This is a genomic window from Massilia sp. MP_M2 (assembly GCF_039123635.1).
Lineage (GTDB): Bacteria > Pseudomonadota > Gammaproteobacteria > Burkholderiales > Burkholderiaceae_D > Telluria.
The window spans coordinates 167,760-224,906 of record NZ_JBCHJF010000005.1 but is presented as its reverse complement, the minus strand read 5'-3'; the positions used below and the strand labels follow the sequence as shown (position 1 = coordinate 224,906).

General features: G+C 64.9%; 46 protein-coding genes and 1 pseudogene (2 of these 47 running past the window's edge). 17 read left to right on the top strand and 30 right to left on the bottom strand.

Annotation, left to right across the window (positions count from 1 at the left end; translation table 11 throughout):
• Both RCH14_RS13515 and RCH14_RS13510 read left to right on the top strand, forming a co-directional pair.
• Nucleotides 1-1,474, top strand: the 3' portion of a protein-coding gene (locus RCH14_RS13515) for a PA domain-containing protein (RefSeq protein WP_343026614.1). Its footprint begins 14 nt before the window's first position; the window shows 1,474 of its 1,488 coding nt (coding positions 15-1,488); its start codon lies off the left edge, out of view; the stop codon is at nt 1,472-1,474.
• 525 nt (nt 1,475-1,999) lie between these two features.
• Nucleotides 2,000-2,503, top strand: coding sequence for a host attachment protein (locus RCH14_RS13510; RefSeq protein WP_343026613.1), 504 nt, complete (start codon nt 2,000-2,002; stop codon nt 2,501-2,503).
• Nucleotides 2,504-2,566: 63 nt separating this feature from the next.
• Here RCH14_RS13510 and RCH14_RS13505 read toward each other — a convergent pair whose 3' ends face one another.
• From RCH14_RS13505 to RCH14_RS13490, 4 genes are all read right to left on the bottom strand, one after another.
• Nucleotides 2,567-5,887 (bottom strand): DEAD/DEAH box helicase, encoded by a 3,321-nt coding sequence (locus RCH14_RS13505; RefSeq protein WP_343026612.1) that lies wholly within the window; start codon nt 5,885-5,887, stop codon nt 2,567-2,569.
• Nucleotides 5,888-5,945: 58 nt separating this feature from the next.
• Nucleotides 5,946-6,380: a NirD/YgiW/YdeI family stress tolerance protein gene (locus tag RCH14_RS13500; RefSeq protein ID WP_343026611.1), complete on the bottom strand. Its 435-nt coding sequence runs from the start codon at nt 6,378-6,380 to the stop codon at nt 5,946-5,948.
• A gap of 75 nt (nt 6,381-6,455) precedes the next feature.
• Nucleotides 6,456-7,838 carry an ATP-binding protein gene (locus tag RCH14_RS13495; protein WP_343026610.1) on the bottom strand — a complete coding sequence of 461 codons (1,383 nt, stop codon included), beginning with the start codon at nt 7,836-7,838 and terminating at the stop codon, nt 6,456-6,458.
• Nucleotides 7,828-8,493, bottom strand: a complete 666-nt coding sequence (locus tag RCH14_RS13490; RefSeq protein ID WP_343026609.1) for a response regulator transcription factor — start codon at nt 8,491-8,493, stop codon at nt 7,828-7,830. Before RCH14_RS13490 ends, RCH14_RS13495 begins: the two co-directional genes overlap by 11 nt.
• Nucleotides 8,494-8,647: 154 nt before the next feature.
• On the opposite strand from RCH14_RS13490, the gene RCH14_RS13485 reads away from it, so the two are divergent.
• Nucleotides 8,648-9,040 carry a hypothetical protein gene (locus RCH14_RS13485; RefSeq protein ID WP_343026608.1) on the top strand — a complete coding sequence of 131 codons (393 nt, stop codon included), beginning with the start codon at nt 8,648-8,650 and terminating at the stop codon, nt 9,038-9,040.
• Nucleotides 9,041-9,061: 21 nt separating this feature from the next.
• Here RCH14_RS13485 and RCH14_RS13480 read toward each other — a convergent pair whose 3' ends face one another.
• The 3 genes from RCH14_RS13480 to RCH14_RS13470 all read right to left on the bottom strand — a co-directional run bounded on the left by RCH14_RS13480 (nt 9,062) and on the right by RCH14_RS13470 (nt 12,233).
• On the bottom strand, nt 9,062-9,271 hold the full coding sequence (locus tag RCH14_RS13480) for a DUF2945 domain-containing protein (protein ID WP_343026607.1): 210 nt from the start codon (nt 9,269-9,271) through the stop codon (nt 9,062-9,064).
• Nucleotides 9,272-9,336: 65 nt separating this feature from the next.
• Nucleotides 9,337-10,476: a glutathione-independent formaldehyde dehydrogenase gene (locus tag RCH14_RS13475; protein ID WP_343026606.1), complete on the bottom strand. Its 1,140-nt coding sequence runs from the start codon at nt 10,474-10,476 to the stop codon at nt 9,337-9,339.
• Nucleotides 10,477-10,715: 239 nt separating this feature from the next.
• Nucleotides 10,716-12,233 carry a BCCT family transporter gene (locus RCH14_RS13470; RefSeq protein WP_343026605.1) on the bottom strand — a complete coding sequence of 506 codons (1,518 nt, stop codon included), beginning with the start codon at nt 12,231-12,233 and terminating at the stop codon, nt 10,716-10,718.
• A 209-nt stretch (nt 12,234-12,442) separates the two neighbouring features.
• Between RCH14_RS13470 and RCH14_RS13465 the strand changes: the two genes are divergently transcribed.
• On the top strand, nt 12,443-13,414 hold the full coding sequence (locus RCH14_RS13465; protein WP_343026604.1) for a helix-turn-helix domain-containing protein: 972 nt from the start codon (nt 12,443-12,445) through the stop codon (nt 13,412-13,414).
• Between the two features lie 6 nt (nt 13,415-13,420).
• Here RCH14_RS13465 and RCH14_RS13460 read toward each other — a convergent pair whose 3' ends face one another.
• From RCH14_RS13460 to RCH14_RS13440, 5 genes are all read right to left on the bottom strand, one after another.
• Complete coding sequence (locus RCH14_RS13460) at nt 13,421-14,725, bottom strand: MFS transporter (protein ID WP_343026603.1); 1,305 nt, start codon at nt 14,723-14,725, stop codon at nt 13,421-13,423.
• A complete protein-coding gene (locus RCH14_RS13455) occupies nt 14,722-17,034 on the bottom strand; it encodes a family 20 glycosylhydrolase (protein WP_343026602.1) in 2,313 nt (770 codons plus the stop codon). The genes RCH14_RS13460 and RCH14_RS13455 overlap by 4 nt, the downstream gene beginning before the upstream one ends.
• 46 nt (nt 17,035-17,080) lie before the next feature.
• Nucleotides 17,081-19,714, bottom strand: a complete 2,634-nt coding sequence (locus RCH14_RS13450) for a TonB-dependent receptor (protein WP_343026601.1) — start codon at nt 19,712-19,714, stop codon at nt 17,081-17,083.
• A gap of 174 nt (nt 19,715-19,888) precedes the next feature.
• Entirely contained in the window at nt 19,889-21,268 is a 1,380-nt protein-coding gene (locus RCH14_RS13445; protein ID WP_343026600.1) for an HD-GYP domain-containing protein, read from the bottom strand.
• Nucleotides 21,269-21,479: 211 nt separating this feature from the next.
• On the bottom strand, nt 21,480-22,115 hold the full coding sequence (locus RCH14_RS13440) for a hypothetical protein (RefSeq protein ID WP_343026599.1): 636 nt from the start codon (nt 22,113-22,115) through the stop codon (nt 21,480-21,482).
• A 253-nt stretch (nt 22,116-22,368) separates the two neighbouring features.
• On the opposite strand from RCH14_RS13440, the gene RCH14_RS13435 reads away from it, so the two are divergent.
• Nucleotides 22,369-23,355, top strand: a complete 987-nt coding sequence (locus RCH14_RS13435) for an LLM class flavin-dependent oxidoreductase (protein WP_343026598.1) — start codon at nt 22,369-22,371, stop codon at nt 23,353-23,355.
• Nucleotides 23,356-23,436: 81 nt separating this feature from the next.
• Here RCH14_RS13435 and RCH14_RS13430 read toward each other — a convergent pair whose 3' ends face one another.
• Nucleotides 23,437-26,196: a pitrilysin family protein gene (locus RCH14_RS13430; RefSeq protein ID WP_343026597.1), complete on the bottom strand. Its 2,760-nt coding sequence runs from the start codon at nt 26,194-26,196 to the stop codon at nt 23,437-23,439.
• A gap of 558 nt (nt 26,197-26,754) precedes the next feature.
• Between RCH14_RS13430 and RCH14_RS13425 the strand changes: the two genes are divergently transcribed.
• A complete protein-coding gene (locus tag RCH14_RS13425) occupies nt 26,755-27,363 on the top strand; it encodes a hypothetical protein (RefSeq protein WP_343026596.1) in 609 nt (202 codons plus the stop codon).
• A gap of 103 nt (nt 27,364-27,466) precedes the next feature.
• Here the strand turns inward: RCH14_RS13425 and RCH14_RS13420 are convergent.
• Nucleotides 27,467-28,228, bottom strand: a pseudogene (locus tag RCH14_RS13420) (PQQ-dependent sugar dehydrogenase).
• Between the two features lie 317 nt (nt 28,229-28,545).
• On the opposite strand from RCH14_RS13420, the gene RCH14_RS13415 reads away from it, so the two are divergent.
• The 4 genes from RCH14_RS13415 to RCH14_RS13400 all read left to right on the top strand — a co-directional run bounded on the left by RCH14_RS13415 (nt 28,546) and on the right by RCH14_RS13400 (nt 30,633).
• Nucleotides 28,546-28,980: a DUF882 domain-containing protein gene (locus RCH14_RS13415; protein ID WP_343026595.1), complete on the top strand. Its 435-nt coding sequence runs from the start codon at nt 28,546-28,548 to the stop codon at nt 28,978-28,980.
• Nucleotides 28,981-29,026: 46 nt separating this feature from the next.
• Nucleotides 29,027-29,809: a hypothetical protein gene (locus RCH14_RS13410; RefSeq protein WP_343026594.1), complete on the top strand. Its 783-nt coding sequence runs from the start codon at nt 29,027-29,029 to the stop codon at nt 29,807-29,809.
• On the top strand, nt 29,806-30,114 hold the full coding sequence (locus tag RCH14_RS13405; protein WP_343026593.1) for a hypothetical protein: 309 nt from the start codon (nt 29,806-29,808) through the stop codon (nt 30,112-30,114). The genes RCH14_RS13410 and RCH14_RS13405 overlap by 4 nt, the downstream gene beginning before the upstream one ends.
• 75 nt (nt 30,115-30,189) lie before the next feature.
• A complete protein-coding gene (locus RCH14_RS13400) occupies nt 30,190-30,633 on the top strand; it encodes a thioesterase family protein (RefSeq protein WP_343026592.1) in 444 nt (147 codons plus the stop codon).
• 56 nt (nt 30,634-30,689) lie between these two features.
• On the opposite strand, the gene RCH14_RS13395 is transcribed toward RCH14_RS13400, so the two are convergent.
• Nucleotides 30,690-31,184: a DUF3016 domain-containing protein gene (locus RCH14_RS13395; RefSeq protein WP_343026591.1), complete on the bottom strand. Its 495-nt coding sequence runs from the start codon at nt 31,182-31,184 to the stop codon at nt 30,690-30,692.
• A gap of 384 nt (nt 31,185-31,568) precedes the next feature.
• Between RCH14_RS13395 and RCH14_RS13390 the strand changes: the two genes are divergently transcribed.
• On the top strand, nt 31,569-33,074 hold the full coding sequence (locus RCH14_RS13390; RefSeq protein WP_343026590.1) for an HD domain-containing phosphohydrolase: 1,506 nt from the start codon (nt 31,569-31,571) through the stop codon (nt 33,072-33,074).
• A 51-nt stretch (nt 33,075-33,125) separates the two neighbouring features.
• Here RCH14_RS13390 and RCH14_RS13385 read toward each other — a convergent pair whose 3' ends face one another.
• The 4 genes from RCH14_RS13385 to RCH14_RS13370 form a co-directional block, all read right to left on the bottom strand.
• Nucleotides 33,126-34,070, bottom strand: a complete 945-nt coding sequence (locus tag RCH14_RS13385) for a cation diffusion facilitator family transporter (protein ID WP_343026589.1) — start codon at nt 34,068-34,070, stop codon at nt 33,126-33,128.
• An 84-nt stretch (nt 34,071-34,154) separates the two neighbouring features.
• On the bottom strand, nt 34,155-36,122 hold the full coding sequence (locus RCH14_RS13380) for a GAF domain-containing protein (RefSeq protein WP_343026588.1): 1,968 nt from the start codon (nt 36,120-36,122) through the stop codon (nt 34,155-34,157).
• 102 nt (nt 36,123-36,224) lie between these two features.
• Nucleotides 36,225-36,752 (bottom strand): hypothetical protein, encoded by a 528-nt coding sequence (locus tag RCH14_RS13375; protein WP_343026587.1) that lies wholly within the window; start codon nt 36,750-36,752, stop codon nt 36,225-36,227.
• A 112-nt stretch (nt 36,753-36,864) separates the two neighbouring features.
• Nucleotides 36,865-37,092, bottom strand: coding sequence for a hypothetical protein (locus tag RCH14_RS13370; RefSeq protein ID WP_343026586.1), 228 nt, complete (start codon nt 37,090-37,092; stop codon nt 36,865-36,867).
• 216 nt (nt 37,093-37,308) lie between these two features.
• Here RCH14_RS13370 and RCH14_RS13365 point away from each other — a divergent pair, with 216 nt between their 5' ends.
• Nucleotides 37,309-37,686, top strand: coding sequence for a hypothetical protein (locus RCH14_RS13365; protein WP_343026585.1), 378 nt, complete (start codon nt 37,309-37,311; stop codon nt 37,684-37,686).
• A 4-nt stretch (nt 37,687-37,690) separates the two neighbouring features.
• On the opposite strand, the gene queC is transcribed toward RCH14_RS13365, so the two are convergent.
• Nucleotides 37,691-38,398, bottom strand: a complete 708-nt coding sequence (gene queC, locus RCH14_RS13360) for a 7-cyano-7-deazaguanine synthase QueC (protein ID WP_343026584.1) — start codon at nt 38,396-38,398, stop codon at nt 37,691-37,693.
• Nucleotides 38,399-38,569: 171 nt separating this feature from the next.
• Between queC and RCH14_RS13355 the strand changes: the two genes are divergently transcribed.
• Together RCH14_RS13355 and RCH14_RS13350 are read left to right on the top strand one after the other, a co-directional pair.
• Nucleotides 38,570-40,447 (top strand): autotransporter assembly complex family protein, encoded by a 1,878-nt coding sequence (locus tag RCH14_RS13355; RefSeq protein WP_343026583.1) that lies wholly within the window; start codon nt 38,570-38,572, stop codon nt 40,445-40,447.
• Complete coding sequence (locus RCH14_RS13350) at nt 40,447-44,910, top strand: translocation/assembly module TamB domain-containing protein (RefSeq protein ID WP_343026582.1); 4,464 nt, start codon at nt 40,447-40,449, stop codon at nt 44,908-44,910. The genes RCH14_RS13355 and RCH14_RS13350 overlap by 1 nt, the downstream gene beginning before the upstream one ends.
• 6 nt (nt 44,911-44,916) lie before the next feature.
• Here the strand turns inward: RCH14_RS13350 and RCH14_RS13345 are convergent, their stop codons facing one another.
• Nucleotides 44,917-45,459, bottom strand: a complete 543-nt coding sequence (locus RCH14_RS13345) for a DUF6622 family protein (RefSeq protein ID WP_343026700.1) — start codon at nt 45,457-45,459, stop codon at nt 44,917-44,919.
• Between the two features lie 115 nt (nt 45,460-45,574).
• On the opposite strand from RCH14_RS13345, the gene RCH14_RS13340 reads away from it, so the two are divergent.
• Nucleotides 45,575-45,898 (top strand): hypothetical protein, encoded by a 324-nt coding sequence (locus RCH14_RS13340; RefSeq protein WP_343026581.1) that lies wholly within the window; start codon nt 45,575-45,577, stop codon nt 45,896-45,898.
• 6 nt (nt 45,899-45,904) lie between these two features.
• Nucleotides 45,905-46,798, top strand: a complete 894-nt coding sequence (locus tag RCH14_RS13335) for a LysR family transcriptional regulator (protein ID WP_343026580.1) — start codon at nt 45,905-45,907, stop codon at nt 46,796-46,798.
• Nucleotide 46,799: 1 nt separating this feature from the next.
• Here the strand turns inward: RCH14_RS13335 and RCH14_RS13330 are convergent, their stop codons facing one another.
• From RCH14_RS13330 to RCH14_RS13315, 4 genes are all read right to left on the bottom strand, one after another.
• A complete protein-coding gene (locus tag RCH14_RS13330) occupies nt 46,800-48,002 on the bottom strand; it encodes an MFS transporter (RefSeq protein WP_343026579.1) in 1,203 nt (400 codons plus the stop codon).
• Between the two features lie 220 nt (nt 48,003-48,222).
• Nucleotides 48,223-49,272 (bottom strand): NAD(P)-dependent alcohol dehydrogenase, encoded by a 1,050-nt coding sequence (locus RCH14_RS13325; RefSeq protein WP_343026578.1) that lies wholly within the window; start codon nt 49,270-49,272, stop codon nt 48,223-48,225.
• Nucleotides 49,273-49,471: 199 nt separating this feature from the next.
• Nucleotides 49,472-50,173 carry a YjjG family noncanonical pyrimidine nucleotidase gene (locus RCH14_RS13320; RefSeq protein WP_343026577.1) on the bottom strand — a complete coding sequence of 234 codons (702 nt, stop codon included), beginning with the start codon at nt 50,171-50,173 and terminating at the stop codon, nt 49,472-49,474.
• A 55-nt stretch (nt 50,174-50,228) separates the two neighbouring features.
• Nucleotides 50,229-50,423, bottom strand: coding sequence for a hypothetical protein (locus RCH14_RS13315; RefSeq protein WP_343026576.1), 195 nt, complete (start codon nt 50,421-50,423; stop codon nt 50,229-50,231).
• Between the two features lie 118 nt (nt 50,424-50,541).
• Between RCH14_RS13315 and RCH14_RS13310 the strand changes: the two genes are divergently transcribed.
• Complete coding sequence (locus RCH14_RS13310; RefSeq protein WP_343026575.1) at nt 50,542-51,054, top strand: hypothetical protein; 513 nt, start codon at nt 50,542-50,544, stop codon at nt 51,052-51,054.
• Between the two features lie 152 nt (nt 51,055-51,206).
• Here the strand turns inward: RCH14_RS13310 and RCH14_RS13305 are convergent, their stop codons facing one another.
• From RCH14_RS13305 to RCH14_RS13285, 5 genes are all read right to left on the bottom strand, one after another.
• Nucleotides 51,207-54,020: an ATP-binding protein gene (locus RCH14_RS13305; protein WP_343026574.1), complete on the bottom strand. Its 2,814-nt coding sequence runs from the start codon at nt 54,018-54,020 to the stop codon at nt 51,207-51,209.
• Nucleotides 54,021-54,028: 8 nt separating this feature from the next.
• A complete protein-coding gene (locus RCH14_RS13300; RefSeq protein ID WP_183553974.1) occupies nt 54,029-54,754 on the bottom strand; it encodes a hypothetical protein in 726 nt (241 codons plus the stop codon).
• Entirely contained in the window at nt 54,751-56,130 is a 1,380-nt protein-coding gene (locus RCH14_RS13295; protein ID WP_343026573.1) for a hypothetical protein, read from the bottom strand. The genes RCH14_RS13300 and RCH14_RS13295 overlap by 4 nt, the downstream gene beginning before the upstream one ends.
• 158 nt (nt 56,131-56,288) lie before the next feature.
• Nucleotides 56,289-57,035: a DUF3108 domain-containing protein gene (locus tag RCH14_RS13290; RefSeq protein ID WP_343026572.1), complete on the bottom strand. Its 747-nt coding sequence runs from the start codon at nt 57,033-57,035 to the stop codon at nt 56,289-56,291.
• 7 nt (nt 57,036-57,042) lie between these two features.
• On the bottom strand, nt 57,043-57,147 hold the end of the coding sequence (locus RCH14_RS13285; protein ID WP_343026571.1) for a DUF3108 domain-containing protein. The gene runs 1,035 nt beyond the window's last position; the window shows 105 of its 1,140 coding nt (coding positions 1,036-1,140); its start codon lies off the right edge, out of view; its stop codon occupies nt 57,043-57,045.

Sequence of the window (57,147 nt, the reverse complement as noted above, 5' to 3'; positions counted from 1 at the left end):
CTTCTCGCTTACCGCTGCTCGCACCGTACTGGCCGCCGCCAGCATCCTGACCTGCATCGCCGCGCAAGCTGCAACCATCACCATCCAGAGCCGCGATCCAGCCGGCTTCGGCTTTAACGATCCGACCCCGGCCACACCAGTTGGCGGCAATATGGGCACGACGGTCGGCGAGCAACGCTTCAACGTCTATCGCCACGTTGCCGATATCTGGGAACGCAATCTCCAGAGTAACGTGACGATCACCGTGTCGGCCGGTTGGGAAGCGCTGACCTGCACCGCCACCACGGCCGTGCTGGGCAGCGCCGGCGCCTGGAATATCTGGAACAACTTCGCAGGCGGCAAGCCAAACACCTGGTATCCAGCAGCACTGGCCAACAAGCTGGCCGGCGTCAACCTGACCAGCGGCATCCCTGACGACGGCACCGGCTACGGCAACGTCGACATCAAGACCCAGTTCAACGTCAACCTCGGCCAGCCGAACTGCCTCGCAGGCAGCAGCTTCTACTTGGGTCTGGACGGCAATGCCGGCAGCCAGGTGAACTTTGCAGCAACCCTGCTGCACGAACTGGGCCACGGCCTGGGCTTCTCGGTCGTCAGCGTGCAGACCTCGACTGGCTTCCGCATCAATGCAGCAGGCACGTCATATGTGTCCGAAGGCGGCCTGCCAAGCGTCTGGGAAGAGTTTATGTACGACAACACGGCCAAGAAGAGCTGGCTGAACATGTCGTCGGCCGAGCGCCGCGTTTCGGCGATCAACCCGCTGGGCCTGGCCTGGACCGGTGCCAATTCGGTCGCCGGCGCGAGCATCCTGCGCTCGCAGCCGATCCTGAAAGCGGCGACGCCAACTGGCGTGCTGCCGGGCATCAACTATTCGGCGTCGGCCTTTGGCCCGACTCTGCCAGCCGTCGCCTCGCTCGGCGCACTGGCCACGATCACGCCCCAGACCGGCGAAGCCGGTCCCGGCTGCGATCCATTCAATGCCGCCAATGCGGCAGCAGTGCGCGGCAAGGTGCCGATCATCAGCCGCGGCGCATGCGGTTTCGCCGTCAAGGTGAAGAACGCGCAAAATGCTGGCGCAGTCGGCGTTCTGCTGGCCAATAACGTTGCCGGCGACATCGCACCGGGTGGTGCCGATCCAACCGTCACCATCCCGTCGGCCGGCATCACGCAAGCCGCTGGCGATGCACTGAAAGCCGCTGTCGCCGCTGCCAAGCCATACGGTACGCGTTCGCAGCCTGGCGTGGTGATCGCATCGCTGGCCACCGACCCGACCCGCAAGGCCGGCGCCGATTCCCTGGGCCGTCCGCTGCTGTACACCCCATCGGTGCTGGCGGCAGGATCGTCGGTATCGCACTGGGACGTGACGGCATCGCCAAACCTGCTGATGGAGCCAAGCATCAATTCGGACCTGACCCTGTTCCTGTCGCCACCGTACGATCTGACGCTGCCACTGATGAAGGATATCGGTTGGTAATCACATGGTAAGTCGCATCACGGCGCCCGTGCGCCGTGATGCGTGAATACAAAAACGCCACCTTGCAAGGTGGCGTTTTTATTTGCTGCTGATCAAATCGTCAGTCAGAAGAACAATTAGAAGACCAGGTACAGGATCACCAGTACAACGACCGGGATGCCCAGGAGCCAGCCAATGAAGAATTTACCCATGATGTTGTTCCTTTTGTATTTGCAGTGTCGATGGGTCTATCTTGCGCGCCGCAGCGTCCTCGTTCAGTACGCTACTGCACGTCCACCAAGAAATTGATCCATTCGGTTATCCGGCAACTGCCCAGGCGCGCACGGCAGGAACGCGGTGCGACGTGGATTTTTTGACAGGGCTATACTTAAATCATCACTTGTCGCCAGGCAGGGAACGCGGCCGGATGCTGTGCGTCGATCGTGTCCGCCACTGCCGGCGATGGCCTCCATGCGCATCGCGCCAGCCGGAGCCCAGGCTCCGCAGCGCCAGATGCGCCCACCCACCATTCAATCAGGGGACTCTATGCCTACAACCTGGATCATCGCGGCCAATGCCGGTCGTGCACGTATTTTCGCCGATACCAAATCTGCCAAGTCGCTGCAAGAAGTGGAAGACATGGTCAATCCTGCCGCGCAGGGGCGCGTGAGCGACATCGTGACGGACAGACTGAGCCCGCGGGCGGCCGGCAATAGCGGCCACAGTATCGGCGGCGGCCAGGGCGGCGGCTTCGAGCACGCCACACAGGCCGGCGCACCGGGCAGCGACTACCAGCCAGCCGTCACGCCTGCCGAGCACGAAGCGCAAAAGTTTGCCAGGGACGTTGCATCGTACCTGTTGCAAGCGCATCAGAAAAGCCAGTACCAGCATCTGATCGTGTCCGCATCGCCCGAATTCCTGGGCCTCTTGCGCACGGCGATCGATCCGCAGGTCAAGGCGCTGATCACGCATGAGCTCAACAAGGATTACACGCACTCGAGCGGTCATGAACTGCGCGGCCAGCTCGCGGCGCATCTCGAAAAAGCATAAGCTCGAACGACCGCCAGGTCGCGCCAACCCTGACAGGCCCGCCACTTAGGCGGGCCTTTTTCGTTATGGTCGTGCGTGCTCGACCGGTGAGAAGATCTCGCGCAGGTCGTCGGCGCCGATGGCCGGCGCCAGCTCGGTGTCGCCGGCCAGCAGGGCATTGGCCAAATCACCTTTGCGGCGCTGCATTTCCTGGATTTTTTCTTCCAGCGTGCCGCGTGCGATGAGCTTGTAGACGAATACCGGCTGGGTCTGGCCAATCCGCCAGGCGCGGTCAGTAGCCTGGTTTTCGCTGGCCGGGTTCCACCACGGATCGTAGTGGATGACCGTGTCGGCCGCCGTGAGATTCAGGCCCACGCCGCCCGCCTTCAGACTGATCAGGAACACGCCCACCTGCCCCGCCTGGAACGCAGCGACCGGCGCGGCGCGGTCGACCGTGCTGCCGGTGAGTTCGACGTAGGCGATGTTGCGCGCGTTCAGTTCATCGGCAATCAGCGCCAGCATGCTCGTGAACTGCGAAAACACCAGCACCTTGCGCCCTTCGCTGATCAGGGTGTCGAGCAATTCCATCAGTGCTTCGAGCTTGGCCGAGCCGCCGGCCGCGCCCGTCTTGAGCAGGCGCGGATCGCAGCATACCTGACGCAGCTTGAGCAGCGCTTCGAGAATCACGATGTGGCTGCGCGCCAGGCCTTTGCGGTCGATCTCGTCACGCACCTTGCGGTCCATCGCCACGCGCACCGTTTCGTACAGGTCGCGCTGGACACCGCCAAGCTCGACCGGCAGGATGATCTCGGTCTTGGGCGGCAGTTCGGTCGCCACCTTGTCCTTGGTCCGGCGCAGCATGAACGGTTTCAGGCGCCGCACCAGCAAATCCTTGCGGTTCGTGTCGCCGCCCTGCTCGATCGGTTTGCGAAACACGGTGTTGAAGCCGCGCTCGTCGCCCAGCAGGCCAGGCATCAGGAAGTGGAACTGCGACCACAATTCGCCCAGGTGGTTCTGCACCGGCGTGCCGGTCAGGCACAGGCGATGGCGCGCGTCGAGCAGGCGCGCCGTCTGCGCCGCCTTGCTGCGGCTGTTCTTGATGTACTGCGCTTCATCGAGGATCAACAGGTGATAGCGATGGGCGCGCAGCGCCACTTCGTCGCGCCCGAGCAGCGCGTAGGTCGTCAGAACGACGTCGACAGCGCCGATCCCGTCGAACAGCGCCGTGCGCTCCTTGCCATGCAAGAGCAGCACGCGCAGGCCGGGCGTGAAGCGGGCCGCCTCGGCCTGCCAGTTGGGCATCAGGCTCGTGGGCGCCACGACCAGCGCCGGGCGATCGAGCCGCCCCGCTTCTTTCTCGACCAGGATGTGGGCCAGCGCCTGGATCGTCTTGCCCAGCCCCATGTCGTCGGCCAGGATGCCGCCGAATTCGTATTCGCGCAGGAACTGCAGCCAGGCCAGGCCGCTGCGCTGATAGGGCCGCAGGTCGGCCTGCAGGCCAACGGGGAGTTCGACCGGCCGGATGCCGTCGAAATCGTTGAGCTTGCGGCCCAGTGCACGCAGGCGCTCGCCGCCCATCCAGCGCAGGTGCGAGGCGCGCTCGAGTTCGGCCAGGCGCGCCGCATCCATCACCGGCAGGCGCACCCGGCTGCCCATGCGCTCGCTGAAATACAGTTCGCCCAGCGTGACCAGGATCGGCTTGATGCGGCCCCAGGTCACGGCCACGCGTGTTTCGTCGTCGAGCTCGATCACCAGGTCGCCCTCGTCGGCGCGCGTGGCCAGGGCCACCGGGTCGAACTCCTGCGGCGCGGCGCGGATCATCTTGAGCAGCAAGGGCAGCAGCGCGTGCCGCTGACCGTTCACGACAATACCCAGCTCGAGCGCGAACCAGGCTTGCCCGCCCTCGCCTTCTTCATCGAGTTCGGCGTACCAGTCATCGACCTCGGCCAGGTCGTAGCGATAATCTTCATCGATCGCGACCTGCCAGCCGGCCGCCTCCAGGCGCGGCAGCGCATCGCGCACGAAGCCGACCCAGGCCGCTTCGTCGGCTAGCTGCAAGGCGCCGGGGAGTTCAAGCAGTGGCGAGTCGGGTGGCGGTTCGGCGAACCCGAGCCCGGTCAGCAGCGCCCGCGCCGCCGCTTCGAGCGGCGCATTGCGCACGATGAGTTGAACCTTGGTGTTCTCGATGCGGCGCAGCACCGGCCCGTCGTCGGGCTCCGCGATCCAGCCGTCGTAGTCGAACATCAGCGTGGCATGGTCGTACCAGAGGTAGTCGCCGCGCTGCCTGGCCAGCATGCTGTCGAGCACCAGCAGGGGCACCGGCGCCACGTCGCTGCGCTCACGCGTTTCCAGCACCTGCGGTAGTGGGAACACGCCCTCCAGGCCAAGCTCGGCCATGCGCGTCGCCACGCTGGCGCGGTGCTCCGGCCACAGCAGCGGCGCCTGCTCCACCGCGCCGAGCAGCATCTCCAGCGGCAAGGGCGCCAGCAAGGCTGGCAGCGTCAGCTCCCCGATCAGGTCACCATCGATATAGCAGGCCGGTTCGGTCGGCAGCACTTCATCGGGAATCTGCCGCTCGCGCGCGCCGCCGCCGGAAAATTGCCAGCTCAGCTGAAGCGCATCGGGGTCGCCGTCCAATGGATGCCAGTCGATCACGGCCGCGCGCTTCGGGCCGGCGAGCAGCGGCGCAACCCGGCCGCGCGCCAGATCCTCTGGCGTGTGGGCGCGCAGCAGCCGGCCTTGTGCGACGAGTTGGGCCAGCAGGCGTGCGCCCAGTGCGCCTTGCGGCCGCGCGACGCCCAGGCCGCCCGAAGCAGCGGCCAGGCCGGCAAACTGCCGCAGCAGCTCAACGTCGCCGGTCGCGATCCAGGCCGGTGGATCGCGCAGCAGGCCGTGATGGTTGACGTCGCCCGAACTGGCGCCGATGCCGGCGCGCTTGCCCTGGCGGCCCTTGCGCAGGTGCAACTGGGAGTGACCGTGCAAATCGGGCACCAGGACCCAGGCCAGTATGGTCACGGCGCCTGTGGCCGAGAGCGCCGGCTGCGTGACCTGGCGCAGCTGCGAGAGCTGCATGAGCCAGTGCTGCGCCACGGCGTTGGCCGCAGCAGGGGCCTGCCGGGCTTCGCGTTCGCGGCACTCGATGTCCTTGATCAGGACCGACACGACGTGCTTGCAGTTGTAGCCCACCGGGCAGGTGCAGTGACCGTCGAAGTTGACCTGCTCGCGGCGCGTGAACACGCGGATGGTCTGATGGTAGATCGCCCCGCCGCTGCCGGCGACTTCGCCAATCAGCCGCTCGGCCTGCCACTGCGCGACCAGGACATGGCCGTCATCGGCGTAATCGTGGCCACGCTTCAGGGCGCCGGGGTCGAAGTTGTGCGTCAGGTCGGCGTAATCGTAATGCATGGGCGAATCGGGCAATCATGGCGGCGAAGCCGCTATTATCGCCCGAACGCGCCAATTATTACTGCGCGACGACCTTGATCTGCTCGACGTCCACGGTGGACTCGCCGAACATCTCCTTGTCGAACTCGCCCGTGAGTTCCACCAGCGTGTTGTGATCGACCGTCACGCCGGCCGGGAAACGGTCTGCGTCGATCTCGACCGTGATCTTGCCACTGGCGTCGGTGAACTCGTAGTTCTCGTCGCCCTTGTGGCTGGTGAGCTTGCCCTTGAGGCGCACGTACTGGTCATCTTTGCCCTTGGCCAGCAAGTCCCTGGCCGTCATCAACGGCGCGCCCGATGGGCCGGCATAGCCCGCTGGCGCGGCCTTGGTGGCCGGCATTGCAGTCGGCGTTGCGGTCGGGGTTGCAGTGGCGGTTGCGGCGGTCTGGGCGACAGCGACGGCCGAACCGGTGATCAACAGGGCGATGCAGGCAAGTTGCGAAATACGTTTCATGGTCAGTCCTCGGTAGTTGGTGGGTCGTTGCCTGCACAGCGTTGGCAGGCACGGACGCATTACACCGGCGGGACATTAAACCGATCTTAAGGGCGCTTCAACATCGAGCGTGACACCAAGGCCACGCCCATCCAGGCCTGCGCCGAAGGCCAGCGCGATGCCATGCAGATCGGCGATGCGCCTGACGATCGACAGCCCGAGTCCGCTGCCCGGCTGGCCCTGCCCCAGCACGCGGAAGAATCGCTCGCTCAGGCGTGCGCGGCTCGCTGCATCCACACCCGGACCATTGTCGCGCACGGCGATGCGGTCGAACCCGGCGTGCCGGTGCGCGTCGATGGCAATCCGGCTGCCGTCCGGGCAATAGCGCAGCGCATTGTCGAGCAGGTTGCGCAGCACGATGTCGAGCATCTGCGGGTCGGCCTCGACGTGTTCAAGCTCACAGTGCACGGCAATGCTGATGCCGCGCGCCGCTGCTTCTTGCGCATGCGCGCCTACCAGGCGTTCGAGCAGCGCCGGCAAGGCCACCGGCTCGCGCGCCAGTTGTTCGCGCGCCAGCGGATCGAGACGTGCCAGCATCAGGAGGCTGTCCACCAGCCCGGTCGTGCGCGCGATATCGTGGCGTAGTTTCTGGAACGGCGCGGCCAGATCGGGATGCTGGCGCTGCAGCAGCTGCACGTGCATGTGCAGGCCCGCCAGCGGTGTGCGCAGCTCGTGCGCGGCGTCGGCAGTAAAGCGCCGCTCGGCCTGCAGCGCCGCTTCCAGGCGCCCCAGCACGCCATTGAGCGCCTGCACGATCGGCAGTACTTCGCGCGCCTGGCCGGCGGTGGCGACCTGGGTCAGATCCTGCGGCGTCTTGGCCGCGATGCTTGCCGCCGTCTGGCGCAGGGGTTTGAGCACGCGCCCGGTCAGCACCCAGCACACGAGCGCCAGCAGCAGCAGAAAGCCCAGCACTGGCAGCCACAGCGATTCGGCCAGCTCTTCCAGAATGTCCAAGCGCTTGCTCTGCTGCTGGCCGACCTGGACCTCGACGCTGCGCGCCGCGTCGCGCACGACGAACACGCGCCACGGATCGCCGTTGTTGCGCACGTCGGCAAAGCCGTCCTGCTCATCAAAATCCGTCACGAACGGCTGCCCGGGCGCGCCGCCGGTACGCTGGATGACGCGCCCGTCCGCCACGATCTGGTACTGCATATCGACCTTGCGGCCAGGACGGCTCTCGAGCCCGGAGCGCAACAACAGGCCGCGCTCGTTCCAGTCGGTGGTGGCGGCCATGATCATGTAGCCCGATTCTTCGAGCGCATCGTCGAACACATCGTTGGTTTCCCGCCAGGCGATCACGGTGACGATGCCCAGGCTGGCCAGCCACAGCACGGTGCTGGCGGCAACGATGGCCGTCAGCAGGCGCCGGCGCAGCGACCACGGCTGCGCTTGTGTCTGCACCTGCGACTTATTCACCATCGGTCTTCATCCGGTAGCCCAGCCCGCGCACGGTGACGATGCTGTCGCTGCCGAACTTCTTGCGCAGATTGTGCACGTAGACCTCGATGGCATTGCTCTCGACTTCGTCGCCCCAGCCGTACAGTGTTTCCTCGATCTGGGCCCGGGTAACGATGCTGTTCTTGCGCAGCAGCAGCGCATACAGCACGTTGTACTCGCGCGCCGTCAGCGCGATGGGGGCACCGCGCAGGCTGGCCGCCTTGGTGTCCAGGTTCAGGGCGATCTCGCCGTGCACGAGGTCATTGCTCACCTGGTTCGCGCCGCGGCGCACGGCCGCGCGGATGCGGGCCGACATTTCCTCGAGCTCGAACGGCTTGACGAGGTAATCGTCGGCGCCCAGGTCCAGGCCCTCGACGCGATCGGCCAGCGCATTGAAGGCCGTGATCAGGATGACCGCCACGCCATTGCCGGCGGCGCGCAGCTGGCCCAGCAAGGCGTCGCCGGACAAGCCCGGCAAGCCGCGGTCGAGCAGCACGCAGTCGTAGCGATGGGTCATCAGGGCCGTCTGCGCCGAGTCGCCGCGCTGGACCCAGTCGACGGCGTGGCCGTCAAGGCGCAACCAGGCCTGGATGGTGTCGCCAAGGGAAATGTCGTCTTCGACGAGCAGGATGCGCATAGTGTGGGATGAGTAGATGGAATACCTTGTCTTGCCATGCTTGCGCGGCGAGATGAACCGAATCTTAAGGCATTGGCGACGCGGATGGGAATGCGTGAGTTTTCAGCGATATTGATGCCGTAGACTAGTAATTTTCCACGTTCGACTTCACGCCATGACATTCCGACTTGTATTGACGCGCCTTGCCGTGCCGGCAGCATCGCTGATGGCATGCCTGGGCATGGTGGCAGCGGGCTCGGTGCTGGCTGCCGACGCGAATTTCTGCACATCGATGTGCGAATCGACGCAGCGCGAATGCCGCGCCCAAGCCAGCTCGGGTGGCAAGGAGCGCTTCGCGGCACCGCCGGAGACCTCAGCCCGCAATTCGCTGGCGCGCACGGCCGAGGGCGAAGTGCCCGGGCAAGGTGCGCGCGCCCTGCAGGCTGCGGGCGACACGCAGCGCCGGCTGGACCGGACTGGCGCCTGTGACAAGGCGTATCAGCAGTGCACACGCAGTTGCGTCGTCCAGCCCGATACCAAACAGCAGGCAGCGCCGGCGCAGCGCTGATCCTCAGACCAGTACGGGCAACTACGCTTTCTTCAGCGCCGACGCCTTGTGCGCCGCCTCTGCCCCGGTTTTGTCGCTGACCACCAGGTATTCAGGATGTTCTTTGGACGCCGCGACATGGTGACGCTTGATGTCGGTCGGCGCCGTCAACTTCTTCTTGATCTTGCCGGTGACCGTGCCCTGGGACGACGCCCACTCCACCTTGTCGCCGGCCTTGAACGTTGTCGTCATGGCGTACTCCTTTCAGCGCTGCGATGGACCGGGTGCCATACAATGCCCCCGGTCCACATTGCAATTTACAGGCCCGGCTTGAGGATCACCTTGGTCCAGCCGTCAGCACGCTCGTCGAACTTCTTGTACGCGTGCGGCGCTTCGTCCAGCGACAGCTCGTGCGAGATGATCTGCGACGGCTTGGCACGGCCAGTGTGGATCAGCTTGGCGAGGCTGCGGTTGTAGGCCTTGACGTTGGCCTGGCCGTTGCCGATACGCTGGCCCTTGAACCACAATTTGCCGTAGTCGAACGCCAGCTTGCCTTCCTTGGCCAGCGCGTCTTTCGCACCCGGATCTTCCGGCAGGAACACGCCCACCACACCGATGCCGCCGGTTGGCTTGACCGCTTCGACCAGATTGTTCATCGTCAGGTTCGGCACTTCCTTGCCGTGCTTGTCGCAGCACTGGTAGCCCACGCACTCGCAACCGCAGTCGGCGCCCTGGCCGTCTGTCAGTTCCTTGATCTGCGCGGCGCTGTCGCCTTCGATGTCATTGATGCCGATCGCGCCCATCTTCTCGGCCAGTGCCAGGCGGTCCTTGTTCGGGTCAACGACGAACACACGGCTCGCGCCCTTGAGGAAGGCCGACATCGCCGCCATCAGGCCCACCGGACCGGCGCCGTAAATGGCCACCGAGTCGCCCGGCTTCATCTGCGCCAGTTCGGTCGCGTGATAGCCGGTCGGGAAAATATCCGACAGCATCACGTAATCGTTTTCCTTTTCTTGCGCATCTTTTGGCAGCACCAGGCAATTGAAATCGCCATATGGCACGCGCAGCAGTTCAGCCTGGCCACCGCTGTATGGCCCCATGCCGGCAAAGCCGTAGGCCGCGCCCGCGTTGCCCGGATTGCAGGTCAGGCAAAAACCGGTCAGGCCGCGCTCGCAACTTTCGCAAAAGCCGCAACCAATATTGAACGGCAGGCAGACCATGTCGCCGACCTTGACGCGGTCGACGCCTTTGCCGACAGCGATGACTTCACCCATGTTCTCGTGACCGAGGATGCGGCCCGTTTCCATGCTCGTGCGACCTTCGTACATGTGCAGGTCGGACCCGCAGATGTTGGTGGTGGTGATGCGTACCAGCACATCGGTCGGCTTCTCGATCGTGGCATCCGGCACGTTCTTGATCTGGACGTCACATGGTCCGTTGTAGACAAGTGCTTTCATTGGGTTCCCTTCGTGAGGCGTTCGGTGAATAAAACACCTACTTTGGGAGTCGCACGATTGATGCTCTGTTCGCCAGGCCACACACTGCAGGCCAGCGGCGCGTGCGCCTACGTGGCATTGCCTGTCAGCGCGCCAAGTCGATAACGAGAGGAAATTTCACAGCGCGTTAGAAGATCAGCGCATGAAAAAACGGCCAGCCCTGACTGCGGCTGGCCGTTCGGGACGTACGAGATGGATGCTTACTTCTCGACAAACTGGCGCACGCGGCGGCGCAGTTCGCGTTCCTGCTTCTCGTGTGCCGCCCAGTCTTCACGCACCCCGCGCCAGAGCGAGATCAGCATCAGGATGATGACCAGCGAAAACGGCACGGCAAACACGATGGTCGCTGTCTGCAGCGCCTTCAGCCCCCCTGCCAGCAACAGGCTGATCGCAATACCGGCAATCAGGCCGCCCCACAGCAGCTTGGTGCGGGTGGATGGATTCGGATTGCCGCCGCTACTCATCATGCCCAGCACCAGCACGGCCGAATCACCCGACGTCACGAAGAACACCACCACCAGGATCGTGGCGACACCCGACATCAGCGTGCCGTACGGCAGCGCCTCGAACATGGCAAACAGCGCGGTGGCCGTGTCGGCGCGCACGGCATCGGCAATCGGGATCTGCTCCCAGATCTGCATGTGCAGCGCGGTGCCGCCAAAGATCGAGAACCAGATGAACGCGGCCAGTGTTGGCGCCAGCATCGTGCCCAGGATGAATTCACGGATCGTGCGGCCACGCGAGACGCGCGCAATGAACAGACCCACGAATGGCGACCACGAAATCCACCAGGCCCAGTAGAAGATGGTCCAGCTGCCAACCCAGGTGCTGTCGCGGAACGGCGTCGCGCGCAGGCTCATGCGGACGAATTCGGTGACGTAGTTGCCCAGCGTGCTAGTGAGCGTGTCGATGATCGCCACGGTCGGGCCGAGGATGAATACCGCCAGCGCCAGCAGCGCGGCCACGGTCATGTTGGCGTTCGAGAGAATCTTGACACCGCGCGTGACACCGCTGACGGCCGAACCCAGGAACATGACGGTGGCCAGCACGATGATGCCGACCTGCGAAGCCTGGCTCACTTCCAGGCCGAACACGGTGTTGAGGCCGTTATTGATCTGCAGCGCGCCCACACCCAGCGACGCTGCCACGCCGAAGGCAGTCGCCACCACGGCCAGTCCATTGAAGAACCCGCCCATATGCTTGACGATCGGCCACGGCAGCGCGTCCGTCACGGTGCTGACCAGGGCAACACCGCCGCGTCGGTACTGGAAGAAGGCAATCGCCAGCGCCACGGCGCTGTACACGGCCCACGGGTGAATGCCCCAATGGAAGAAGGTATAGCGCATGGCCGCGCCCGCTGCTTCCGGCGTGTTCGACACGGTGCCGGGCGGCGCTTCAATGTAATGCGAGATCGGCTCGGCGACGCCAAAGAACACGAGGCCAATGCCCATGCCGGCAGCAAACAGCATCGAGAACCAGCTGCCGAGCGCGAATTCAGGCTCGTCGTCCTCGTCGCCGAGCTTGAGGTTGCCGTAACGGCTAAAGGCCAGGAAGACGACGAACACGACCATGCCGAGGACAACCCAGAGGTAGAACCAGCCGAAATTGCGCGTAACGGTAGCAAGCGCGGTCTCGAAGATCGGACCCATGGTGTCGGGAGAGATGACACCCCATAGAACGATGGCGAGGATGAAGCCCGCCGATAATGCTGTCTGCATAATTTCTCCAGAGACAGGAACGCGCGGGGCGTTGTGATGGTCAAATGACCACGTAATTGTAAATGAATTGCTAACTTGCTGCGTCGCAACAATTCTCCCGTGCTACCTGTCCATACGTGCCATTTCTGTATTTTCCAGGCTACACATAGTTCGCCACGGCAGCGGGTTTGGTCGCATAATTCATCAACGCTGTCATGACGAGCCGCGATATGCCCCCGACCCACGCCGCCCACGCCGCCCTTACGCACCGCATGCCACCTGCCGCACCCTGCGTGGCGCCGCGGGTGCAGGTGTCACGTCTGTCGCGCCTGTACGAAGTCATGGACCTGATGCTCGACTCGGTCGGCGATCCGCTGGCCCTGGGCAGCCTGGCCGCATCGGCCAGTTATTCGAGCTACCACTTCGACCGCATCTTTCGTGAGCTGACCGGCTTTTCGGCGGTGGAATACCAGCGCAAGCGGCGCCTGCGCCGCGCCGCACACCTGCTGCGCCACGAACCGGACGTGCCGGTCGGGCGCATCGCGCAGGATTGCGGCTTTCCGTCCAATGCGGCGTTTGCCAAGGCCTTTCGTCAGCAGTTCGGCATGCCGGCCAAATCCTGGCGCGATGGCGGCTGGCGCGTCTACATGGATGCCCAGGTCGGGCGCGAAAGCGATGTCAGCTTCTTTGTCGCCGAGCCGGGCGAAATTACTGCATTGAACGCCCCTTACTGCGCGCCCGTGCCCGGCAGCGTCGCCGCGCGCGTCACGCTGCGCCAGTTACCGGCCTTGCAACTGCGCTACCAGCGCTTCTTCGGGCAATCCGGCGCGGCGCTGTCGCTGGCCTGCAATGCCTTTATTTGTGCACAAGAAAGCGCCGGCATCGCGCGCGGCGCGCCGTGGTACGGCGTGTTCGATGAAGATCCGGGTTTTACGGGCGAGCGCGAATACTGCTACGACTTCGGCTTCGACGCCAGCCTGCTGGCCGACCCGGGCCTGGGCCTGCGCGTGCTGCCGGCCGGGATGGTCGCGCTCCTCGAGTTTCACGGCGAGTGGCCACGCTTTCGCGCGATGTACGAAGACTGGCTCGAGCACCAAAGCGTATGGCGGCTCGATGCGACGCGGCCCCATGTCCAGAAGGTCGCGCGCACCGAAGATGGCGGCTGGCAGGGCTGGCTGGCCCTGCCGGTCAAGCGCCGCTGACCTTATCTACCTTATTTCTACCTTGTTATCAGGCGCCTCGATGCGCATGAAGCGGCTCAGCACCAGCACCGGCAGCGCGGCCACCAGCACCCACAAAAAGAAGTCGCGATAACCCAGCGCCTGCTGGATGTCGCCGCTGATCGTGCGAAACAACACAAACCCCAGCTGCATGAAGCCGGTGCCCAGCGCGTAGTGCGCCGCCTGGTAGGGGCCACTGGCCACGACCTGCATGATGAACAGGATCACGCCGACGAAGCCAAAGCCGTAGCCGAACATCTCGAGCCCCAGCGCGCCCACGATCAGCGGCATCGAGACGGGCTGCGCGTCGCTCAGGTACCAGAACACGGCATTAGGCAGGTTCATCGCCAGGATCAAGAGTGGCAATGCGCGCTTGAGGCCCAGCCAGGCCGTGAAATAGCCTCCCGCAATGCTGCCGACCAAAAAGGCCCCGGTGCCGACCGTGCCGTACACCCAGCCCACCTGGGCGGTGCTCAAACCCAGGCCGCCGGCCTCGCGCGCGTCGCGCAGGAACAGCGGCCCGATCGACTGGATCTGCCCTTCCCCGGCCCGAAACAGGATGATGAACAGGATCGCCATCCAGATGCCGCGCTTGGCAAAGAACGTCTTGAACACGTCGACCAGCGTGGTCTTGACGTCGCGCGCATGGCGGATCCGTCCCGCGAGCTTGGGCGTGGCTGGTAGCGCGTGCCAGTGGTACAGGCCCAGCGTCACCATCAGGCCACCGAGCAGCAGGAACACGACGGTCCAGGCAGAGGCGATGCCGAAGCGTTCTTCGAGTTCGCCGGCCAGGATCAAGAGGCCGCCGAGCGAAAGGAACTTGGCGGCGTTAAAAAAAGCGCCCTGCCAGCCGGCATACGCCGCCTGCTCGCGCGATGTCAGGCTGCTGATATAGATGCCGTCAGCGACGATGTCGTGGGTGCTCGAGGCCAGCGACACGATCGCCAGCAGCGCCAGGCACAAGGCAAACCACATCGGCAGTTGCAGGGCCAGCGCGACCAGGCCCAGGCAGGCGCCGCCGAAGACCTGGCAGGTGACGACCGCCATGCGCCGGCTCGGGGCCAGTTCCAGGAACGGACTCCACAGCGCCTTGAAGGCCCAGGCCAGACCGAGCAGGCCGGTCCAGCGCGCGATCTGGTCATTCGGCACGCCCATGCTCTTGAGCATCTGGCCGGCAACCAGCGCCACCGCATAGAACGGCAAGCCCTGCGCCAGGTACAGCGTGGGCACCCACGACAGCGGGTGGCGCCGTGGCGCATGGTTGACCGGGGCAACGACCAGCGTCTCGTTCATGGCGATTCCAGATTCAGGGTGACGATGCGGCTCACGCGACCGCGCGTGTCGATGCTGGCCAGTTTCACGACGCGCACTCCATGCAGCGGCACCGGGTGGACGTAACGGGGACTGCCCGCATCAGGGTCGCGGCCATCGACAGTGTAATGCAGGCCCAGGCCGGGAAAGGCGGTAGTCGCCTGCAGCACGCCGTCTTCCACCAGTGCGCCGGGCGGGGGCAGGCGGTAGTGCCAGCCGTGGCGATCGAGCCGCGGCAACTCGCGTCGGCCGAGGCGGTTGGCGAATTCATTCCAGTCCGGATCAGTAGCCTGGGGCGACCATGCGCGTTCGGCCAGACCCAGCAGGCGCGGCATGGCGAGATACTCGAGCCGCGCGCGCGAGCACACGTTCTCGCCCCAGAGCTGGCCCTGCAGACCGGTAACGCCAACGCTCGGTGCCAGAGCGAACGCATCGCGCGTGCCGACGAAACCGGCCCAGTAGTAGCCCGGTTCCAGCGGATGCTTGGCGTGCGCGAAATCGAAATACAAACTGGTGGCATTGGCCAGCACGACGTCGAAACCGGCCGCAGCCAGCTCGGTCGCGCAATCGCGCGTCGGCCCCAGACCGCCGTTGTTCCAGACATAGACATGCACGTCGCGCCCGGCCTGGCGCCGGTCGGGCGCCAGCACGCCATCGGCGCGGGGTGCCAGCGCCGTTTCTTCCCAGCCTGCAAAAGCAATCCCGTGACGCGCCAGGATCGCGCGGCAGCGCGCCTGGAAGTCGTCGCGCAACTCGCGCACATCAGTCCAGCCATGCGCGCGCATGCTGGCCTGGCAGACGGACGAACCGACCCAGGCACCGCCAGGCACTTCGTCGCCGCCCGTGTGCAGTACCTGCAGCGGCACTTCTGCTGCGCGGTACAGCGCAGCCACCTCAGTGACGACGGTATCGATGAAGCGCTCGACCGACGGCAACGCGATGCACATCACGTTGTCATGCCACAGCTGCACCGATTCATAGATCGATGCGTCGGCCGGATCGCTGAGCAGGTATTCTTCGGCGCCGGCGAAGTCGCCAGCCGCCGCCAGGCGCGCATGGCGCACGCGCATCGCCTCGACGGCCGCGCGCGCGTGGCCCGGCAGATTGAATTCGGGGATAACGTCGATGTGGCGGGCTTTTGCGTAGCGCAGGATCGTCACGAACTCCTCTGCCGTATAAAAACCGCTGCCGCTCGACGCGCCGGGCGCTGCGCCGGAGCCGAACGACGGCGGCAAGCACGGTCTGCCCGGATGCGCAACGCCGCGCTGCGCGCCGATGTCGGTCAGTTCGGGCAAGGCGGCAATCGCCAGACGCCAGCCTTCGTCGTCGGTCAGGTGAAAATGGAAGCGGTTGAGTTTATAGGCGGCCATGCAGTCGAGCAGGCGCAGCACGGTGTCGACGCTGGAGAAATGGCGGGCAACGTCGAGCATCATGCCGCGATACGCGTAGCGCGGCGCATCCTGCACCGATCCCAGCGGCAGCGCGCCATCGGGCGAGACCAGCTGCGCCAGACTTTGCAGACCGTTGAAGACCCCGTGCGCGCTGGCGCCCTTGAGCACCACGCGCTGCGCATCGATGTCGAGCGAGTACGCCTCGTGCCCTGGTTCAGTCACCGGCCCGATGGCGAGCGTCACCGCGCCCTCGCCCGGCGGCAGGTCGGCCAGCAGCGCGCGCAGGAACCGTACTTCGTTGTCCAGGCCTGGCCCATGCACGATCGACGCATCCCGCCCCAGCCGATATTGGCCGCCGGTGAAGCGTGCCGAGCGTGGACGCGGCGTGATGCGCCCGACCTCGGCCTCGTCCAGATACGACAGCGCCGCGTTCTGCGCAAAGCGCCAGGCCGCATCGGCGGTGGGCACCGCGTCGCTCCGGTGGCGCTGGCGCTGCTCGGGGCGCACGAACGGCGCAATCGCCGGGTCGCCCAGATCGACAGCCGCGCCACCCTGCGCCGGCAGCAGATAAAAGCCCAGCGGCGCATCGGTGATGCTGATCGCCCAGTGCAGCGCTTCGTAGTCGAGCGTGTGCGTCTGCCCCGGCTGCCAGGTGCCGCCGCCCGGCATCGACAGCGCGAACAGGTCGCCATTGACGTGCGCGATGGCGTAGCCGGCGCTGACGGTCTCGGCCAGGATCTTGCGGCAGGTATTGAAGCACAGCGTCCAGCCGGGCGCGATGGGCATGGCGCCATCGTTGCGCAGCACGAGGCGCGCGGCGAACGCGTCGTCGCGTATGAAGTTGCTCAGGCATTCCCAGGCGATGTGGATCGCCGGGCCGCCATCGGATCGGTCCGTCATGGGTGTCCAGGTGAAGGCGGAGCGGCCAAAGCCGCCCCTGGGCTGATTACAGCTTGCCGCGCAGGCCGAGGTAGAAGGTACGGCCGTTCGAATAGAAGGCGCGTGGCCGGTCCTCGTTTTCGGCGTACATCTTGATGGTCTCGTTGGTGAGATTAAGCGCATCGAACGTGAGCGTGAAGCGCTCGCTGAGCTTGACGTTGATGGAGCCGGCGAGTGACGGCATGTCGTCCACGTGCTGGCTCGCGCCACGGTCCACGCCTGCCTTGTACTTCGAGCGCCAGTTGTAGGCCAGGCGCGCCGAGAAGCGTTCGTTCTCGAAGTAGCCGGTCACGTTGTAGGTGTTGCGCGACGAGTTGATGAGTTCCCCGCCATCGTCGAGTTCACCGTCGGCGAACGTGTAGTTGACCAGGAAGCCGAAGTCGCGCGCCACCGGCTGCTGCCAGCTCAGCTCCACCCCGCGGTTGCGACCGCCCGTGTTGTAGGGCGACGTGATCTGGTACTCGGTCAGTGTGCTGCGCTTGTTGTTGTAATAGGTGCCGGTCGACGTGCCCTGCGCCACGATCGAGCGCAGGTCCATGTAGAACAGGCCCGCCGACAGCAATGCCTTGGGTGCGTAATACCACTCGGCGCCGATGTCGAAGTTGGTCGAGCGCACCGGCTCTAAATTGACGTTGCCACCGTTGCCGCTCAGCGCGTCGTCGTTCAGCGAGACCGAGCCACCCAGCGCGCTGTAGTCGGGGCGCGCGATGGTCTTGGCCAGCGCCGTGCGCAGCACCAGGTCGGGCGTCACGTTGTACTTCAGGTTGGCACTTGGCAGGTAGTCGCGGTAGGTACGCTTGAAGGTCGTCGGCGTGTAGGCGCCGAAGGCCGAACCGGTAATCGGCGCCGGGCCGCCCGGCAGGTTGACGATCGTGTTCTGGCGCGTCTCGACGGCGCGCAGGCCGAGATTGCCGCTCCAGCCGTCGCCGCCGAAGTCGACCATGCCGTACAGCGCCGCCGTCTTCTCGCCCACTTCGAATTCGTTCATCCAGTTATGGCGCAGCACGTAGTCGAGCAGGCGGTTGCCGGGGATCGCGCCCCAGGCGCCCAGCGCCGCGCCGTCGTACTTGAAGTAGTTCGATGCGAGATTGCCGCCCAGGTCATTGGCGAAGTCGCTCGGGTACAGCTGGCCATTCCAGGCCGGCCCAGGATTGGTAAAGCCCAGCGGGCCGGGGCGGGTTTCGAGCGGATGCTCGGCATTGCGCTGGTGGTCGGTCCAGCGCGCGCCAAAGCGCACGGCCTGGAAGGTCGGATGGTCCAGGCGCAGTTCGCCGTCGAGCTGCGCGTACTGTTCCTTGTCGACGGACTGCGATTCGCCGCCGCCGGCCCAGCCGGTCGAGCCGGGCGAGACCGTGTTGCCGCCGGGGTAGCTGACCGACGCCGGCGACAGGCCGTTCAAGCCATACACCATACCGCCGTCGACATTGTTCTGGTAGTACACGTCGTCGCGGTCCCAGCCCACGCCGCGGGTCTTGCCAAGCTTTCCAGAGAGCGTAAACCGCTCGTTGACGCGCCACTTGCCGTTGAGGTCGAGATACCACGATTCGCCGCCCGCATCCGGGCGGTAGATATTGTCGACCTCGCCAGCATTGCGCGTGAATCCGGCCGCCACCAGCGTGTTGTTGCGCACGACCGGATTGAGAGGAATCAGGTTCAGGCTATTGATCGAATTGGCCGGCGCGGCCAGCCAGTTGGTGTTCTGGTGCGGCGCTTCGAGCTTCGAATAAAAGCCGTTGACGTCCAGCGTCAGGTTGCGGTTCGGGCGCACCTCGATGTCGAAGGCGCCGCCTTCGCGCTTCTTTTCCTGCTCGAACAGCGCGGCGCCGATGAAGGTTGGCACGACCACGCCGGCCAGCGCCGGATTGGCGATCGCCGCCGCGCTGGTCGCGCTGATCGGGGTGTAGCCGAGGATTTCCTGGCCATCGCGTCGCACGGATGATTTTTCGGAGAACCCCTGGATCAGGATGCCGGCGGTGTTGGCGGCGTTCTTCCAGTTCATGAGACCCGACAGATGCGGCTTGGTCTCGCCCGACAAATCATTGTAGTTGGCCTGGACCGAGCCTTCGACGGTCAGTGGCTGGCGGAAGTCGAGCGGGCGGCGCGTGATGACGTTGATGGCGCCGGAGACGCCCCCTTCGACCAGGTCGGCGGTCGGGCTTTTCTGGACCACGATCGAGCCGACCAGCTCGGACGGCAGCAGCGAAAAGCTGCTCGAGCGGCCGACATTGCCGCCGATCTGGTTCAGCACGAACCAGTCGCCGGTGCTGATCGCGTGACCGTTGAACAGCGTCTGCTGCAGGCTCGGGCTGGTGCCGCGCAGGCTGACGCGGTCGTTTTCGCCGAAGCCGCCTTCGCCACCGGCGGACGATTGCGTGTTCACGCCGGGCAGGCGCTGTATGGCATCGGCCACGTTTTTATCGGGCATCTTGCCGATGTCTTCGGCAGTCACCACCTCGACGACGGCGTCGCTGTCGCGCTTCTGGCGCAGCGACTGTTCGAGCGCAGCACGCACGCCCGTCACCACCACGGTTTGCGGCGCCAGCACCGGCGCTTCCTGCGCGCTCGCCCCGCTCACCGCCAGGATTGCCACCGCCGCTGCGATCGCGGTCCGCTGATACTGCCGTGCCTTCAACTCATTCATGTGCGCTCCAAAACCAGGTTGGCTATCGGGTGTTGGAGCCTGTCCCAACCGATCGGGACAGGCTCTCAGTGAGCGCATTGTGGTGGCATCCGGGATGCCATGTTTGTCAAATCTTGCTATCCGGAAGAGGAATTCATCACACTGACATGTGACTGTGGCAGGAAAAGCGTTGCCTCAGTGCGCCGGAAACGGCACCAGCGCCAACCCGCGTTTGAGCGCATCGAAGCACGCCGGATCGAGCGCGGTGCCGACCGTTTTTTCCATCATCTCGAGCGCCTGCGGGATCGGAATCGCGCCGCGATACGGGCGCTCGGCGGTGATGGCGTCGAAAATGTCGGCGGTGGTGATGATGCGCGTCTCGAGCCGGATGTCCTCGGCGTGCAGGCCCCGCGGGTAGCCATTGCCGTCGAGGCGCTCGTGGTGGGCACCGGCAATCGATGCCAGTTCGGCAAACGCCGCGATGCGGCCCAGGATCGTTTCGGTGTATTCGGCGTGCTGGCGCACGGCGGCCCATTCATCGCGATCGAGCGAGCCGGCTTTGTCGAGCACGCTGTTGCTCACGCCCAGCTTGCCGACATCGTGCAGCAGCGCGCCGCGCTTGAGCCAGCGGCGACGCTGCGCCGACAGCCCGAGCGCCTCGCCGATCATGTCGGTGTACAGCGCCACGCGGGCACTGTGGCCGCTCGTGTACGGGCTCTTGGCGTCGACCACCTGACCGAAGGCGGTGGCGATGTCGTCGAGGTAGTCTTCGTCGAGCGCGACTTCGTGGCCGGCCGGCTCAAGAGCGAACACGGCGCGGTCCAGGTCCGGCGCGGCCAGCTTGCGCCAGAACGCATCGTCCAGCGCGACCTGTTCGAACGCTGCGACCAGTTTCGGATCGAACCAGCTGCCGGCGCGCGCGGTGGCTTCGCGCAGCGCGGCCTCGCGCCCGCCATCGGTGTGGAACACGTCGATCACTTGCGCCAGCAGCGCGATGCGCGCATACACGGGGATCGCATCGCCCACGAGCTGGGCCGGTTTGCCCTTGCCGTTGACGTGTTCGTCGAGCGAATAGATGCCCTCGGCCACGCCTTCCGGGAAGCGCAGCAGGCGCGCGATGTCGGCGCCGCGCTGGCAGCGGGTGGCAATCAGGCCCTGCGCGATCTCGGGGCCGTCGCGCAGGATGGTCATCACGCTGCGGAACCGTTCGGCCAGGCCGGCTTTGAGGCCAGTGTGCTTGAGCACGAAACCGAGCACCTGCGGCAGGCTGTCGCCCACCGTCTTGAAGCTGCGTTTGAAGTCGAGATCGTCTGTGAGGTACAGCTCGCAGATACGGGCCGCGTTGCTGCTGCAGCCAAGGTCTTTCAGCAGCAGCGTGTAATACAGTTCCCACAACTGGTCGTCATTCAGGCCAGCCACGCGGCCGATATGCATCCCGATCCAGCAGCAGCGCACGCAGTGGCCAGCCGGCTGGCCTTCGGTGATGTCGAGCGCATAGCTCAGCGCGCCGATCAGCTCGGAGAGCTTCATGGCGCTGGGAGCCAGCATCTCGTGCGGCGCGTCGGGGTGCATCATAATTAGTTCCGTATGGCAATAATTATGAATGTTACGCCACAACCTTCGTGGAAAATCACCGGTCCCGTAATATTGACAATTGATGCGGCGCGGATACCACAGATAACCGACCAACAACTCTGAGATGCTAGACGCGACAACACCGGCGCGAGGCCGGTGTTGTGCTGGTGGCGGCTAAGCCACCCTTACTGCTGACGCATTGCTGGTGCGATCAATAACCGCGGCCGGTGGTGCCGGTGGTGCCGGTACCAGTGGTACCCGTCGCCGTGCCAGTGCCGGTGGCGCCCGTGCCTGCTGCGCCGCTGGTGCTGCCGGTCACGCCGGTTGTACCGCTGCCCATCGTACCGGTCATGCCAGTGGTACCGGTGGCACCACTGGTGCTGCCCGTCACGCCGGTGGTACCGGTGGTGCCAGTAGCGCTGCCGGTCACGCCGGTCATGCCGCTGTTACCCATCGCGCCGCTGGTGCTGCCAGTCACGCCCGTGGTACCGCTGGTGCCGGTGCGACCCGTGGCGCCGACCGTACCTGCACGGCTGTCGACTACGCCCGCCGAGCCGGTGGTGCCGGTCGTCGGGTTGGTGCTGCTGCGGCGATCGGTTTGCGGGCTCATGGTGCTGGTGCCGGTGGCGCTCATCGACGAGCGGCCGGTGGCATCCTGCATGCCGCTACCGGTCTGGCTACCAACCTGACCGGTGCTGCCTGCCATACCAGTGCCGGTGCCGGTGCGGCCCGCCATGCCGGTACCGGTAGCGCCGGCGGTCGTGCTCGTTTGTGCATGGACTGCTGTAGCGCCCAGCATGGCAACCGTCAGCGATGCGCCGATCATTCCTTTGAGTAGCTTATTCATGGTGTTCTCCTCAATATATTTTGTAGTGCGTACTCGACACGGCAGTGCGTCGAGAGAGAAGTCCAGTGTAGAGGCCGAGCCAATATGGGCGCGCACGGTACCGCTTGGCAATAATTAATCGTCGCCCAATTGCATGCAATCTGCCTGTAATTGCACGCATTTTTCTATTAATTTTTGAGCTGACAAGAGTGTCTCTACGGAAAGTTTCGAGGAGCCGTGCACGTGTTTTTTTGCATCGGCGTATCATTGCTGGATGATTCCTTTATCGATACTCGACCTCTCGCCGATCGTTCAAGGCAGCGATGCGGCAACTTCCTTCCAAAGCTCCCTCGACCTCGCCCAGCATGGCGAACGCTGGGGCTACAACCGTTACTGGCTCGCCGAACACCACGGCATGCCAGGCATTGCCAGCGCCGCCACTGCGGTGCTGATGGCCCATGTGGCGGCCGGCACGTCCACGATTCGCGTGGGCGCCGGCGGCATCATGCTGCCAAACCATTCACCGCTCGTGATTGCCGAACAATTCGGCACGCTCGCGTCGCTTCATCCGGGCAGGATCGACCTGGGCCTGGGCCGCGCGCCTGGCTCCGACCACGCCACGGCGCGCGCGCTGCGCCGCAACCTGGCGTCGGATGCCGACGAGTTCCCGCAAGACGTCGTCGAACTGATGGATTACTTCGCCGGCGCAAGCCGCCGCCAGGTGCTGGCCGTGCCGGGTGCTGGCCTGGAGGTGCCGCTGTGGATTCTCGGTTCGAGCCTGTTCGGCGCGCAACTGGCGGCGCACCTCGGCCTGCCGTATGCGTTCGCGTCGCACTTCGCGCCGCAGATGATGATGCAGGCGATCGACATGTACCGCAGCAACTTCCGTCCTTCGGCGCAGCTGGCCGAGCCGTACGTCATGCTCGGTTTCAATGTGTTCGCGGCCGACACCGACGAAGAAGCGCATCTGCTGGCCACGTCGATGCAGCAGGCGTTCGTCGCGCTGCGCACCGGCAATCCGGGCAAGCTCAAGCCGCCAGTCAGTGGCTACCTCGAAGCACTGGATACGCCCGAGCGCATGATGCTCGACAGCGTCCTGGCCTGCTCGGCGATCGGCTCGCGCGATACCGTCGCTGCCCAGCTGCACGCGTTCATCGACAAGGCCAAGCCGGATGAAATGATGATCACGTCGCAGATCTACGACCACGCCGCCCGCCTGCACGCGTACGAAATCACGGCCGACATCCGTCGCAACAGCTAACGCTGGCGCTGATTATCTGGCGCTAAAAAAAAGCCCACCCGGCGCGTGCCGGGTGGGCTTTTTTACGTTCGTACCACCTGACTACAGCGCCTTGCCATCCGCATCGATCCGGCGTACCTCGCCCAGGTTCAGCCCGCGCACGTCCTGCTCGACCTTGCTCATGTCCCCCACCACGACCCACACCAGGCGATCGGTCAGGAAGCTGCGCGCGGCCAGCGCATTGGCCTGCTCGGGCGTGAGCGCCAGCGCCTTCTCGGTGTAGGTGTTGTAGTAGTCGTCCGGCAGGCCGTATTGCACGATCGTCGTGTAGGCGCCGCCCAGCTGGCCGGCCGTCTCGAAGCTGCCCGGCAGGCGCAGCGTGCGGTTGTCCTGCGCGAATTTCAGCTCGGCGCCGGTGATCTGGCGCTCACCCGCCACGCCCCGGTATTCGCGCACCAGTTCCTTGAGCGCGTCGCCGGTCTTGTCGGTTTGTACCGGCGAAATGCTCATGAACGTGCGCTGGCCGACGGCCGGCTGCAACAGGCTGCGCACGCCATACGACCAGTGCTTGTCTTCGCGCAGGTTCATGTTGATGCGCGAGCTGAAGGTGCCGCCGAACACGTCGTTGACGATTTCCAGCGGCAGCGACTCGGGGCTGTTGCGCGGCGGCGCCAGTTGCGCGCCGACGATCACGCTTTGCAGCGCGCCCGGCCGGTCGATCAGGTACACGAGCGGCTTGCTTGGGGCGGACACGGTGGCGATCACTTTCTTCGGCACCTCGCCGCCCTTCCAGCCGCCGAACGCTTTCTCGAGCAGCGGCGTGATCTGGGCCAGCGTCGTGTCGCCCACGACCAGCAGCGTCGCGTTGTTCGGCTTGAACCAGGTCGCGTGGTAATTGGCCAGGTCGGTGCGGGTCATGCGGCCCACGGCATCCTCGGTGCCGTTCGCCGTGCGCGCGTAGACATGGCCGGCGCCGTACATCAGTGCCGGCACGACGCGCAGCGCGATGCCCTGCGGATCGACTTTCTCACGGGCGATCGCGGCCAGGCGGTCTTTCTGCAGGCGCGCGAATTCGTTCTGCGGGAACGCCGGATTGCGCACCAGGTCCGCGTACAGGCCGAGCGCCTGCGGCAGCGTCGCCTTGAGCGCATTCATGCCGGCAAAGGCGCCATCGAGATTGATGCTGGCACCAAACGTCGCACCCAGCCGTTCGAGTTCTTCGCCGATCTCGAGCGACTTGCGCGTGGCCGTGCCTTCTTCGAGCATGCGCAGCGTGAGGCTGGCCACGCCCGGCAAGGCGGCGCTGTCGGCCGCGTAGCCGCTGTCGACCATCATCTGCAGGTTCACGACCGGCGCTTCATGGCGCTCGGCCAGCACCACCTTCAGGCCGTTGGTCAACGTAATGCGCTGCATCGGCGGCAGCTTGAGGGACATCGCCTTACCGGTGACCGGTTCCTTGCTGCGATCAAGCTTGGTGTCCGTCGCCGCCAGGCCGCTCGGGAACGGATCGATCTGCAGCACGTAGTCGCCATCGGCCAGCCAGTCGTTCATCGCCTTTTTCACCGTGGCCGGCGTGGCGTCCTTGATGCGCTGCAGGTAGACCTTGTAGCAGTCCGGATTCCCGGTGAAGGTCTGGCACGAGGCCAGCAAATCACTCTTGCCGCCGAAGCCGCCGACGCGCTCGATCATGCGCGTGTACTGCGCCAGGATCGTGGTCTTGGCCAGGCGCAGTTCGGCGTCCGTCGGGCCGTTCTTCATCAACGCGCGCAATTCGTCGTCGGCGGCCTGTTCCATCTTCTTGACGTCGGCGCCGGGGCGGGCCGTCAGCGTCATGTCGAACTGGCCGCCGATCTCGGACGCATCGTCGCTCGCGGTCGCGCTGGTGGCCAGTTGATCCTTGTAGACCAGGCGCTTGTACAGGCGCGAGGTCTTGCCGCCGCCCAGCACGCGCGCGCCAAGGTCGAGCAGCGCTTCTTCCGGCGTGTGCGCGCCCGGTACGTTCCAGGTGCGGTAGATGCGCGTTTGCGGCACGCGGTCCTGCGCCAGCGTGCGGTGGGTGCCGGTGCGTTTGGCGATCCACGCATCGTGCTTGGCCAGCGGCGGACCCGGCGGAATCGCGCCGTAGTATTGCTCGACCTTCTTGCGCGCTTCTTCCGGCGAGATGTCGCCCGATAGCACCAGCACCGTGTTGTTCGGGCCATAGTTCTGCTTGAACCAGTCCTGCACATCGGTCATCGAGGCCGCATCGAGGTCGGCCATCTTGCCGATCACGGTCCAGGAATACGGGTGGCCGACCGGGTAGGTATTTTCGACCAGCAGCTCGTAGGCGATCCCGTAGGGCTGGTTCTCACCCTGGCGCTTTTCGTTCTGCACAACGCCGCGCTGGATGTCGAGTTTCGTCTTGTCGACCGTGCCCAGCAGGTAACCCATGCGGTCGCTCTCAGCGAACAGCGCGTAGTCGAGCATCGAGGTCGGCACGTTCTGGAAGTAGTTCGTGCGGTCCTGGCTGGTGGTGCCGTTCAGGTCGGTGGCGCCGACCTGCTCCATCGCATTCAGATAGGTCTTCTTGAAGTTGTCGCTGCCGCTGAACATCAGGTGTTCGAACAGGTGGGCAAAGCCGGTCTTGCCCGGTTTCTCGTTCTTCGAGCCCACGTGGTACCAGGTATTCACGGCCACCACCGGCGTCTTGCGGTCTTCGTGCACCAGCACGGTCAAGCCGTTCTTGAGCGTGAATTTGGTGTACTTGATGTCCGGGATCGGGATATCGGGCGTGCTGGCGGGCGCAGCCTGCACGGAAGGTAAGCCCAGCGTCAGCGCAAGCGCTGCTGCAAGACCAATGGTACGACGGACTGAAACTGCCATGCAGTTGTCTCCTGGAGGGTCAGTGGTTAGACGCGCGAATCAGTACCAGCATGAACTACCATGCGGACCAACCATTCTAGGCAGGTTTCAGTTTGACAACAAACAAAATAGCGTATGCATGTCTATGCTGCCAAAGCAAGCTTGAGAGTCGTGCGGCAGAGCCGATATATGGTGGGGTATCGGCGAGCCAGAAGGCGTATAGTAAGGACGAAAATGTATAATCTTCTGTTACATACTGAAGTTCAGTTGCCGTGAATTTAACGATCAGGAGGACACCATGGCGAAAATAGCGTTCTCTCGTAGTGATGTGGCGGCTATAACCGGTCGAATGTCCACTCGATCTTCAGACGCAGCGTTAAATGCCCCTGACGCCGCCTCGTCTCACAGGAACGGAAACCACCCTTCCGCGTCCTCTGCCTTGGCACGTTTCCCGTCGTCGCCTGTGGCGGCGAAAGTCATGCGGGAAATTGGCGTCTCCAACACGAAAATAACCGAAGCCTACAGCGTGGCTCTTTCACGGACAACGGTCTCGAAAAAGCCACGCTAGGGCTGACGACTGTGGCGTACAACACCATTTATGAGAAGTTGACCGCTGATCCAAATGATATGGTCGGTGCTCTGGCTTACATCATCTACAAAAAGCAGAAGGTCGAATTTTACAAAGGGCATGCCGGTGGTGTTCCAAACCAGTCAGAACTGGATGCCTTCCACGCCATTGCGCTACTTCCTACGTCGATCGATAGCTATCGTTCACAAGCAGAGGCGCTGACGCAGGCATTTCTCGCTGTTGCTCTGGATGATTTAGTTGATCGTACCGAAAATGAGACACGTCAATCAGTCTTGTTCAAAGAATTGGGAAACGTGAGCACGGCCTTGCAAGGACAGCTCGGCAATATCATCGGGAACCTCGATGCCAAGCGTACCTGGGTAGGGTGGGCGCGTGACATCAGCGGAAACATTGTCGTCAATCTGCTCACAATCGTGATCATTGGCGCTATCGTGATTGGCAGTAATGTCATGAACGAGCTTCAACAACTGGCAGAAGCAAAGGTCGGCGCAAGCAAGCCAATGAATTCTTCCACAACACCGGCTGCGCCAGCCATCCAGGCAAAGCCAGCCCCCCAATCTCCTGGCGCAGCCCAGCAGCCGGACAAGGATGCCGGCTGACCGGCATCGCGTCATTTCGTTTTCCGTCCTTGATAAGGTTTTAGTCCGGTCTGCTGCATCAAGCGATGGCAATCATCGCTCGGGCCGCAAGCGGACCAGAGGCTTACCTCGGCACGATGCGCAGCAATGTGCCCTTGGCTTCATCGATCAGCACGTGCATCTGGCTATCGGGCCCCTGGCGCACGCCGCGCACGCGCTGGCCAAGCGGAATCAGCTCTTGCGCCGTGACCTTGCCGGCGGCGTCGAGCCCCACGCGGCGCACGTCCTTGCCGGCCAGGCTGCCGCTGAACAGGCTGCCCTGCCACTGCAGGAACGCCTTGCCGGTGTAGAAGGCCAGGCCCGATGGCGCTGGCGACGGGGTCCAGACGACGGTCGGCTGCACCGTGCCCGGCACGACCTTCTTGCCGATCGGCTCTTTAGTAGATTAATCCAGCGTGTAACTTTGCAGCGGCCAGCCGTAGTTGTTGCCGGCTTCGATCAGGTTGATCTCGCCGCCGCCGCGCGAGCCGTGTTCGTTGGCCCAGACGCGGCCGGTTTTCGGATCGAGCGCCAGTCCCTGCACGTTGCGGTGGCCGTGGCTGTGGATTTCGGCCAGGCGGTTCGGCTGCGCTTGGGCCGCACCGGTGCCGACCGGCTTGCCCGCGTCGGTCAGGTGCAGGATCTTGAACTGGTGCGTGGCCAGGTTCTGCGCCTGGTCGCGCGCGAGCATATTTCCCACGCGCTGCGGCGTGTTGCCGCCGTCGCCAATGCTCATCAACAGCGTGGTATCGGGCAGGAACAGAATGCGCGAGCCGAAGTGCTGGCCGCCGTTCTTGCCTTGCGTGACCGAGAACAGCGTTTTGATGCCGGTGACGCGCTTGCCAATTGGGCCAGTGCGACGGCCAGCGCTGCGTCCAACACCCGTTTTTTGATCATGAACTTTGCGTCAATACTCAGCATACAAAAGTCTCGCAAAAACAGTTAAATACTTGACATCGTGGCTAAAATATCGCGATTTTCTGCACATTGTCAGCAGGATCGCGGCAATTGGCGTATCATCGATTGCTCACTGAACCAGCGCAAGGACTCCCTTCAATGATTCAACGACGTATCATCCTCAAAAGCGGTCTCCTCCTCGCAGCATCCTCCCTCAGCCTTCCCACTCTTGCCAAAAATTCATCGATTGCCACCGGCGATTGCTGTTTGCGTTTCTATAACACGCACACGGGTGAAAAGCTGACGAGCACGTTCTGGGCGCAGGGTGAATTCATCCCCGATGCGCTGGGCGACATCAACAAGGTGCTGCGCGACCACCGCACCAACAAGATTGCAGACATCGATCCCGAACTGCTGCTGCTGCTTGGCCAGCTCAATGGCAAGCTTGGCAACAGCAAGGAATTGCACATCATTTCGGGCTACCGCGCGCCGGAATCGAATGCGTTCCTGCGCGGCCATGGCAGCGGCGGCGTTGCCAAGCGCAGCCTGCACATGGACGGCAAGGCCATCGACATCCGCCTGCCGGGCACCGATCTGCGCAATCTGCAAAAAGCGGCCATGTCGCTCCAGGGCGGCGGAGTGGGCTATTACGCCAGCTCGCAGTTCGTCCACATGGATACCGGCCGCGTGCGGTATTGGTAAGCCGTTGATGCGGCCGTCCATCGTCCGTGGCGTTGCCGGACTGGCCATGAGCGGCCTGCTCATGGCTGCGGCCGCAAGCCTGCCGGCGCAGGCCGCCGGCCAGAGCACCGTCACCGTGAAGTCCACCCGCGACCCGGTCGACAAGTCGTATCGCAAAATGATCCGCGGCATGGAACGCTTCGAGCGCGAACGCGCCTTCGCGCCAAGTGCGACCCTGCGCTTCCAGTTGCTGCCGCGCCTGCCGAACGTCGACATGCGCGGCATCACGCTGCGTGTGGCAGGCGATACCGTATCGGTCCCGGTTCCGGTCGATGACAATCATTTCTTTGTCCTGCCACGCAACGGGCAAGCCTTGCAGGAAGACGCAGCCGTGCTCGCCAATCGCAAGACGGCCAGCATGACCTGGCGCGCGCGCATCGAAACGCCGGGCGTCCCGGCCGGCATGCGCCGCCTGGGCGACCTGCGTCTGGAATGCCGCGTCGGCAAGGAAGCCGGGCTGGTCTCGAACAGTTCGCCCCTGTTCGGCTGGATCTCGGATGCGCTCGATTCGCCCGAAGGTGTCTGCACGAGCCCGGATGGCAATTACCTGTTCTTTGCCGAGCGCCCGATCTTCGCTGTGACGCTGCGCGCCGGTGAGCGCGTGGAAACGCTGCCGTTTTCGATGCTGTATGCGGGCGGCGAGCAAACGCCTGACATGCTGCCGTTCTGCGATTGCCAGGTGCTGCTCGACCGCACCTATTACGTGCCGTTGTGGGATGCCAGCTGGCCGGACGACACGCTCGTCGAATTCACGTATATGATCGATGCGCCAGCCGGGGGGATGCCATGAGCGCGGCACGCCTGCTCCTGTGCGCCGCGCTGCTGACCGGCTGCGCCACGCAGAATGCCGCGCCGCCCGGCGCGCAAGTCGCGGCCGAGCGGCTGCAACAGACCGTGGTGCCCGGCCAGACCAGCAAGGCGCAATTGCTGGCCGCATTCGGGCCGACGAAAAACGTGCGCTTTGACAGCGGCTTCGAGGCCTGGGTCTACCAGTCACCGACGGGCGACGGCGGGTTTGCCGAGTTCGTCGTGCTGATCGATCCGTCCGGCATCGTCGCAAAAACACGCACACGCGCGCCTGCCCCGGCACGCTGAGCGATCGCCGGCCTGCATGAGCGGGCCATTTCCGATACCGGCCGGGTCGTCCCGTTCGGCCAACCAGGATCACACATGCCCCGCGTACAACTCGACTTTCCCGACGACCAGTTCTACTTTTCGACGCTGCTCACAGTGCGGGCCACCGACATCAATGCGGCGAACCACGTCGGCAATGAATCGATGATCGCGATGGTGTCCGAGGCCAGGTCGCGCTTCCTGTTCGCGTTCGGCGTGCCTGAAACAGGACTCGATGGCAACGGCATCATCGTCACCGACCTGGCCACCATCTACCGCGCCGAAGCATATCGCCGCGACGAACTGCTGTTCGATGTCGGCGTCATGGACTTCAACAAATATGGCGGCGACCTGATCTACCGGATCACGCGCCCGCGCGATGAAAAACTGATTGCGATGGCCAAGACCGGCTTTGTGTTCTACGACTACAAGGCAGGCCGGGTTTGCCCGATGCCTGACGACTTTCGCGCCAGGTTCGACCGTGTCAACCGGATCGATTAGCCGGAAACAAAACGGCGCCCTGAGGGGCGCCGTTTTGTTTCACGCGTGGGAACAGCTCAGCCGCCGCGCTTCTTGCCGATGATCGTCTCATCGAACCACTCATCGATCATGCGCTTTTCGGCGCGCAGGCTGTCGCTGTCGCTGAAGCGACCGATGCGCTGCATGTAGTTCATGTCCGCCAGGCGTGCATCGCCGCCCTTGAGCACCTGCCCGTTTTGCGTCAGCGAATAGCGCAGGTTGATGATCGGCCAGTCGGCCGTGCCTTTCAGGATGCGCAGGTCGCGTCCGCTGTTGAAATTCGGGTATTCGCGGCCGGCCAGGTCGATGTCGGTGACCTCGATTGCCAAGTCCTGCCCTGCAGGCAGCTTCTCGCCCAGCTTGGTGAAATAGGTGCTCAGTTCTTCCAGCACCTGCTTGCGCTCCCATGGCGCAAATGGCAGGTCGGCGAATTTGTCGGACTCGATATAGGTGACGGTCACGCCGGCCGAAGCGGCGCCAGCGGCCAGTGCGAACAGGCCAGCCAGGGCGGTTTTTATCAGGGTCGATGTCATTGCTGGAGCTCCTTCTCGATGCATGGTGTACCCGGTGTTCACCCGCCAATATACGCCGCTTCGCACTCTCCTGCTCGTCTCGAAACGTTGGAACTTGTATCCAAATGTTAGGCCCTGAGAAGGCCAGGCCCGCCACCTTGGACCGGCGCAGCTTCTACTGCGAACATTGTCAGAAACGCTCTACCTGACTGTAATTGTTACGCCGCAGCAACATGGTGACCGACGCATCGGACGGATGTGACACCCGCCGTCACAATTTTAATATTGCTTATTGTTAAGGGTCATGGGTCGTACTACAATTGGCTTGACTCTGGGCTATTTTTGCTGTGAAAAAATAGTCTGCTCGCATAACCCTGGCCTACCCCCCACGAATCGGAATCGTCCATGTCCTTCTTGTCGTCCGCTGCGCCCAAGCTCGCACCCTGGAAAGTATTGCTCGTGGACGACGAACCCGACATCCACGACATCACCAAGCTGACACTGACGCGCTTTCGCCTCGACGGGCGCGCTCTTGCGTTCGTGCATGCGTACAGTGGCGCCGAGGCCAAGGAAGTGCTGGCGCGCGAGAAGGACATCGCGCTCGTGTTCCTGGACGTGGTGATGGAGCGGGAAGACAGCGGCCTCGAGGTGGCGCGCTGGATGCGCCAGGACCTGGACAACCAGTTCACCCGCATCGTGCTGCGCACCGGCCAGCCGGGCCAGGCGCCGGAAGAACGCGTGATTGTCGATTACGACATCAACGATTACAAAGAGAAAACCGAGCTCGATCGCACCAAGCTGTTTACGACCACGTTTGCCGCGCTGCGCGCCTACCGCGACATCATGAAGGTCGAGGAATCGCGCCGCGTCCAGCAAACCTACCGCGAAGGCCTGGAACGCGTGATCGCGGCATCGGCCCATATCTTCCAGCAACGCAACCTGAAGGACTTCGCCAACGGCCTCTTGCTGCAGGTCGTGGCCCTGCTGCGCCTGGAACAGAGCATGCTGCTGCGCCTGAAGGCAGCCAGCGTGATCACCGGCCAGAGCCAGTACGAGGTGCTGGCCCAGATCGGCGACATGGAGGGCGACGAGATCGGCCCGGAACTGGTGGCGCAGCTGGACGACGCGCGCCATAACCGCATCTCGCGCCTGCACGGTGACACCTATGTCGGCTACTTCCCGAACAACAGCGGCAAGGCGTCGCTCCTGGTGCTCAAGGGCGTGGACGAGATTTCGGACATCGACGCGCAAATGCTCGAAGTGTTCTGCTCGGGCGTGGCCATCGCATTCGACAACATCCTGCTGAACCAGGAAATCACCGATACCCAGGCCGAACTGATCCTGCGCCTGGGCGACGTCGTCGAATCGCGCTCGCACGAAGCGGGCAACCACGTGCGCCGCATGTCCCAGGTCTGCCACATGCTGGCCGAGGCCTCAGGCATGCCAGCCGATGAGACGGCGGTGCTGATGCACGCCGCGCCAATGCACGACATTGGCAAGATCGCCACGCCCGATGCGGTGCTGCTCAAGCCGGGCAAGCTGACCGATGCCGAGTGGGCCATCATGAAGCAGCACCCGACCGTGGGGCTGCAGATCCTGGACGGCTCGCAGCGTCCCATTCTGAAGGCGGCGGCGGTGATCGCGCACCAGCACCATGAAAAATTCGATGGCACCGGCTATCCACAGGGGCTGCGCGGGCAGGACATCCACCCGTACGCGCGCATCGTGGCGGTGGCCGACGTGTTCGACGCCCTGAGCCACGCGCGCTGCTACAAGGAAGCGTGGCCGGCCGCGAAGGTGACCGAGCATCTGCGCGAGGTGGCCGGGCACCACCTCGATCCCGTGTATGTCGATCTGTTGATCAGCAATATGGACAAGGCGCTCGCGATCAACGCGCAGTGGCCTGACTGAGTGGCCCGACTGAGTGGCCCGACTGAGCGGCGCTCCCGATGCGCCTCTTGATCACTTGAACGCAGCGCGCAGCGCCGACGCATCGAAGTAGATTTGACGAATCACCGGATGCTCGGCGGCCACCGCAGCCTCGATCCGGCCGATGGCTGCCTCCACCTTGTCGATCGACAGCCCCCGGCGAAACTGGACCGACGCGGCCAGCAGCACCTCTTCTGGCCCCAGCTGCATCGTGCGCAGGCTTGCCACGCTGTCCAGCGCCGGCTCGCGCAGGAACAGCGTTTTCAATGCGGCCAGTTCGTCCTGGTCGATCGCTTCCCCGACCAGCAGGGCGCCGGTCTCGCGCGCCAGCATGAAGGCGGCGCCGATCAAGAGCAGGCCGATCAGGATCGAGGCGATCGGGTCGATGTACGGATTATTCAAATAGTGGCCCAGCGCAATGCCGGCTGCGGCGATCGCAAGGCCCAACAGCGCGGCGGAGTCTTCGATGAAGATCGTGAAGACGGACGCATCCTTGCTCGCACGGACGGCTTGCCACAGCGTCGTGCCGGGTTTGCGCGACGTGTTCAGTTCCTTGCGCGACAGGTTCCAGCTATACCCTTCGAACAGGGCCGCGACGCCAAGGACGACGTAGCTCCACATCGGGTCTTCCAGTGGCGGCGGGTTCTGCAACGCGTCGATACCATGGTAGATCGACAATCCGCCGCCCAGCGAAAACACCGACAGCGCGACGATCAGCGCCCAGAAATACAGTGACTTGCCGTAGCCGAACGGATGCTTGCGGTCGGGCGCGCGGGCGCTGCGGCGTTCGCCCAGCAGCAACAGGAATTCATTGCCGGTGTCCACGGCCGAGTGGATGCCCTCGGCCACCATTGCCGCGCTGCCGGTGATGCCGGCCACGATGAACTTGGCCACCGCGATGCCCAGGTTGGCGACAATTGCCGCGTAGATGACTTTTTGCGAGCCCTGGCGTGGCGCGTCTTGCTTGTTGTCGTTCATGGACTCTCCAAATGGGGAGCCCAGCGTAGAGAACCTGTAGCAAGGCATCTGTACGGCGACGCACCCGCCCGCTCGATCAGGGCACTAGGCCACCAGTTTTTCCTTGCGCTGTGAACGGGGGAACCGCAAGTGGTACGTCAGCCCCTGCCCCGGCGCACTCGTGGCCCGCACCATCCCGCCCAGCGCGCCGGTCACCAGGTTGTACAGAATGTGTGCGCCCAGGCCACTGCCGCCGGTCCCGCGCCGCGTGGTAAAGAACGGATCGAACAGCTTGTCGAGCGTGACTGCATCCATCCCTGCCCCATCGTCGGCATACTCCATGACCACCCAGCCGTCGCCATCCAGCGCGGCGCGCAGCGAGATGTTGCCGGGCTGCTCGTGCTCGAAGCCGTGCACCAGCGAATTCATGACCATATTGGTGAGGATTTGCGACACAGCACCGGGGAAGCTGTCGAGCATCAGGTCGAGCGGACAATCGACCGCGACCTTCACCGGACGGCCCTTGAGCTTCGGGTGCAGCGACATCAAGACCTCGTTCAGGTAAGGCCCCAGATTGAAGCTGCGCATATCGTCGGACGACTGGTCCACCGCCACCTGCTTGAAGCTGCGCACCAGGTTGGCAGCGCGCTGCGTGTTGGTGGTCATGATGCGTAGCGACTGGTCGACGATGTCGAAGAAGCTCGCCAGGCTCTCTTCGGTCATCTCACCGGCCGCCAGTTCTTCGCGCGTGAGTTTCAGTTCCTGCACCAGGTGGCTCGTGGCCGTCACGCAAATGCCCAGCGGCGTGTTGATCTCGTGCGCCACGCCAGCCACCAGGCGACCGAGCGAGGCCAGTTTTTCCTGCCGCACCAGTTCGGACTGCGCCTCTTGCAGCGCATGCAGCGCGTCGTTCAGCGCCGCGTTCTGCTGCTCGAGGGCTTCCTTGGTCTTGCGAATCCTGCGGTCGGCCTGCATCCGTGCAATCGCCACGGCCACGTGGCTGGCCATGAACGCCAGCAGGTCGAGGTCGGCCTTGCTGTAGACGATCGCCGCGTCATAGCTCTGCACCACGATCACGCCGTACGGCTGGTCGTTGACCAGCATCGGCGCGCCCATCCAGCTGGCGATATCCGTGCTGCCCAGCGGCTCGGTCACGGTGCCGGCGGCGACGAGCGCCCTGAAGCTGGCCACGTCATGCAGCTGCGCCTGTTTGGTCGACAGGATGTGCGAACACATCGCCTTGCCGAACGGGAAGCGCAGCAGCGGCGGCGCGTTGTCTTTCTGGTCGACGAAGTACGGGATGCTGATCTCTTGCGTACGCTCGTGGTACAGCCCGATCAGGAAGTTGTCGGCCACCATCAGCTCGCCGATGATGCGGTGCAGGCTGGCGCTGAGCTGGTCGGTGTCGAGCGCCTGCGCCGACAGGTCGGCGATCTCGTACAGCGCGTGCTGGATCTTTTCGGCGCGGCGACGCTCGGCCACCTCGTGCGCCAGCGCGGCCGTGCGCGCCGACACCGCGCGTTCCAGCCGGTCCATGCTTTGCAGGCCCTGCAGCGCATTCGAGACGTGGTTGGCGATCAGCCCGAACAGCGCAATGTCTTCGTCGCTATAGGTCTGGTCGGCAGAGTAGCTCTGGATGACGATCGCGCCCAGCGCATGGTGGTTCTGGTCAAGCAGCGGACAGGCGACGAAATGCTCCGGCGTGCTGCCATCGCCCCAGCGCCCGGCCGCCTTGCGGTGGCGCTCGTTGAAATCAGCCGCCGTCAGCACCAGCCTCTGGCGGTTGAGCAGCACCCAGGCCGTCGGCGACTGCTCGGGCGAAGCGAGCCGGATGCGCTCGAGCGGATCGCGCGCACCATCGGCTTCGTCGACAAAATAGGGAAAGCGCACGGTGCCGTCTTCATGGTCGGCCAGCGCCACATAGAAGTTGGCCGCGTACATGATGCGGCTCAGCGCGCCGTGCACGGCCCGGATGAATGCGGTGATGTCGCTGCAGCTGGTCGAGAGTTGCCCGATATCGAGCAACATCGACTGCACCGCTTCCAGCCGGTCGAGCCGGTCAAGACGTTCCATGCTTCCCCCGTGTGTTCGCAGAATGCATTCAAAGATGCGAAGGGGAAATAGTAGCAGCTTGGGGCCGGGCGCAGCAGCTTGCCGCGCCCCGTCTGTGGCTTTTTAGCGTGGTGCGCGGAAGTCGTTCTCGACCCAGGCCTGTGCCGAGCTCGGCGTGAGCTTGAAGGTGGGTGCCACGCGCACGCGCGCAACCTGCTCGCCCATCTCGTCGGTGGCGGCCAGCATCGCGTACGGGTCGTCGTCGTCCGGGACGATATCGAGCGTGACCTTCAGTTCGCCCTGTTCGGTGAAGATGTACAGGTTCTTGTGCAGGATCGCGTGCATGTGCTGCTCGTGGCGGCGGATGACTTCGGACGCCGTCTTGATCAGCGTGTTGAAGGCATTGGTGTCGAGCGGCTTTGGATTCTTTTTGTCGCGGCCCATCGTCCAGGGACCGACGAGCGCCGGTTCAGGCTCGCCATCCTTGTACATCGCCACGGCCCAGCCTTCATCGTCGTCGTTCTTGATGACGCGCGCGGTCCAGCCATTGCCCTGCCACAGCCGGGGTTGCTGCACGGGGCCGGTGTCCTCGTTGCTGTCGTCGCTGTCGTCGCTGTCGTCGCTGTCGGGGTCCAGCATCTGGTCGTTCATGGGTCGGTGTCCTCGGCGCTCGCGCGCCCAAAACCACGATCATAGAGGAAACCGGCCCCATGAAAAAGGCCGCACGACGCTGCTGCCGGCGATTGGCTGAAATAGTCCGTAACTAGGCCGGACAATCGTCGACGATGCGGGGACAACGCCACGACGGCCCGGGTGGCGGCACGATCGGCGGGCCAACGGGAATCGGGCGCGGATCGCCGTTGGGCACTGGCGTGTGGCGGTTGAATGGCGTGATGATGATGGGCGGGATGGCCGGTGGCGCCGACGGCGGGTCCTTCGGTCCGCCAGATGCATGGACCAGGTCGTGCAAAGCGTTGGGCACAGCGTACATGGGGTCCCCCTGAAACAGAGCAGGCTGTCAGTATAGGAAACGCTGCCGTGATTACAAGGACGGAATTCGCGGCGCTTTTCATTGACCCGGCCTATGTACATTTCATCCCGTAAAACATGCAGCCTGTCGCACGCGGGTGGCCGCATGCGCGCGCCGCGCATACAGTTCGAGCATGCAAGACCAGAAAGCTCAACCCAACCATTCGCGAGGACTGTCATGAAAAAATACGCCCCCTACGTCATCCTGTTCCTGTTTGCCGCCATGCTGTGGAATCTGTTCGAATGGAGCGGCGACATGACGGTCAATCTCGATGGCGACCAGATCGACGGCCCGCTGGACTTCCTGCTGGCCACGCTGTTCACGGGCGGCGGCATGCTGCTGGCCGTGTTCATCTCGCTGATCACGGTGGCGGTGCTGGCGGTGGTGTTTGCCGGGGTCGGCGTGATCCTGATCGGCTCGCTGGCGATCGGCGCCCTGGTGCTGGCGCTGGCGATGTCGCCGCTGCTGCTGCCGCTGGTGATTGTCGTGGCGCTCGTGTGGTACGCGATGCGCCGGCCGCGCCCGGTCACGCTGGACAAGGCCGCGGCAGTGTAAAAGCCTAGCGCGCCACGTACTGCGCGTAACCCCGCGCACGCAGGGCGCACGCCGGACACGTGCCACAACCGTGACCCCAGGCATGCGCCTCGCCCCGCTCACCCAGGTAGCAGGTGTGCGTATCGAAGCGGATCAGATCGACCAGCGCTTCGCCACCCTCCTGCTGCGCCAGTGCCCAGGTCTGGGCCTTGTCGATCCACATCAGCGGCGTCTCGACCTTCAGCCTGGTGGCCATGCCCAGGTTCAGCGCCACCTGCAGCGCCTTCATCGTGTCGTCGCGGCAGTCGGGATAGCCCGAAAAATCCGTCTCGCACATCCCGCCCACCAGTACGTTCAGTCCGCGCCGGTAGGCCACCGTCGCCGCCACCGTCATGAACATCAGATTGCGGCCTGGCACGAACGTATTTGGCAAGCCGTTCTCCTGCATCTCGATGGCGACATTGCTGGTTAATGCCGTGTCGGAAATTTTCGCGATCAGCGACAGATCGATCATGTGATCGTCGCCCAGGCGCGTATCCCAGTCGGGATTGAGCGCGCGCAGCTTGTCCAGCACGCCGGGGCGCACGGCCAGTTCGATCGCATGGCGCTGGCCATAATCGAAGCCGATCGTCTCGACCCGCGCATAGCGCTGCAGCGCCCAGGCCAGGCAGGTCGTGGAGTCTTGGCCGCCGCTGAACAGGACGAGCGCGGTGTCGGTAGAGAGGATGGTCATGGTGATCGAGGAAGGTAAAAAGCGGAGGTCAACCGCGAATTCTGGCACAGATCGGCGGCGACGTGGCCGATAAACTGCGCTTGTCCAGACGCGCGCGCGCAACATTTCACGTCCGCCATCGACTTTGCCAATCAGTTAAGATGCGAACGAGTCACCCAATGGAGCGTCACGTTGTCACGATCGAATTCCCACCTGCGCAAGGGTCCCCGCCAGCGCACACTTCCTCCGCTGTTGCAACGCTCCCTGCTGGGTGTCGGCGCATTCGTGTTTGCCACCACTGTGTATGCGCAAAGTACGACGGGCGTCGATTACACGGTGCGCATCGACGCGCCGGGTGCGCTCGAGACGCTGCTTGAAGAAAATCTCGACCTGATGCGCTGGCGCGGCAACGCGCGCGTCGACATCGACCAGCTGCAGCGCCTCGTGAAAGAAGCGCCGGCGCAAGCCACCAGCCTGATCGCCACCGAAGGCTACTACTCACCGAAAGTGTCAGTTGGCCTCGATACCAGCGGTGCACGTCCGGTCGCGCGCGTGATCGTCGACCCGGGCGAGCCGGTGCTGGTGGGCGACATCGACCTGGTATTGCAGGGCTTTGCCGCCTTTGAAGAAGGCGGCGCCCCGTTCGACGCCGGCGCCCTGCGCAACCGCTGGACGCTGCCGGTGGGCAGCCAGTTCCGCCAGTCCGACTGGGAAGGCGCCAAGAAAGGCCTGGTGCGCGACATTGCACAGAGCCGCTTCCCGCGCGCGCGCCTGGTCGAAACCAGCGCGACCGTCGATCCGGATTCACGCCGCGCGCTGCTGCGCGTGGTGATCGATTCGGGCCCCGAGATGCGTTTCGGCCAGTTGCGCATCCGCGGCCTGAAGCGTTACCCGGCCGAAGTCATTACCAACCTCAACAAGATCAACCCGGGTGACCAGTACAGCGAGGCCGCGCTGCAGGCGCTGCAATCGCGCGTGCAGGACACCGGTTACTTCGCCAGCGTCGAAGTGAGCGCCGACATGCGCGCCGTGCTCAATGCCGAAATCGCCGACATCAAGGAAGAGGCCGACAGCGACGCCAATCCGGCCACGCCGGAACCGGCGACCGGCCCGACCACGCTGCCCGTGATCGTGCGCGTTACCGAAAACAAGCAGAAGAACGTCGAAGCCGGTGTGGGCTTTTCGACCGACACGGGCGGCCGCGCGCAGCTCAGTTACGACGACCTGAACGTGTTCGGCAAGCGCTTCAAGAGCGACCTGATCTACGAACAGAAGCGCCAGACCGCCAAGGGCGAACTGTTCTGGCCAACCACGGCCAAGGGCTACAACGACAGCATCAGCGCCGGTGTCGAACGCGAAGACCTGCGCGGCGAACTGACCACGCTGGCCAGCGTCGCCGCGCGCCGCGCCTGGGGCTCGCCGCTGCTGGAGCAAAGCGTCACGCTCGAAGCGCTGACCGAAGAACGCGAAGTCGAGGGCCTCGAACCCACCCGCACCAAGAGCCTGCCGCTGACCTACAGCATCACCAAGCGCAAGCTCGACAGCCTGATCCTGCCAACCAACGGCTATGTGGTCAACGCGCAGCTCGGCGGCGCTGTGCTGCCGATCCTGACGGACGAAAAATTCCTGCGCATGTACCTGCGCGGCATTTACTACAAGCCGCTGGGCCCGGCCGGCACGCTGATCCTGCGCGGCGAAACCGGCGCCGTGGCCTCGAAAGAGAAGCTCGGCGTGCCGAGCACCTTCCTGTTCCGCGCCGGCGGCGACCAGTCGGTGCGCGGCTATGGCTACCAGGAGCTGGGCGTGCAGGAAAACGGCGCGACCGTGGGCGGACGCTACCTGGCCACCGCCAGCGCCGAGTACCAGTACTGGTTCAAGCCGCCCTGGGGCGTGGCCGTGTTCTATGACGTTGGCAATGCCGCCGACAAGTTCGGCGACCTCAATCCCAAGTCGGGCTACGGCGTGGGCGCGCGCTGGCGCAGCCCGGTCGGTCCGATCAATGTCGACCTGGCCTACGGCCACGCGGTGCGCAAGGCGCGCCTGCACTTCTCACTCGGATTCACGTTCTGATGGATACACCTGACAATAACGCTGCAAACCACCAGGCACCGACGCCTGATCAAAGCCAGACCAACCCACGCCGCTGGCCACGCCGCGTCGCAATCGGCCTTGTCGCCACCGGCGTCATCGTCGGCGGCACGCTCTGGTACCTGGGCCGCGAAACCACGCTGCAGATGATCGCCCAGCGCGTTGCCAGCGCCACCGGCGGCAAGCTCACGCTCACGGGCGTGAGCGGTACCTTGTACGGCAGGATGCACATCGAGCGCCTGATCTGGCGCACCGACGAACAGATCGTCACCGCCAACAAGATCGACATCGACTGGTCCCCGGGCCAGGTGCTTTCGGGCGGGATCCTGATCGACCAGCTGTGGGCGGCCAGCGTGCGCATGCAGACGCTGAAGGAAACCGACGAGCCGTCCGTGCTGCCAACGAGCCTGGCCCCGCCATTCCGGATCGAGGTCGACGACGCCCGCCTGGCCAATATGACGATGGTCAACATCGGCGGCGCCGAGACGCGCATCGACAATATCCGCGTGCGCGCCAAGGGCGACAAGCGCAGCTGGGTCGTGCAGAACGCGACGGCCGCCACGCCGTGGGGCCAGGTCGCCGCCAATGCCACCGTCGGGTCGGCCCGTCCTTTCAAGATCGACGCGGTGGGCAGCCTGACGCAATCGCAGGCCAGCGCCGGCGCGCGCGCCGCACAATTGAAAATCAAGGTTGGCGGCGACATCCAGAACGCCACGCAGATCGACGCCACCGGCAGCGCCGGGCGCGCCATCGGCGACGCCCATTTCACGCTCGCGCCCTACGCCGAGATCCCGCTGCGCGCGCTGCGCATCAATGGCCGCAACGTCGATCCGGGCTTCTTCAACCCTGCCCTGCCGACGGCCGACCTGACCTTCGCGGTGGTCGGCAAGCTCGATGAACAACGCAATATCAGCGGCAGCGTCGACATCACGAATACGGGGCCGGAAGGCACGATCGACCAGCAACGTCTGCCACTGCGCGCCGCGCGCGGCCAATTAGGTGGGAATCTTTCTGCGCTGAACGTCTCGAACGTGCTGCTCGACTTCGGCGCGGCCGGCAAATTCACCGGCACCGGCGGCGTGCAACGCACCAAAGACGAAGAAGGCATCGGCACCGCGCGCTTCGCGCTGCACACCGACCGCTTCAACCTGCGCGAGGTGCATTCGGCCATGAAGCCGACGGCGATCAAGGGCGATATCGCGGTCACCAACGAAGCGACGCGCCAGACGTTAGAGGCGAACCTGATCGACGCAGGCCTACGCTTGAGCGCGCTGGTCACGCTGGAAAACAATGTGGCCACGCTGCGTGAAGCGACGCTGCGCGCAGGGCGGGGCAGCGTCACGGCCAGCGGCAGCATGAACCTCGAAGGCGACCAGGCGTTCAAGGCCACGGCCAGCGCAAGCCGCTTCGACCCGTCCGAATTCGGCGACCTGCCGGCGGCCGACATCAACGCCACGGTCAATGCTGCCGGCGTTCTCACGCCCGCGTGGAAGGTCGACGCCGACTTCGCCGTGCGCCAGAGCCGCCTGATGAACCAGCCGCTCAGCGGCAAGGGCAAACTCACGGCTGACGCCAAGCGCTTTGCCGGCATCGACGCCAACCTGGCGCTGGGCCAGAACACGGTCGACCTGAAAGGCGCTTTTGGCGGTGCGGGCGACCGCCTGCAATGGCGCCTGGACGGCCGCCAGCTCGCCGCCGTGCGCGCCGATCTGTATGGCGCGGTCAATGCCAACGGCGTCGTCACCGGCACCATGGCGGCGCCGCGCACGACGTTCGACGTCAACGCGCGCAACCTGGGCTGGGTCGACGCCCAGCGCAAGAACAACAGCGGCGTCGTGCGCGCCCAGGGCGAAGCCTGGCTGGGCGGCCCCGAGGATGCGCGCGTGGTCGAAGTCAAGGCCACCGGTGCGACCGAACGCTTCAACCCGGCCGCCTTCGGTTCGCCGCTCGCCGGCAATATCAACTCGACCTTTACTGGCAGCGGCCGCGCCGGCGCCGACTGGCGCGGCGCGCTCGACCTCAAGGTGATCGACTCGACGCTGGCCAACTCGCCGTTCTGGGGCCATGCGCGCCTGGCGGCCGACCGCCGTCACGTGTCCGACGCCAACGTCGACCTGCACGTGGGGCCGAACGTCATCGCCGCCACCGGCAGTTTTGGTGCCGCGCGCGATGCGCTCAACTGGCGCATCGATGCGCCGCAACTGGCCGCGTTCGGTCCCGAATACGGCGGCGTGCTGCGCGGCTCGGGCGTCCTGTCCGGCACTGCCGACACGCCATCGCTCACCGCGACCATCGCGGGCCAGAACCTGCGCGCCATGGGCACGCACACGGTGCGCTCGCTCAAAGCCAGCGCCAACCTCGGTTCCGGTCGCGGCGCGAGCGATGCTCTGGTGACCGATGTCGAGGTACTCGACTACGTCAACGGCGACACGCGCGTGGCGTCCGTGCGCCTGAAAACCGACGGCACGCGCGGCGCGCACACGCTGCGCCTGTCGGCGCTGGGCGATGCGTTTGACGCCAATGCCGAACTGCGTGGCGCCTTCTCGAAGGACACCTGGAGCGGCACGCTGGCTGCGCTGCAAAACCGTGGCCGCTATGCGATGAACCTGCAAAAGCCGGTGCCGCTGACGGTCAGCGGCGCGCCGGGCGGCGGTCTTGCCGGTCTGGCCAGCCCGGAGCGCATCGCCTTCAACGGCGCCGTGATCGCCCTGCCGAACGGCAGCATCACGGTCGACGCATTGACCAAGGACGGCCCGCGCTGGGCCAGCCGCGGCCATGCCGACAATGTGCCGCTGACGTACCTGGCACAATTCTCGCCCGCGCTGGCCGACAACGCGCGCGGCGACCTGACGCTGGGCGCGGCCTGGTCGGTCGACATGCGCGCGCCGCAAGCACAAGGCGCCGCGCCTTCGCTGGCAGGCAATGTGCGCGTGTTCCGCGAAAAGGGCGACGCCATCGTCGGTGGCGACACGCCCGTGGCGCTTGGCCTGCGCCAGTTGGAGGCGCGCGCCGAAGTGGTCGGCAGCAGCCTGCGCGTAAATCTGGACCTGGACGGCGCCCGCACCGGCGTGGCCAGGATCGATGCCAACGCGCAGATGATCAACGGTCGCCTGGAGAGCGCCAGCCCGCTGCGCATGACGGCCAATGCCAATATCCCGTCGATCGCCTGGCTCGCGGCGCTGGCCGGTCAGCCGGGCCTGGAACTCGACGGCGCGCTGCGCGTGGCGATGACCGGTGGCGGCACCATCGGCAAACCCAGCCTGAACGGCAATCTCGATGGCGACAAGCTGGGCGTGCGCTGGGCCGAACAGGGCGTGAACCTGCGTAATGGCGAACTGCGCGCGCTGCTTGGCGGCGACCAGCTGCGCATCGAGAAGCTGGCGTTCCAGGGTCGCCAGGGCGGCGCTGCCGCCAGCGGCTTCGTGCGCTTTGCCGACGGCGCGCCGACGATGGACATTCGCCTGAACCTGGACAAGCTCGAGGCCCTGGCACGCCCGGACCGCACCGTGATCGTCAGCGGCCAGGCGTCGCTCGTGCGCGACGCCAGCCGCTTCGCACTCGAAGGCAAATTCCGCGCCGACCGCGCCCTGATCGAATTCGCGCCGCAAGGCACGCCGACAATCTCGGACGACGTCATCGTGCTGGGTCGCGGCACCACCAAACCGACGCCGAAGACAGGCGAGAAGGAAGTGCCGCTGACGGTGGATCTCGCAGCCGACCTGGGCGACGACTTCCACATCCGCGCGATGGGGATCGACGCCTACCTGGCCGGCACCGCCCGCGTGCGCATGACCGGCGGCGGCCCGCCGCGCATCAACGGCACGATCCGCGCGCTGAACGGCACCTACGCCGCGTATGGCCAGAACCTGTCGATCGAACGCGCCGTGATGACCTTCAGCGGCCCGTACGACAACCCGTCGCTCGATATCCTCGCAGTACGCAAGCGCCCCGACGGCGAGCAGCTGTCCGAGACCAACGTCGAAGCGGGCGTGCAGGTGCGCGGCACGGCGCAATCGCCGACGGCGCGCCTGGTGTCGACGCCGAACGTGTCCGACAGCGACAAGCTGTCGTGGCTCGTGCTGGGCCAGGGCATGGAGGCGGCCAGCGGCGACCAGAAAGGCGTGCTGACAGCCGCTGCCAGCGCCCTGCTGGGCGGCAGCGGCGGCACCGGTGGCATCCAGTCCAAGATCGCCAACTCGCTGGGTGTGGACGAACTGGGCCTGAAACAGGGCGCCGGCGGCGGCAGCGGTTCGGGACTGGAAAGCACCGTGGTCACGGTCGGCAAGCGCATCTCGCAGCGCGCCTACCTGAGCTTCGAACAAGGCACCAGCACCGCATCGAGCCTGGTGCGCCTGCGCTACAAGCTCACGCCACGCATCTCGCTGCAGTTCCAGACCGGGACCAATAGCGCGCTCGATATTCTCTATTCGTGGGCGTTTGACTGATCTGGCCTAGACAGCAGCGGGCAAGCCTGCCCGCTGCTGTCCCACGGCGCTCGCCATGCGCGCCAGGCGGCCCAGCAGCAAGCCGTTGAACACGCCGAACACCAGGCAGATCGTCGCGGCCACCGACATCTGGTGCGCCAGGTGTGGCTGGATCACCAGCACGACCGACGTGATGTACTTGGTCAGAAAGATGGCCAGCATCAGGATCAAGGGCATACTGCTACCACGCACCAGCACCCGGTCCGGCGCCGTGCCGGCCGCGATGCGCGTGCGGCCAAACGACCAGGCCAGCAGCATCGCCGCCGCGCAACCGGCGCCCCAGGCAGCCAGCAACACCATTCCCAGGTCGAACTTCAGCGCCATATCGTTCAGCGACAATCCCAGCATCACCAGCGGCAGGATCAGCATCCGGCGCAGCGTCAGTTCGCGATCGCGCATCTCGGCGACGCCGCGCCAGAGCAGAAAGGCGAGAATGGCCCAAACGTACAGGGGCGTGTGGGTCAGGATCTGGATCAGCATGGCGGGCTCCGTGGCAGCTAGAAGGTGCATGCATTGTGCGGGCGCGCCGGGCGCCGCGGCATCCGGCGCGACGAAGCGGCGCCCGGACGGCGCGAACCGCCTGCCGCGCGGCGCGGACTTTGCGCTGGCCGGGTAGAATCTGCCCATGGCAAGCAAACATCCCATCTTCCCCGGTCCCCGCACCGCACGCGGCGCGGTGCTCGCCGTGCTGTTGTCGAACGCCGACCAGACCGGCAGCGAACCATTGCGCGGGCGCGTGACGCTGGCCGCAATCGTGCGCGCGCTGAAACGCAAATACCACTGGCCGATCGACACCACCAGCTTCCCTTCCAACGATATCGACGGGCGCGCCACCTGGGCCACCGTCTACAGCCTGCCGCAGGGCGTCATCGATACGGCGCTGGCTGGCAAGGGCAGCGACTGGCTGCGCAGCACGCGCAGCGGCGCCGGCGAGGCCGATCAGGATTGAGCCTGCATGGCCCGCGACAACATCAACGACATCCTCGTCTTCATCGCCGTTGCCCGCGAGCGCAGCTTCACGCGCGCTGCCGCCAAGCTGGGCATGAGTCAATCGGCGCTCAGCCACATCGTGCGGGGGCTCGAGGAGCGCCTGGGCGTGCGCCTGCTCACGCGCACGACGCGCAGCGTCTCGCCCACCGAAGCGGGCGAGCGCCTGCTGCAGAATGTAGGCCCGCGTCTCGAAGAAATCGATGCCGAGATCACGGCCATCAGCGACCTGGGCGACAAGCCGTCCGGCACCGTGCGCATCACCGCCATTGACCATGTGATCGACACGGTACTCTGGCCGCGCATCGCGCCGCTGTTGCCGCAGTATCCCGAGCTGCACATCGAAATCAGCTCGGACTACCGCCTGGTGGACATCGCGGCCGAGCGCTTCGACATCGGCGTGCGCCATGGCGACCAGGTGGAAAAAGACATGATCGCGGTGCGCCTGACGGCCGACGTGCCGATGCGGATCGTTGGCGCGCCCGCCTACTTCGCGCGCCAGCCGGCGCCGGCCTCGCTGCAGGATCTCATGACGCACAACTGCATCAACCTGCGGCTGGCCAGCAGCGGCGGGCTGTATGCGTGGGAGTTACTGCATGATGGCCAGCCGATCGAGGCGCGCGTGCGCGGCCAGGCCGTGTTTACCAACGTCCATCACATGCTGGCTGCGGCGCTCGACGGCGTGGGCGTGACCTTCCTGCCCGACAGCCTGGTCGCGCCCCATGTGCAGGGCGGCCGCCTGGTCAGCGTGATGCAAGAGTGGTGTCCCAGCTTTCCCGGCCTGCACGCCTATTACCCGAGCCGGCGCCATTCGTCGCGTGCACTGGGCCTCGTGATCGACGCGCTGCGCTATACCGGATGAACTACACAGGCTGATCAACCCGGCCGGCGCGCGCGGCCAGCAGCGCAAGCAGGCTGGCCGCCACCAGCACGGCGGCGCTGAACCCAAAGGTGGCGCGGTGGCCCATGGCGTCGAACAGCAGGCCGCCGCCGGTGGCGCCGAGCATGATCGCCAGCTGCACCACCGCCACGATCAGGCCGCCGCCGGCTTCGGCATCGCGCGGCAGCGTGCGCGCCAGCCAGGTCCACCAGCCCACCGGCGCCGCCGTCGCCACCAGCCCCCAGATGGCCAGCAGCACCATCGTTGCCGCCACCGACTGGCCGACGATGAGCAGCCCCACCGCGATCGCCGCCATGATGAGCGGGATCGCGATCAGGACGGGGTACATGCGCGCCTTGAGCACGGAGCCGATCAGTGTCGTGCCGATGAACCCGGCCACGCCCAGGACCAGCAGCATCAGCGACAGCATCGACACATCGACCCGGGTGACCGTTTCGAGAAACGGCCGCAAATAGGTAAACAACGCAAACTGCCCCATGAAAAACAGGCTCGCCGCCGCCATGCCCAGGCAGACCGCGGGGCGCTTGAGCAATGTGAACATGCTGGCCGGCGCCTGCCGATGTTCCGGACGCAGCGCGGGAAGGCTGAACCAGAGCCAGGCTAGCGCCAGCATCGCCACCGGCACCAGGCAAAAGAAGGCGCCGCGCCAGCCGATCACGCCGCCCAGGTAACTGCCCACCGGCGCGGCAATCACCGTGGCCAGCGCATTGCCACCATTGAGGATGGCCAGCGCGCGCGGCACGTCGGCCGTGGGCACCAGGCGCATCGCGGTGGCCGCCGACATCGACCAGAAGCCACCAATGGCAACGCCGATCAGTGCGCGGCCCACCATGAACAGCGGATAGTTCGGCGCAAACGCGGCCACGGTGCCGGAGGCAATCATCAGGCCGGTCAGCGCCAGCAGCAGCGTCTTGCGGTCGAGCCGTCCCACGACGGATGTCAGGCACAAGCTGGTCAGCAGTGCGAACGCGCCGGAAATGGCAATCGACTGCCCGGCCTGGCCTTCGGTGATGCGCAGGTCGGCCGCCAATGGCGTGAGCAGGCTGACCGGCATGAATTCGGACGCGACCAGGGCAAAGGCGGCAAGCGACATCGCCAGCACGGCGCCCCATGCCGCGGGCCCGGCCGGCTTGCTGTCGCAAGCGACGGAAATGGTTGGATTCATTGGTTATGCAGGAGGGGGAAACAGCCTGCTGCGGGGCAGCAGGCGTAGGGTGGACGGGTACCCCGTCCACGCGTCAATGGTTGGCCGCAAGATCATCCGGCACGAACACGCCGCCGGTCACCGCGTGGACGGCGGAGCCGCCCACCCTACGTAAGCGGTCAGTTTCCACGTAGGGTGGACGGCCGCGAGATCATCCGGCACGAACACGACGCCGATCACCCTACGCGGCCAGCGTGGCGCTGTCGATCACGAAGCGGTACTTGACGTCACCCTTGAGCATGCGCTCGTAGGCGCCGTTGATCTCGTCGGCGCGGATCATTTCGATGTCGGACACGATGCCGTGTTCGGCGCAGAAGTCGAGCATCTCCTGGGTTTCCGGGATCCCGCCGATCATCGAACCGGCGATCGCGCGGCGCTTCATGATCAGGTTGAACACCTGCGGCGACGGGTGCGGCGAATCCGGCGCACCGACCAGCACCATGGTGCCGTCGCGCTTGAGGATCTGCAGGAACGCGTCCAGGTCGTGCGGCGCGGCCACCGTGTTGATGATCAGGTCCAGCGTCTTTGCCTGCGCCGCCATGGCGTCGGCATCCTTCGAGATCACGACTTCATCGGCGCCCAGCGCCAGCGCGTCGTCGCGCTTGGAGGCCGACGTCGTGAACGCCACCACATGCGCGCCCATGGCGTGGGCCAGCTTGATGCCCATGTGGCCCAGGCCACCAATGCCGACGATACCGACCTTCTTGCCAGGACCGGCATTCCAGTGGCGCAGCGGCGACCAGACAGTGATGCCGGCGCACAGCAGCGGCGCCACGGCGGCCAGCTGCTCTTGCGGGTGCGTCACGCGCAGCACGAAGCGCTCGTGCACGACGATCTGCTCGGAGTAGCCGCCCAGCGTGTGGCCCGGTGCATCCGGGGTTGGCCCGTTATAGGTGCCGACCATATTGTCGCAATAGTTTTCCAGGCCTTCGCCGCAATCGGCGCAGGCCTTGCACGAGTCGACCATGCAGCCGACACCGACCAGGTCACCGACCTTGTGCTGCGTGACGTGGTCGCCAACGGCCGAGACGCGGCCGACGATCTCGTGGCCCGGCACGCAGGGAAATTGCGAGCCGGCCCATTCGCCGCGCACGGTATGCAGGTCGGAGTGGCAGACGCCGCAGAAGTCGATCGCGATCTGCACGTCGTGCGCGCCAGGTGCGCGGCGCGTGATGTCCATCGATTCGAGGGCTTGGTCGGGCGCGTGGGCGCCGTAAGCTTTGACAGTCATGAAAATCCTTGTGGTGGTCTTGCCTGTTTACTTGAAATAGCGGGATGGCCGCAGGGTCGCAGGGTCACGCAAAGGCGCGGCGGCACTGGGAGAATCTACCAGCAATCACTATAGCCTTGCTGGGGCGCGAGAGTAAGGCTGATTCGCGCATGAGGCATATGACGCCATCTCATGAATACGCCGGCCAGCCAGGCACGATTCAGGCAAGGGCCAGGTGGCGCAATGCAGCGTCCACGCCGTGCAGGCTGTCGACTTCGCAGGTGGGAACGGCAAGCGATTCGTTCAGCAGGCGGCCCGGATTGAACCAGACACTGTCAATGCCGAAGCGGTTCGCGCCGAGGATGTCGGCGTCCAGGCGATCACCCACAATCACCGTATCAGGCTTGGCGAAGCTGCGCGCCATCTTGCTGGTGTACTCGAAGAACCGGCTGTCCGGTTTGGCGAAGCCGCAGGCCTCGGACGTCGCGACGAACGACAGCGACGGGGCCAGGCCCGAACTGGCGATGCGCCGGTGCTGGATCGCATGCGCGCCGTTGGTGATGATGCCCACTTCGCCGATGGCGGCCAGCGTCTCGCACAGCTGCACGGCGCCGTCGATCAGCACCACGGTATCGGCCAGCGCTTCGGCATACACATCGCTGGCAACATGCGGATCGAGGTCGATCGCATTGTCGGCGAAGGTCTTGCGAAAGCGTTCGATGCGCAGGAAGTCCTTCGACACGGCGCCCTGTTCAAAGAGGCGCCACAGCGCGACATTGGTCATCTGGTACTGCGCGAACAGGACGTCGAGGCCGTCACGCAGATCGAAGTGCGCCATCGTGCGCTGGAAGGAAGCTTGTTCGGAAGCCCGGAAATCGAGCAGGGTGTCGTCGAGGTCAAACAGGAAAAGTCGGTATTTCATTGCGTCCAACAGTAAGGCGGCAATGCTCCATGGTAGCACCCGCCGCCAACCTGCGTCAGCTGGGGTTCGGATCGGGCACCGGCTCGTCATCGTGCGGCAAATGGCCCGGCTGGTGATGCGGATGCGGATGCGGCGCTTCGAACGGATCCGGCATCGGATCGTCGACGGGCGCCGGATCCGGCGCGCGATGGGCGTGGATGGAAAACGGCGGCGCTGATGGCGCTGATGGCGCGGGTTGGCCTGCTTGCATGATGCGGTCCTCCTCGATTGGCTGATTGGCCCACCTTAGCATGCGCTCCTGCGGCGCGGCGCGCGCTGGCAGTGGGCTACAATGCGGTCTTTCCGCACACCGCCTGCTGACCGTCTCCATGGAACTTTCGATCACCACCCTGGCCCTGCTCGTCCTGACCCCGCTGCTGGTCTGGCGCATCTACGCGCGCATCAAGAAGCAGATGCTGCGCCAGCGCTCGATCTACCAGCGCCATTACACGGGCATCCTGGTATTCGGCGCGATGATCCTGGTGCCGGCGGCGCAGCTGCTGGCCAGTCCGTACAACCTGGCGGCGCTGCTGGTGGGCGCCGCCGGCGGCATCGGCTATGGCGTCTGGGGCCTGAAGCTGTCGCGCTTCGAGGCCACGCCCGACGGTTACTACTTCACCCCCAACGCCCGCCTGGGCCTGGTGATGGCGATGATCCTGGTGGCGCGCATCCTGTACATCGGCGTCGAGATCTACGCCAACCAGGGAAAGGGGCTGCCGACGCCCCAGCTGAGCGACAGCCCGCTGACCATGCTGTGCGTGGGCCTGACCAGTGGCTACTTCGCCTGCTATTCGGCCGGGCTGCTGCGCTGGCGCCGGCGGGCCAGGCGCGAGAATAGGTAGGGTGGACGGCTCCGCCGTCCACGCGGTGATGGTTAGCTGCGCCGTTCACGCGTCAGTTAAAACGGAGCCCCCCTTAAAAGAGGCCTGCTCCGCTCTCGTACCTGATGACCGTACCGCCAATTATCACCGCGTGCGCGGCGTAGCCGCACACCCTACGCTGCTTCCTTGCGGCGTTGCAGCACGAAAATTGGCTGCGCCCATTGCTGGTCCTTCTTCTTCTTGCTCGTGATGAGCGTCAGCTCCGACGGGTCGTAGACGTCCGTGTTGTGCGTCAGCGGGGTCGTCATCAGGTACTGGGCGTCGGTGTTCTTCAAAAACTCGCCGACCAGCTGGATATTACGGATATCCAGGTGAGCAAACGGTTCATCGATGAACACGAAGCCGCCCGAGCCTTCCTCGGACTTGAGCAGGCCAATCAGCAGCACCAGCGATTTCATGACCTGCTGGCCACCCGAGGCTTCACCGTCGTTCATCCCGATCTGGTCCTTGCCGTCGAACTTGAAGCGCACGTGCAGGCCCGCCTGCGACAGTTGCACGTCGTCGTTCTCGAGGCGCACCGGGTCGGCCTGCACGTCGATCCCGGCCAGGCCACCCAGTTCGCGGATGTTCTTGGTGTAGGTCTTGATCGTGTAGCGCAAGCGCTCGATGTAGGCGCCGCGCGCATTGCCGGTCGCTTCGATCGCGCGGTTGTTCTGGTAGCGGCGTTCTTCGGTCTCTGTCTGGCGGCTATCGAGCTGGTCGTGCAGGCGCGCGTACTGATCGATGACGGTCGCATCGAGCTCCCAGTCTTCGCGCGCCAGCGAGCCTTCGAGTGACCCCAGGCGCAGATTGACCTGGTGCGCGTTCTGGTGTTTGGCTACCAGCTCGCCCCGCCAGTTCGGGTTCTTCCACGCGCCCGGCACCGCGCGCCAGCTGCGGCGCAACTCCAGGAGTGCTTTGGCGTGCTCGGTGCGCTGGTCGATCTGACGGCGATGGTTCAGGCGCATGCCTGCTTCGGCTTCCGACAGCGCCATGCGCGCGTTCTGCCACACGGTGTCGGCGCGGGTGCGCGCGACGGTCGCGTTCTTGCTCAGCGTTTGCAGCTCGCCCAGGCGCGCGCCCACTTCCATCCGTTCTGCTTTGAGCGGCGCCAGTGCGCGCGCGGCTTCCTCGAATTCTTCCTGGCGGGCCGACAGTTCCTTGGCCGCGTCCACGCCAGCGATGCGCGCCTTCAGGCCGCCCACTTCGGCGGCCAGCTTCGAGATCGCCAGCGTCAGTGCATCTTCCTTCTGTTCCAGCGCCGGCAGCGATTTCTGGATCGCTTCCAGGCGCTGCGTCTTGCCTGCCGCACCAAAGCGATAACGCGATGCTTCGACGAACAGCGAGCGGCCACCGCGGCGTTCGCGGTGGTAGGCGTCCGGCGTGATCCATTCGTCCGAGCGGCTCTTGAAACCGTCGTCGACCGAATCGACGCGCACGATGCGTTCCAGCTGGTCGATCAGCCAGCCCGGCGCCTTGCCCGAAAAACTCACCACCGACAGCAGGCTATCGTCTTTCACGACCGGCGCGTTCACGCAATCGGGCACGATGAAGTGGCGATAACGTTCCTTCTCGGCCAGGCGGTAGGCGTTGGCAGCATCCGACGCTTTTTCGAGCAGCACGACCGAGGCGTAACCACCGAGCACACCTTCGACCGCGCCCTGCCATTTCGGGTCGGTCACTTCGACGATGTCCGACAGCATGGCGTGCGCGATGCCCTCGTCGCGCAGTGCGCGGCGCATCAGGCGCTGCGCTTCGGGCTCGGGCATCGCGCTCTTGCCCTGCAGCTGCGAGATCGTCGCCAGCTCGCCCGCGATCTTGGTCGACACGGCGTCGCGCGCGCTCTTCTGGCGCGCCAGCTCGGCTTCTTTTTCACCCAGCTGCTTGCCCACTTCGGCGATGTCCGCGCCCGCATCTGCCGACAGCTTCTGCAGGCGGTCGCGCTGCTCCAGCAGGCTTTCCAGCGGTTTCAAACGCGTGTTCACTTCGGTCAGGCGGCGGGCCAGTTCGCCGCCCTCCTGCTCGAGCTGCGTTTCCTGCTTCTGCGCTTCGGTCAGCGCGCGCTGCTGGCTGGCCAGCTGGCTGCGTTTCTCGGCCAGTTGACCGTCGGCCTGCACCAGGGGCTTCTTCGCTTCGCGCAGCGTGCGCGAGACCAGCAGCGCTTTTTCGCGCGCTTCGTGGTACTGCAGGGCCGGCAGTACTTCTTCGTGCAGCTCGCGCTTTTCCGCGTGCAGGTCGGACCACTGATGGTGATTCGCCACGCGCAGGCGCAAGCCTTCGAGGTTGGTGCGCGAGGCTTCCAGCTCGGCCTCGAAGCGTTTCAGCTCGGTCTCAGTATCGCGCTGATGGCGCTTGGCTTCGTCGTAGGCGTCCAGCACTTCCTTGTCGCCAAAGACCTGGAACACCAGGTCGAGCAACTGACGCGGCGCGTATTCGCACAGCTTGTCGGTCTCGCCCTGCTCGAGCGCCAGCACTTTCGACATCGCCGGCGACAGCCCGGCCGAGGCCAGGCGCTTGCGGTAGTTTTCCACGCCCAGCCAGTCGGTCGCTTCGGTCACTTCCTCGATTTCGACGTTACCGGGGCGCATCAGGTACTGGCGCTTCCAGTCGCCGCCGTTCTTCTGCACCTGGCAAAAGAGCGTCACTTCATCGTCGGCGAAAAAGCCCGAATGACGAAACGGCCGGTTCGACAACTGGCGCCCCACCGGCTTGTTGTCGACGACGGCGCGCAGCCAGGCGCTTTGCTGGCCCGAGTGGCGCGCATAGTGTTTATACGTGCGACCCATCGAGCAATCGAGCCCGAACAGCGTGCGCATCGCGTCGAGCAGCGTGGTCTTGCCCGAGCCGTTCTGGCCGGCGATCGTGATGATCTTGGCATCGAGCGGGATGTTCTTGATCCGCTGCCAGTAATCCCAGTGGACCAGTTCGAGTGATTTAATGTGGAACATCGGCTATCTCAATTCGGGGTGTCAGGGACATCAAGGGCGCCGTCGGGCGCCAGGGCATCGTTGGCGGCGTCGGCGTCGACCGGCGCCACGCGGCGTGGCGCTGCGGCCAGCGGGGCGCGCTTGAAGACTTCGGACAGCGCGCCGTTGATGATGCGTTCCTTGAGCACGTCGGTGTCCATCATCAGGTCGAGCAGCGGGCCTTCCAGAATCACGTCGCCGCGGCGCTCGATGAAGCCCAGTTTCGACAGCACGCCCAGGTTCATATCCATGCGCGTCTTCTTGCCCAGCTTGTCGCCGAAGTCCGACAGCAGCGCCGTGTACGAAATGCCGATCGACGTGTCTTCGGCGCGCGGGATCGACAACTCTTTCTCGAACATGTCATTCTGGTCGTCGTCGATCGTCGTGTGGGTTTCCTGGCGCTCGCGCTTGGGCAGGATGATCTGCGCCCACAGCACGACCAGTAGCGCGACGCCATCGCGCGTGAGGCCGAAGTTGTTGTTCTGCCAGATGTCCTTGGCACCGAAGATCTTCGGCTCGACGTTGCGGTGCAGGGCCACGGTGACGTGGTCGGCGTAGACGTTATCGAGCAGCTTCAGGCCCGATTCGAGCAGGCGCTTGTCGACTTCGGCGCGGAACTGGTCGTCCGACAGCGCGCGCTTGACCATCTTGTCGTCGCGGCGCAGGGTCTGGTGCGTCAGCAGGCGCGCGATCAGGATTTGTGCATCGTCATTCATGGGGCAGGCTGTCCATCAGGAGTGGAATCGGCATTCAGTGAAAGGGTCGCGACCGACATGGCCGCCACTTCCGGGTCGTTCAGCTGGACCATCTCGTCGAGCGAAACGAACGTGAGCGGCAGGCGCGCCAGTTCGGCGGTCGCGCCCTGCAGGCTCGCTTCGGACGCGTCGCCCAAGAGCGGCAGCAGTGAGGCGCGGTACGACGCCAGCGCGAACGTGGCCGGCAGCAGCGACTCGTGCAGTTGCACCTGGCGCGGGCCGACGCTGGAAAATTCAGGGAAGTTGCCCAGGTTGGCGAAGTCGGCCAGCTTGTTGATCCAGTCGTTCAATTCGAGCTGCATGGCCGGATTGTCGTTGATCGTCAGCGGCGCATCCTGGCCGCTCGGCAGACCCTTGGGACCGGTCGAGATGATGCGCTCGGCCAGCAGTTCGGTTTCGGCCACGTCGATCATCTCGGCCGGGGTGCCAAACAGCGGCGTCACCGGCCGGTCGATCGCGCCGGCGGCCAGGCTCGCCAGGTCGTCGTGCGCCAGCAACCAGCGTTTCACGTCGGTGGTCGACAAGCCCGACTGGCCCAGATGCACGCGCTGGCGTTCGATCTGGTTCAGCGCGCGCGAGAACATGCCCTGCATGTTCAGCAGTGCACTCTGGGCGCGGCCAATTGCCTGCGCGGCGCGGTGCGTGGCGGCGTCGGCCCGTTCGTCGGACGTGATGGCGCGCAGGATGACCGAGCCCTTCTCGACCCAGTCGCAGGCCATGTGCCACTTGGCCTGCGAGGTGCGCAGGCGAAATTCGGAGCCGGACGCGATCGCGTCGCGAAATTCCTCGGTCAGTTCGACCAGGCGCCCCAGCAGGTGTTTCAGTTGGTCGACCGTGACGCCGCCCACGGCCTGGGCGCCGGCCACCTGCGACAGCAAAAAGCCCATCTCGGCTTCGTCGCCTTCGGGTTTGCCCAGCGCCAGCAGGGTTTCCAGCGCCGAGAGCACGTTGCGCGCCAGCGGCGTGATGCGGTAGACAGCGGCCGGGGCATCCCAGGCCAGCAGGCCGTGGCCACGCAGGCGGTTGAGCACCGTTTCCAGGCTTTCTGGAACGAGATAGGCCAGCTTCTGGTTGATGTCGGCGCGCGAGAAGGCCGACGTGGACGCATCGCCGGCCAGTTCGCGCAGGACGAGCAGACGCACCAGCACGCCATCTTGCGAACCGTGGAACAGGGCCGTGAAGGCCGACAGCATTGGCTGGGCACGCTTGAGGTGGAAGACTTGCTCGATTTCGTCGGGCGCAACGCCATCCTGGAAGTGCACCTGCAGCGGATCAAGTTCCTGCGCTGTCGTCGAGGCGTCGGCAGCGTGCGCCGCGCCGGCTTGGGGGTCGATCATCGTGTTAATAACCAGTCTCGTGCGCGGCCGAGGCGGGTCTGCATTGCATTTGTTACCACAGACCCGGCCAGCTTCGCGGGGGCGTCAGTATAACAGTTAAGACTGGGCAATTCCGGAATGGCTGCCCGCCGGGGCAGCCTCTGCAATGCTGCAACAGCTCACGACTTGGTCACGCTCTTGAGCGTCTGCTCGATGGTTTCCTTGTCGCCTTCGGTGAAGCGGATCTTGACCGGATAGAATTCGTGCGCCGGCGCCAGCCAGACGTCCACGCTCTGGTCGCGACTGCCTTTCATGGCTGCGCGCGTGACCAGAATCGCATCCACCTCGCCCAGGCCGGTTTTGACTTTTTCGTTGCGCACGACCTTGAAGGTCCAGGTCTCGGCGCTGCTGCGCCCCGCGACGAAGAACGGCCACTCGGAGCCGGGCTTGAACTTGTCGCCGGCGGCGCGCGCCACGGCGGCCAGTTGCCAGGTCACCGACACACGGTCCTGCTCCCCGCCCTTGAGCGGATAGGTCTTGTCGCCTTCCGAGAACCGCATTGATTTGGCGGCGCGGTCGAACGTGATCGAGGTCGGATCCTTGCGCATGCGTTTTTCGGAGAACTCGGTCGGCGCCAGGCCATAGGCATCGATGACGCCCTGGCTGCGGTTTTCGAGCAGCGTGCCCAGGATCGCCACGCGTGATTCGAAGCGCACATCGTACTTGCCGTCGCCGGCGCGCCAGCTGACGGTGGCGTCGCCTTTCAGGGCCAGGCCTTTCTGGCGCGCGGCCAGGTCGTAGGCCAGGTCGGCCGATGGCGGCAATTCGAACGCGCGCTTGACGGCCTGATGGGCGGGCTGGGCGGACGCGCCACCCAGTGCGAAGGTCAGCGCCAGGGCTGCACCGATGTGTCGAATGTTGTTCATAGGCATATCAAGATCCTGAATGGTCCAAGGCGATATTATTCACTGTTTGCGTGGTTACTGCTCCGTTGGGCTCGGTGTTGCGAATCCGCACCGGATACCAGCCATGCGCGGG

Excerpts from the sequence above, each read along its gene's own strand:
- RCH14_RS13455 (WP_343026602.1), bottom strand. The coding sequence starts at position 17,034 with ATGACGGACCGATCCGATGGCGGCCCGGCGATCCACATCGCCTGGGAA.
- RCH14_RS13490 (WP_343026609.1), bottom strand. The coding sequence starts at position 8,493 with ATGCGCATCCTGCTCGTCGAAGACGACATTTCCCTTGGCGACACCATC.
- RCH14_RS13485 (WP_343026608.1), top strand. The coding sequence starts at position 8,648 with ATGACATTCCGACTTGTATTGACGCGCCTTGCCGTGCCGGCAGCATCG.
- RCH14_RS13470 (WP_343026605.1), bottom strand. The coding sequence starts at position 12,233 with ATGCAGACAGCATTATCGGCGGGCTTCATCCTCGCCATCGTTCTATGG.
- RCH14_RS13325 (WP_343026578.1), bottom strand. The coding sequence starts at position 49,272 with ATGACTGTCAAAGCTTACGGCGCCCACGCGCCCGACCAAGCCCTCGAA.
- RCH14_RS13495 (WP_343026610.1), bottom strand. The coding sequence starts at position 7,838 with ATGGTGAATAAGTCGCAGGTGCAGACACAAGCGCAGCCGTGGTCGCTG.
- RCH14_RS13480 (WP_343026607.1), bottom strand. The coding sequence starts at position 9,271 with ATGACGACAACGTTCAAGGCCGGCGACAAGGTGGAGTGGGCGTCGTCC.
- queC (WP_343026584.1), bottom strand. The coding sequence starts at position 38,398 with ATGACCATCCTCTCTACCGACACCGCGCTCGTCCTGTTCAGCGGCGGC.
- RCH14_RS13315 (WP_343026576.1), bottom strand. The coding sequence starts at position 50,423 with ATGCAAGCAGGCCAACCCGCGCCATCAGCGCCATCAGCGCCGCCGTTT.
- RCH14_RS13390 (WP_343026590.1), top strand. The coding sequence starts at position 31,569 with ATGTCCTTCTTGTCGTCCGCTGCGCCCAAGCTCGCACCCTGGAAAGTA.
- RCH14_RS13395 (WP_343026591.1), bottom strand. The coding sequence starts at position 31,184 with ATGACATCGACCCTGATAAAAACCGCCCTGGCTGGCCTGTTCGCACTG.
- RCH14_RS13435 (WP_343026598.1), top strand. The coding sequence starts at position 22,369 with ATGATTCCTTTATCGATACTCGACCTCTCGCCGATCGTTCAAGGCAGC.
- RCH14_RS13375 (WP_343026587.1), bottom strand. The coding sequence starts at position 36,752 with ATGAACGACCAGATGCTGGACCCCGACAGCGACGACAGCGACGACAGC.
- RCH14_RS13510 (WP_343026613.1), top strand. The coding sequence starts at position 2,000 with ATGCCTACAACCTGGATCATCGCGGCCAATGCCGGTCGTGCACGTATT.
- RCH14_RS13465 (WP_343026604.1), top strand. The coding sequence starts at position 12,443 with ATGCCCCCGACCCACGCCGCCCACGCCGCCCTTACGCACCGCATGCCA.
- RCH14_RS13340 (WP_343026581.1), top strand. The coding sequence starts at position 45,575 with ATGGCAAGCAAACATCCCATCTTCCCCGGTCCCCGCACCGCACGCGGC.
- RCH14_RS13460 (WP_343026603.1), bottom strand. The coding sequence starts at position 14,725 with ATGAACGAGACGCTGGTCGTTGCCCCGGTCAACCATGCGCCACGGCGC.
- RCH14_RS13445 (WP_343026600.1), bottom strand. The coding sequence starts at position 21,268 with ATGATGCACCCCGACGCGCCGCACGAGATGCTGGCTCCCAGCGCCATG.
- RCH14_RS13370 (WP_343026586.1), bottom strand. The coding sequence starts at position 37,092 with ATGTACGCTGTGCCCAACGCTTTGCACGACCTGGTCCATGCATCTGGC.
- RCH14_RS13450 (WP_343026601.1), bottom strand. The coding sequence starts at position 19,714 with ATGAATGAGTTGAAGGCACGGCAGTATCAGCGGACCGCGATCGCAGCG.
- RCH14_RS13440 (WP_343026599.1), bottom strand. The coding sequence starts at position 22,115 with ATGAATAAGCTACTCAAAGGAATGATCGGCGCATCGCTGACGGTTGCC.
- RCH14_RS13345 (WP_343026700.1), bottom strand. The coding sequence starts at position 45,459 with ATGCACCTTCTAGCTGCCACGGAGCCCGCCATGCTGATCCAGATCCTG.
- RCH14_RS13300 (WP_183553974.1), bottom strand. The coding sequence starts at position 54,754 with ATGAATGACGATGCACAAATCCTGATCGCGCGCCTGCTGACGCACCAG.
- RCH14_RS13475 (WP_343026606.1), bottom strand. The coding sequence starts at position 10,476 with ATGAAAGCACTTGTCTACAACGGACCATGTGACGTCCAGATCAAGAAC.
- RCH14_RS13320 (WP_343026577.1), bottom strand. The coding sequence starts at position 50,173 with ATGAAATACCGACTTTTCCTGTTTGACCTCGACGACACCCTGCTCGAT.
- RCH14_RS13405 (WP_343026593.1), top strand. The coding sequence starts at position 29,806 with ATGAGCGCGGCACGCCTGCTCCTGTGCGCCGCGCTGCTGACCGGCTGC.
- RCH14_RS13290 (WP_343026572.1), bottom strand. The coding sequence starts at position 57,035 with ATGAACAACATTCGACACATCGGTGCAGCCCTGGCGCTGACCTTCGCA.
- RCH14_RS13335 (WP_343026580.1), top strand. The coding sequence starts at position 45,905 with ATGGCCCGCGACAACATCAACGACATCCTCGTCTTCATCGCCGTTGCC.
- RCH14_RS13305 (WP_343026574.1), bottom strand. The coding sequence starts at position 54,020 with ATGTTCCACATTAAATCACTCGAACTGGTCCACTGGGATTACTGGCAG.
- RCH14_RS13430 (WP_343026597.1), bottom strand. The coding sequence starts at position 26,196 with ATGGCAGTTTCAGTCCGTCGTACCATTGGTCTTGCAGCAGCGCTTGCG.
- RCH14_RS13500 (WP_343026611.1), bottom strand. The coding sequence starts at position 6,380 with ATGAAACGTATTTCGCAACTTGCCTGCATCGCCCTGTTGATCACCGGT.
- RCH14_RS13350 (WP_343026582.1), top strand. The coding sequence starts at position 40,447 with ATGGATACACCTGACAATAACGCTGCAAACCACCAGGCACCGACGCCT.
- RCH14_RS13330 (WP_343026579.1), bottom strand. The coding sequence starts at position 48,002 with ATGAATCCAACCATTTCCGTCGCTTGCGACAGCAAGCCGGCCGGGCCC.
- RCH14_RS13410 (WP_343026594.1), top strand. The coding sequence starts at position 29,027 with ATGAGCGGCCTGCTCATGGCTGCGGCCGCAAGCCTGCCGGCGCAGGCC.
- RCH14_RS13385 (WP_343026589.1), bottom strand. The coding sequence starts at position 34,070 with ATGAACGACAACAAGCAAGACGCGCCACGCCAGGGCTCGCAAAAAGTC.
- RCH14_RS13400 (WP_343026592.1), top strand. The coding sequence starts at position 30,190 with ATGCCCCGCGTACAACTCGACTTTCCCGACGACCAGTTCTACTTTTCG.
- RCH14_RS13505 (WP_343026612.1), bottom strand. The coding sequence starts at position 5,887 with ATGCATTACGATTACGCCGACCTGACGCACAACTTCGACCCCGGCGCC.
- RCH14_RS13365 (WP_343026585.1), top strand. The coding sequence starts at position 37,309 with ATGAAAAAATACGCCCCCTACGTCATCCTGTTCCTGTTTGCCGCCATG.
- RCH14_RS13295 (WP_343026573.1), bottom strand. The coding sequence starts at position 56,130 with ATGATCGACCCCCAAGCCGGCGCGGCGCACGCTGCCGACGCCTCGACG.
- RCH14_RS13310 (WP_343026575.1), top strand. The coding sequence starts at position 50,542 with ATGGAACTTTCGATCACCACCCTGGCCCTGCTCGTCCTGACCCCGCTG.
- RCH14_RS13380 (WP_343026588.1), bottom strand. The coding sequence starts at position 36,122 with ATGGAACGTCTTGACCGGCTCGACCGGCTGGAAGCGGTGCAGTCGATG.